The sequence below is a fragment of the Leclercia sp. CFBP8987 genome (assembly GCF_034044995.2).
GTDB lineage: Bacteria > Pseudomonadota > Gammaproteobacteria > Enterobacterales > Enterobacteriaceae > Enterobacter > Enterobacter tamurae.
In genome coordinates, this window is sequence record NZ_CM188255.1 from 4,695,104 (window position 1) to 4,752,774 (window position 57,671).

46 protein-coding genes, 4 tRNA genes, 3 rRNA genes and 1 riboswitch (2 of these 54 running past the window's edge) are annotated in these 57,671 nt (G+C 56.6%); of the genes, 22 read left to right on the top strand and 31 right to left on the bottom strand.

What is annotated here, in order from left to right; all coding sequences use genetic code 11:
• A protein-coding gene (gene gppA, locus SOM40_RS22630; protein ID WP_261645413.1) for a guanosine-5'-triphosphate,3'-diphosphate diphosphatase crosses the window boundary here: on the top strand, positions 1 to 1,375 show its 3' portion. 110 nt of this gene lie to the left of the window's left edge; the window shows 1,375 of its 1,485 coding nt (coding positions 111–1,485); its start codon lies off the left edge, out of view; the stop codon is at positions 1,373 to 1,375.
• A 45-nt stretch (positions 1,376 to 1,420) separates the two neighbouring features.
• On the opposite strand, the gene rep is transcribed toward gppA, so the two are convergent.
• The gene (gene rep / locus SOM40_RS22635; RefSeq protein ID WP_320531127.1) at positions 1,421 to 3,442 is read right to left on the bottom strand and encodes a DNA helicase Rep; all 2,022 of its coding nucleotides are present in this window, start codon (positions 3,440 to 3,442) and stop codon (positions 1,421 to 1,423) included.
• Between the two features lie 112 nt (positions 3,443 to 3,554).
• Between rep and ppiC (SOM40_RS22640) the strand changes: the two genes are divergently transcribed.
• Together ppiC (SOM40_RS22640) and ppiC (SOM40_RS22645) are read left to right on the top strand one after the other, a co-directional pair.
• Entirely contained in the window at positions 3,555 to 3,836 is a 282-nt protein-coding gene (gene ppiC / locus SOM40_RS22640) for a peptidylprolyl isomerase PpiC (RefSeq protein ID WP_320531126.1), read from the top strand.
• A 49-nt stretch (positions 3,837 to 3,885) separates the two neighbouring features.
• Entirely contained in the window at positions 3,886 to 4,167 is a 282-nt protein-coding gene (gene ppiC, locus SOM40_RS22645; RefSeq protein WP_032615193.1) for a peptidylprolyl isomerase PpiC, read from the top strand.
• An 88-nt stretch (positions 4,168 to 4,255) separates the two neighbouring features.
• Here ppiC (SOM40_RS22645) and ilvC read toward each other — a convergent pair whose 3' ends face one another.
• Positions 4,256 to 5,731, bottom strand: coding sequence for a ketol-acid reductoisomerase (gene ilvC, locus SOM40_RS22650; protein WP_106995954.1), 1,476 nt, complete (start codon positions 5,729 to 5,731; stop codon positions 4,256 to 4,258).
• A 152-nt stretch (positions 5,732 to 5,883) separates the two neighbouring features.
• Between ilvC and ilvY the strand changes: the two genes are divergently transcribed.
• Positions 5,884 to 6,774, top strand: coding sequence for an HTH-type transcriptional activator IlvY (gene ilvY / locus SOM40_RS22655; RefSeq protein WP_312191084.1), 891 nt, complete (start codon positions 5,884 to 5,886; stop codon positions 6,772 to 6,774).
• Here the strand turns inward: ilvY and ilvA are convergent.
• The 7 genes from ilvA to ilvL all read right to left on the bottom strand — a co-directional run bounded on the left by ilvA (position 6,771) and on the right by ilvL (position 13,325).
• Positions 6,771 to 8,315, bottom strand: coding sequence for a threonine ammonia-lyase, biosynthetic (ilvA, locus tag SOM40_RS22660; RefSeq protein WP_231313875.1), 1,545 nt, complete (start codon positions 8,313 to 8,315; stop codon positions 6,771 to 6,773). The genes ilvY and ilvA overlap by 4 nt on opposite strands.
• Positions 8,316 to 8,317: 2 nt before the next feature.
• Complete coding sequence (ilvD, locus tag SOM40_RS22665; RefSeq protein WP_166184765.1) at positions 8,318 to 10,168, bottom strand: dihydroxy-acid dehydratase; 1,851 nt, start codon at positions 10,166 to 10,168, stop codon at positions 8,318 to 8,320.
• Positions 10,169 to 10,228: 60 nt separating this feature from the next.
• On the bottom strand, positions 10,229 to 11,158 hold the full coding sequence (gene ilvE / locus SOM40_RS22670; RefSeq protein WP_106995957.1) for a branched-chain-amino-acid transaminase: 930 nt from the start codon (positions 11,156 to 11,158) through the stop codon (positions 10,229 to 10,231).
• Between the two features lie 16 nt (positions 11,159 to 11,174).
• Positions 11,175 to 11,444, bottom strand: a complete 270-nt coding sequence (gene ilvM, locus SOM40_RS22675; protein ID WP_032615208.1) for an acetolactate synthase 2 small subunit — start codon at positions 11,442 to 11,444, stop codon at positions 11,175 to 11,177.
• Positions 11,441 to 13,087 (bottom strand): acetolactate synthase 2 catalytic subunit, encoded by a 1,647-nt coding sequence (ilvG, locus tag SOM40_RS22680; protein WP_320531125.1) that lies wholly within the window; start codon positions 13,085 to 13,087, stop codon positions 11,441 to 11,443. The genes ilvM and ilvG overlap by 4 nt, the downstream gene beginning before the upstream one ends.
• Positions 13,088 to 13,089: 2 nt before the next feature.
• Entirely contained in the window at positions 13,090 to 13,140 is a 51-nt protein-coding gene (ilvX, locus tag SOM40_RS22685; RefSeq protein ID WP_196221615.1) for a peptide IlvX, read from the bottom strand.
• 86 nt (positions 13,141 to 13,226) lie between these two features.
• Positions 13,227 to 13,325, bottom strand: coding sequence for an ilv operon leader peptide (gene ilvL, locus SOM40_RS22690; protein ID WP_001311244.1), 99 nt, complete (start codon positions 13,323 to 13,325; stop codon positions 13,227 to 13,229).
• Positions 13,326 to 13,667: 342 nt separating this feature from the next.
• Between ilvL and SOM40_RS22695 the strand changes: the two genes are divergently transcribed.
• Positions 13,668 to 15,188 (top strand): YifB family Mg chelatase-like AAA ATPase, encoded by a 1,521-nt coding sequence (locus SOM40_RS22695; protein WP_320531124.1) that lies wholly within the window; start codon positions 13,668 to 13,670, stop codon positions 15,186 to 15,188.
• A 25-nt stretch (positions 15,189 to 15,213) separates the two neighbouring features.
• Here SOM40_RS22695 and SOM40_RS22700 read toward each other — a convergent pair whose 3' ends face one another.
• On the bottom strand, positions 15,214 to 15,552 hold the full coding sequence (locus tag SOM40_RS22700) for a MaoP family protein (protein WP_106995960.1): 339 nt from the start codon (positions 15,550 to 15,552) through the stop codon (positions 15,214 to 15,216).
• A gap of 118 nt (positions 15,553 to 15,670) precedes the next feature.
• Here SOM40_RS22700 and hdfR point away from each other — a divergent pair, with 118 nt between their 5' ends.
• Positions 15,671 to 16,492 carry an HTH-type transcriptional regulator HdfR gene (gene hdfR / locus SOM40_RS22705; RefSeq protein WP_225759967.1) on the top strand — a complete coding sequence of 274 codons (822 nt, stop codon included), beginning with the start codon at positions 15,671 to 15,673 and terminating at the stop codon, positions 16,490 to 16,492.
• A gap of 101 nt (positions 16,493 to 16,593) precedes the next feature.
• Here the strand turns inward: hdfR and SOM40_RS22710 are convergent.
• The 9 genes from SOM40_RS22710 to btuB all read right to left on the bottom strand — a co-directional run bounded on the left by SOM40_RS22710 (position 16,594) and on the right by btuB (position 25,010).
• Positions 16,594 to 16,669, bottom strand: a tRNA-Trp gene (locus SOM40_RS22710).
• A 50-nt stretch (positions 16,670 to 16,719) separates the two neighbouring features.
• A tRNA-Asp gene (locus SOM40_RS22715) sits at positions 16,720 to 16,796 on the bottom strand.
• Between the two features lie 55 nt (positions 16,797 to 16,851).
• Positions 16,852 to 16,967 (bottom strand): 5S ribosomal RNA (gene rrf / locus SOM40_RS22720).
• Positions 16,968 to 17,062: 95 nt separating this feature from the next.
• Positions 17,063 to 19,969, bottom strand: a 23S ribosomal RNA gene (locus SOM40_RS22725).
• 206 nt (positions 19,970 to 20,175) lie between these two features.
• A tRNA-Ala gene (locus SOM40_RS22730) sits at positions 20,176 to 20,251 on the bottom strand.
• Between the two features lie 37 nt (positions 20,252 to 20,288).
• Positions 20,289 to 20,365, bottom strand: a tRNA-Ile gene (locus SOM40_RS22735).
• Between the two features lie 71 nt (positions 20,366 to 20,436).
• A 16S ribosomal RNA gene (locus tag SOM40_RS22740) occupies positions 20,437 to 21,978 on the bottom strand.
• The 16S, 23S and 5S rRNA genes sit together here with 4 tRNA genes alongside, the layout of an rRNA operon.
• Before the next feature lie 382 nt (positions 21,979 to 22,360).
• Positions 22,361 to 23,212, bottom strand: a complete 852-nt coding sequence (gene murI, locus SOM40_RS22745; RefSeq protein ID WP_320531168.1) for a glutamate racemase — start codon at positions 23,210 to 23,212, stop codon at positions 22,361 to 22,363.
• Complete coding sequence (gene btuB, locus SOM40_RS22750) at positions 23,157 to 25,010, bottom strand: TonB-dependent vitamin B12 receptor BtuB (protein ID WP_225759965.1); 1,854 nt, start codon at positions 25,008 to 25,010, stop codon at positions 23,157 to 23,159. The genes murI and btuB overlap by 56 nt, the downstream gene beginning before the upstream one ends.
• Before the next feature lie 66 nt (positions 25,011 to 25,076).
• Positions 25,077 to 25,252, bottom strand: a riboswitch (cobalamin riboswitch).
• A gap of 104 nt (positions 25,253 to 25,356) precedes the next feature.
• On the opposite strand from btuB, the gene trmA reads away from it, so the two are divergent.
• A complete protein-coding gene (gene trmA / locus SOM40_RS22755; protein WP_225759964.1) occupies positions 25,357 to 26,457 on the top strand; it encodes a tRNA (uridine(54)-C5)-methyltransferase TrmA in 1,101 nt (366 codons plus the stop codon).
• Positions 26,458 to 26,502: 45 nt separating this feature from the next.
• Here trmA and SOM40_RS22760 read toward each other — a convergent pair whose 3' ends face one another.
• Both SOM40_RS22760 and fabR read right to left on the bottom strand, forming a co-directional pair.
• A complete protein-coding gene (locus tag SOM40_RS22760) occupies positions 26,503 to 26,862 on the bottom strand; it encodes a YijD family membrane protein (protein ID WP_166184793.1) in 360 nt (119 codons plus the stop codon).
• A gap of 10 nt (positions 26,863 to 26,872) precedes the next feature.
• Positions 26,873 to 27,511, bottom strand: coding sequence for an HTH-type transcriptional repressor FabR (gene fabR, locus SOM40_RS22765; RefSeq protein ID WP_032615233.1), 639 nt, complete (start codon positions 27,509 to 27,511; stop codon positions 26,873 to 26,875).
• 196 nt (positions 27,512 to 27,707) lie between these two features.
• Here fabR and sthA point away from each other — a divergent pair, with 196 nt between their 5' ends.
• Positions 27,708 to 29,108 carry a Si-specific NAD(P)(+) transhydrogenase gene (sthA, locus tag SOM40_RS22770; protein WP_106995805.1) on the top strand — a complete coding sequence of 467 codons (1,401 nt, stop codon included), beginning with the start codon at positions 27,708 to 27,710 and terminating at the stop codon, positions 29,106 to 29,108.
• Here sthA and oxyR read toward each other — a convergent pair.
• The 4 genes from oxyR to argC form a co-directional block, all read right to left on the bottom strand.
• Positions 29,091 to 30,008, bottom strand: a complete 918-nt coding sequence (oxyR, locus tag SOM40_RS22775; protein ID WP_106995804.1) for a DNA-binding transcriptional regulator OxyR — start codon at positions 30,006 to 30,008, stop codon at positions 29,091 to 29,093. The two genes, sthA and oxyR, sit on opposite strands and share 18 nt — an antisense overlap.
• A 322-nt stretch (positions 30,009 to 30,330) precedes the next feature.
• Positions 30,331 to 31,704, bottom strand: a complete 1,374-nt coding sequence (argH, locus tag SOM40_RS22780) for an argininosuccinate lyase (RefSeq protein ID WP_261645408.1) — start codon at positions 31,702 to 31,704, stop codon at positions 30,331 to 30,333.
• Positions 31,705 to 31,805: 101 nt separating this feature from the next.
• Positions 31,806 to 32,582, bottom strand: coding sequence for an acetylglutamate kinase (gene argB / locus SOM40_RS22785; protein ID WP_320531167.1), 777 nt, complete (start codon positions 32,580 to 32,582; stop codon positions 31,806 to 31,808).
• Between the two features lie 6 nt (positions 32,583 to 32,588).
• Positions 32,589 to 33,593: an N-acetyl-gamma-glutamyl-phosphate reductase gene (argC, locus tag SOM40_RS22790; RefSeq protein WP_320531166.1), complete on the bottom strand. Its 1,005-nt coding sequence runs from the start codon at positions 33,591 to 33,593 to the stop codon at positions 32,589 to 32,591.
• Between the two features lie 88 nt (positions 33,594 to 33,681).
• Between argC and argE the strand changes: the two genes are divergently transcribed.
• The 5 genes from argE to gldA all read left to right on the top strand — a co-directional run bounded on the left by argE (position 33,682) and on the right by gldA (position 40,501).
• Entirely contained in the window at positions 33,682 to 34,833 is a 1,152-nt protein-coding gene (argE, locus tag SOM40_RS22795) for an acetylornithine deacetylase (RefSeq protein WP_320531165.1), read from the top strand.
• A gap of 247 nt (positions 34,834 to 35,080) precedes the next feature.
• A complete protein-coding gene (gene ppc, locus SOM40_RS22800; RefSeq protein ID WP_166184808.1) occupies positions 35,081 to 37,732 on the top strand; it encodes a phosphoenolpyruvate carboxylase in 2,652 nt (883 codons plus the stop codon).
• A gap of 94 nt (positions 37,733 to 37,826) precedes the next feature.
• Positions 37,827 to 38,594, top strand: a complete 768-nt coding sequence (locus tag SOM40_RS22805) for a helix-turn-helix transcriptional regulator (protein WP_320531164.1) — start codon at positions 37,827 to 37,829, stop codon at positions 38,592 to 38,594.
• Positions 38,595 to 38,722: 128 nt separating this feature from the next.
• The gene (gene fsa, locus SOM40_RS22810; protein ID WP_320531163.1) at positions 38,723 to 39,385 is read left to right on the top strand and encodes a fructose-6-phosphate aldolase; all 663 of its coding nucleotides are present in this window, start codon (positions 38,723 to 38,725) and stop codon (positions 39,383 to 39,385) included.
• 12 nt (positions 39,386 to 39,397) lie between these two features.
• On the top strand, positions 39,398 to 40,501 hold the full coding sequence (gldA, locus tag SOM40_RS22815; RefSeq protein WP_312190971.1) for a bifunctional L-1,2-propanediol dehydrogenase/glycerol dehydrogenase: 1,104 nt from the start codon (positions 39,398 to 39,400) through the stop codon (positions 40,499 to 40,501).
• A 109-nt stretch (positions 40,502 to 40,610) separates the two neighbouring features.
• On the opposite strand, the gene katG is transcribed toward gldA, so the two are convergent.
• The 4 genes from katG to metB form a co-directional block, all read right to left on the bottom strand.
• On the bottom strand, positions 40,611 to 42,782 hold the full coding sequence (gene katG / locus SOM40_RS22820; RefSeq protein WP_261645401.1) for a catalase/peroxidase HPI: 2,172 nt from the start codon (positions 42,780 to 42,782) through the stop codon (positions 40,611 to 40,613).
• A gap of 144 nt (positions 42,783 to 42,926) precedes the next feature.
• A complete protein-coding gene (metF, locus tag SOM40_RS22825) occupies positions 42,927 to 43,817 on the bottom strand; it encodes a methylenetetrahydrofolate reductase (RefSeq protein ID WP_106995794.1) in 891 nt (296 codons plus the stop codon).
• Positions 43,818 to 44,026: 209 nt separating this feature from the next.
• On the bottom strand, positions 44,027 to 46,459 hold the full coding sequence (locus tag SOM40_RS22830; RefSeq protein ID WP_166184821.1) for a bifunctional aspartate kinase/homoserine dehydrogenase II: 2,433 nt from the start codon (positions 46,457 to 46,459) through the stop codon (positions 44,027 to 44,029).
• Between the two features lie 2 nt (positions 46,460 to 46,461).
• Positions 46,462 to 47,622, bottom strand: coding sequence for a cystathionine gamma-synthase (gene metB / locus SOM40_RS22835; RefSeq protein WP_106995792.1), 1,161 nt, complete (start codon positions 47,620 to 47,622; stop codon positions 46,462 to 46,464).
• 278 nt (positions 47,623 to 47,900) lie between these two features.
• On the opposite strand from metB, the gene metJ reads away from it, so the two are divergent.
• Positions 47,901 to 48,218 carry a met regulon transcriptional regulator MetJ gene (gene metJ / locus SOM40_RS22840; protein ID WP_007369220.1) on the top strand — a complete coding sequence of 106 codons (318 nt, stop codon included), beginning with the start codon at positions 47,901 to 47,903 and terminating at the stop codon, positions 48,216 to 48,218.
• A 48-nt stretch (positions 48,219 to 48,266) separates the two neighbouring features.
• On the opposite strand, the gene rpmE is transcribed toward metJ, so the two are convergent.
• Positions 48,267 to 48,479 (bottom strand): 50S ribosomal protein L31, encoded by a 213-nt coding sequence (gene rpmE / locus SOM40_RS22845; protein WP_003862040.1) that lies wholly within the window; start codon positions 48,477 to 48,479, stop codon positions 48,267 to 48,269.
• Positions 48,480 to 48,681: 202 nt separating this feature from the next.
• Here rpmE and priA point away from each other — a divergent pair, with 202 nt between their 5' ends.
• The 7 genes from priA to rraA all read left to right on the top strand — a co-directional run bounded on the left by priA (position 48,682) and on the right by rraA (position 56,654).
• Entirely contained in the window at positions 48,682 to 50,877 is a 2,196-nt protein-coding gene (gene priA / locus SOM40_RS22850) for a primosomal protein N' (RefSeq protein ID WP_312079781.1), read from the top strand.
• A 167-nt stretch (positions 50,878 to 51,044) separates the two neighbouring features.
• Complete coding sequence (gene cytR / locus SOM40_RS22855) at positions 51,045 to 52,037, top strand: DNA-binding transcriptional regulator CytR (RefSeq protein WP_501050893.1); 993 nt, start codon at positions 51,045 to 51,047, stop codon at positions 52,035 to 52,037.
• Positions 52,038 to 52,130: 93 nt separating this feature from the next.
• On the top strand, positions 52,131 to 53,120 hold the full coding sequence (ftsN, locus tag SOM40_RS22860; protein ID WP_106995789.1) for a cell division protein FtsN: 990 nt from the start codon (positions 52,131 to 52,133) through the stop codon (positions 53,118 to 53,120).
• A gap of 94 nt (positions 53,121 to 53,214) precedes the next feature.
• A complete protein-coding gene (gene hslV / locus SOM40_RS22865) occupies positions 53,215 to 53,745 on the top strand; it encodes an ATP-dependent protease subunit HslV (protein WP_090465309.1) in 531 nt (176 codons plus the stop codon).
• Between the two features lie 9 nt (positions 53,746 to 53,754).
• The gene (gene hslU / locus SOM40_RS22870; protein ID WP_106995788.1) at positions 53,755 to 55,086 is read left to right on the top strand and encodes an ATP-dependent protease ATPase subunit HslU; all 1,332 of its coding nucleotides are present in this window, start codon (positions 53,755 to 53,757) and stop codon (positions 55,084 to 55,086) included.
• A gap of 69 nt (positions 55,087 to 55,155) precedes the next feature.
• Complete coding sequence (menA, locus tag SOM40_RS22875) at positions 55,156 to 56,076, top strand: 1,4-dihydroxy-2-naphthoate polyprenyltransferase (protein WP_261645399.1); 921 nt, start codon at positions 55,156 to 55,158, stop codon at positions 56,074 to 56,076.
• Between the two features lie 92 nt (positions 56,077 to 56,168).
• On the top strand, positions 56,169 to 56,654 hold the full coding sequence (gene rraA, locus SOM40_RS22880; protein WP_106995786.1) for a ribonuclease E activity regulator RraA: 486 nt from the start codon (positions 56,169 to 56,171) through the stop codon (positions 56,652 to 56,654).
• Between the two features lie 173 nt (positions 56,655 to 56,827).
• Here the strand turns inward: rraA and zapB are convergent, their stop codons facing one another.
• On the bottom strand, positions 56,828 to 57,067 hold the full coding sequence (gene zapB, locus SOM40_RS22885) for a septal ring assembly protein ZapB (protein WP_106995785.1): 240 nt from the start codon (positions 57,065 to 57,067) through the stop codon (positions 56,828 to 56,830).
• A 402-nt stretch (positions 57,068 to 57,469) separates the two neighbouring features.
• Here zapB and SOM40_RS22890 point away from each other — a divergent pair, with 402 nt between their 5' ends.
• Positions 57,470 to 57,671, top strand: the 5' portion of a protein-coding gene (locus SOM40_RS22890) for an MIP/aquaporin family protein (RefSeq protein WP_106995784.1). It continues 644 nt past the right edge of the window; 202 of the gene's 846 nt are visible here — the first part of the coding sequence; it begins with the start codon at positions 57,470 to 57,472; its stop codon lies beyond the right edge, outside the window.

Here is a 57,671-nt window from a genome sequence, read left to right on the forward strand (position 1 = left end):
ACGCAAGGTCCGTCTCGCGGCGGGCCTGAGTGCGGATAATCATCTCTCTCCTGAAGCTATGGAGCGCGGCTGGCAATGCCTGCGCCTCTTTGCTGAACGTCTGCAGGATATTCCTCCCCAGCAAATCCGTGTCGTCGCCACCGCAACCCTGCGTCTGGCGGTGAATGCCGGGGAGTTTATTGCTAAGGCACAGGAAATCCTCGGTTGTCCGGTCCAGGTGATCAGCGGTGAAGAAGAAGCCCGCCTGATTTACCAGGGCGTGGCGCACACCACCGGCGGGGATGAGCGTCGTCTGGTGGTGGATATCGGCGGCGCAAGCACCGAGCTGGTCACCGGTATCGGTGCGCAGGCAACCTCCCTGAACAGTTTGTCGATGGGCTGTGTTACCTGGCTTGAACGCTACTTTACCGATCGCAATCTGGCGCAAGAGAACTTCGATGACGCGGAAAAAGCCGCCCGCGAGGTGCTACGTCCGGTGGCGGATGAGCTGCGTTATCACGGCTGGAAGGTCTGCGTTGGCGCATCCGGCACCGTCCAGGCGTTGCAGGAAATTATGATGGCGCAGGGGATGGATGAGCGCATCACGCTGGCGAAACTGCAGCAGTTAAAGCAGCGCGCCATCCACTGTGGTCGTCTGGAAGAGCTCGAAATCGAAGGGCTTACCCTTGAACGTGCCCTGGTCTTCCCCAGCGGCCTGGCGATCCTGATTGCCATTTTCACCGAACTGAATATTCAGTGCATGACCCTTGCGGGCGGTGCGCTACGGGAAGGTCTGGTTTACGGCATGCTGCATCTGGCCGTCGATCAGGACATTCGCAACCATACGCTGCGCAATATCCAGCGCCGGTTTATGGTGGATATCGAACAGGCGCATCGGGTAGCGAACCTGGCGATCAGTTTCCTCGATCAGGTCGAAAACGAGTGGCATCTGGATCCTGTCAGCCGCGAACTGCTGGTGAGTGCGTGCCAACTGCACGAGATCGGCCTGAGCGTTGATTTCAAACAGGCGCCGCTACATGGTGCCTACCTGGTACGCAATCTCGATCTGCCCGGCTACACCCCGGCGCAAAAGAAGCTGTTGGCCACGCTGCTGTTAAACCAGACCAACCCCGTCGACCTCTCTTCGCTCCACCAGCAAAATGCGGTGCCGCCGCGCGTGGCGGAGCATCTCTGCCGCCTGTTGCGTCTGGCGATCCTTTTTGCCAGCCGTCGGCGCGACGATTTGCTGCCAGCCATCACCCTGATGGCGGAAAGCGAGAAGTTGACGCTGAACCTGCCGGAAAACTGGCTGGATACCCATCCGCTGGGCGCAGAAATGCTGGTGCAGGAGTGTCAGTGGCAGAGCTATGTCCACTGGGTGCTTGAAGCTCAATAACCCCGATTAGACGCCCGGCGACATTACGCTTACCGGGCTCTCAAACTAGCGGTTTTTTGCCTTCTCCATCATCGCGCGAATATTGGCGATACTGGCCTGGCCTTTATGCATCCGCTCTTCGGCGGTAATTACTTTGCGCTCCTGCTCCCAGAGCACATCATCCTGCGGTAATTCCAGCAGGAAGCGGCTCGGCTCCGGACGCACCAGTTCCCCGTACTGGCGGCGCTCTTTGCACAGCGTAAAGGTCAGCTCTTTTTGTGCTCGCGTAATGCCCACGTAGGCCAGGCGGCGCTCTTCATCGACGTTATCTTCATCGATGCTGCTCTGGTGCGGCAGGATGCCCTCTTCCATGCCCACCAGGTAGACGTAGGGGAACTCCAGCCCTTTCGAGGCGTGCAGGGTCATGAGCTGCACCTGATCCGCCTCCTCTTCGCTTTCGCCGCGCTCCATCATGTCACGCAGGGTAAAGCGGGTGACGACCTGGGTCAGAGTCATCGGCTCGTCGATGTCAGAACCTTCCAGCATCTCGGTCATCCAGGTGAAAAGCGTATTGACGTTCTTCATCCGCATCTCCGCCGCTTTCGGGCTGGCAGAGGTTTCGTACAGCCAGGATTCATAATCGATCCCGCGGATCAGATCGCGCACCGCTGCGATCGGCTCCCGTTCGCTCAGCTGCTGGATCTCGCGCAGCCAATGAGTGAAGCGGGTCAACGATTCATAACCACGCCCGGTTAAGGTCTGGCTCAGACCCATATCGAAGCTGGCGGTCAGCAGGCTCTTATTACGGGTCATCGCCCATTCACCTAATTTTTGCAGCGTCGCCGGGCCAATCTCACGCTTCGGCGTATTCACGATCCGCAGGAAAGCGCTGTCATCATCCGGGTTGGTGAGTACGCGCAGGTAGGCGAGCAGATCCTTAATTTCCGGGCGCGAGAAGAACGACGTCCCACCCGAAATTTTGTACGGGATGCGGTTCTGCATCAGCATCTTTTCAAAGACGCGCGACTGGTGATTTCCGCGATAGAGAATGGCGTAATCTTTGTAGTTGGTCTTATTCACAAAGTGATGAGCAATCAGCTCCCCCGCCACGCGTTCGGCTTCGTGATCTTCGTTATTAGCGCTCAGCACCTTAAGCTCAGTACCATAGCCCAGCTCGGAGAAGAGACGCTTTTCGAAGACGTGCGGGTTATTGGCGATCAGGATGTTTGCCGCCTTCAGAATACGGCCGGATGAGCGGTAGTTCTGCTCCAGCTTGATCACCTGCAGCGCCGGGAAATCTTTGCTCAGCAGGACCAGGTTTTGCGGACGGGCGCCACGCCAGGAGTAGATCGACTGATCGTCATCGCCTACCACAGTAAAACGCGCCCGCTGGCCCACCAGCAGTTTCACCAGCTCGTACTGGCTGGTGTTAGTGTCCTGATATTCATCCACCAGCAGGTAGCGGATCTTGTTCTGCCAGCGCTCGCGCACCTCTTCATTGCGCTGAAGCAGCAGCGTTGGCAGCAGGATCAGATCGTCAAAGTCCAGCACGTTGCAGGCTTTGAGATGATCGTTGTACAGGCTGTAGCAGTGGGCGAAGATCCGATCCCGCTCTCCTTTGGCGCTTGCAGCGGCCTGGGCAGGGTCCATCAGATCGTTTTTCCAGTTGGAGATCGTAGAGATCAACTGCTGCAACACCGTTTTGTCGTCTTCGATCAGCTCTTCGGTCAGCTCTTTCAGCAATGCCACCTGATCGGTATCGTCGAACAGGGAGAAGTTCGACTTCATGCCCAACGCCGCGTATTCGCGCTTAATGATATCCAGCCCCAGGGTATGGAAGGTGGAGATCATCAGGCCGCGCGCCTCTTTACGCCCTAACGTCTGGCCGACACGCTCTTTCATCTCGCGCGCCGCTTTGTTGGTAAAGGTTACCGCCGCGATATGGCGTGCCTGATAGCCGCAGCCGCGGATCAGGTGGGCGATCTTGTTGGTGATCACGCGGGTTTTACCGGAACCTGCCCCTGCCAGCACCAGGCATGGTCCAGTAACGAATTCGACCGCTTGTTGTTGTCCAGGGTTTAAACGCATGGGAATATTGCTCAATCTTCGAACGGGGTGGGGATTGTAGCAGAAAGCCGGGCGCAGATTTACCGGCTAATGATAAAGTGAAGAAAACGCGTTGAACCCCGAGAGCAGAACCATGAAAAAGACCGCAGCGGCCCTGCACATTCTGGTAAAAGAAGAGAAACTGGCGCAGGAGATCCTCGTCAAACTGGAACGCGGCATCAGCTTTGATCATCTGGCGAAGCGCTACTCGAAATGCCCGTCCGGGCGTAACGGCGGCGATTTAGGTGAATTTAAGCAGGGTACCATGGTGGGCCCTTTCGATCAGGCGGTCTTCAGCTGTCCGCTACTGAAGCCTTACGGCCCGGTGAAAACCAAATTTGGCTACCATATCATTAAGGTGCTGTACCGCAGCTAACGCGTGGTATATTGCGCCCCGATTTTACTCAACCCTTCAAGGCACGATCATGGCGAAAACAGCGGCAGCAATGCACATCCTGGTAAAAGAAGAGAAACTGGCTCTGGAGCTTCTGGAGCAGATCAAGAACGGCGGCGACTTCGAGAAGCTGGCGAAAAAGCACTCCACCTGCCCATCAGGTAAAAAAGGCGGTCACCTGGGTGAATTCCGTCAGGGCCAGATGGTTCCGGCGTTCGATAAAGTGGTGTTCTCCTGCCCGGTGCTGGAGCCAACCGGCCCACTGCACACCCAGTTCGGTTACCACATCATTAAGGTGCTGTACCGCAACTAATAAAAAAGCCCGGTGGCGCTAACGCTTACCGGGCCTACTTTTGCACTTTGTAGGTCGGGTAAGGCGTAGCCGCCACCCGACAATTTACTTAACCCGCTACGGCAATACGTTTCATATCGGTCATATAGCCACGCAGCTTCTGGCCTACTTTCTCGATCTCGTGGCTGCGAATCGCTTCGTTCACGTCACGCAGCTGGGCATTATCTACCGCGCCTTCGTTGATCGCTTTACCCAGATCGCCGGTCTGCAGAGTGGTCATGAACTCTTTCAGCAGCGGTACGCAAGCGTAAGAGAACAGGTAGTTACCGTACTCAGCGGTATCGGAGATCACCACGTTCATTTCGTACAGACGCTTACGGGCGATGGTGTTCGCGATCAGCGGCAGCTCGTGCAGTGATTCATAGTACGCAGACTCTTCGATGATGCCGGAATCCACCATGGTTTCGAAGGCCAGCTCAACGCCCGCTTTCACCATCGCAATCATCAGAACGCCTTTATCGAAGTACTCCTGCTCGCTGATTTTGCCATCGAACTGCGCAGCGGTTTCGAACGCGGTTTTGCCGGTCTCTTCACGCCAGGTCAGCAGGTTTTTGTCGTCGTTAGCCCAGTCAGCCATCATGCCGGAAGAGAACTCACCGGAGATGATGTCGTCCATGTGTTTCTGGAACAGCGGAGCCATGATGGTTTTCAGCTGCTCGGACAGCGCGAAGGCACGCAGTTTAGCCGGGTTAGACAGACGATCCATCATCAGGGTGATACCGCCCTGCTTCAGCGCTTCGGTGATGGTTTCCCAGCCGAACTGAATCAGTTTCTCAGCGTATGCCGGGTCGGTGCCTTCTTCCACCAGCTTGTCGAAGCACAGCAGGGAACCGGCCTGCAGCATACCGCACAGGATAGTCTGCTCACCCATCAGGTCAGATTTCACTTCCGCAACGAAGGAAGATTCCAGCACGCCCGCACGGTGGCCGCCGGTGGCCGCTGCCCATGCTTTGGCAATCGCCATGCCTTCGCCTTTCGGATCGTTTTCCGGGTGAACCGCGATCAGCGTCGGCACGCCGAAACCACGTTTGTACTCTTCACGCACTTCGGTACCCGGGCACTTCGGCGCCACCATTACCACGGTGATGTCTTTACGGATCTGCTCGCCCACTTCAACGATGTTGAAGCCGTGGGAGTAACCCAGCGCCGCGCCGTCTTTCATCAGTGGCTGTACGGAACGCACAACGTCAGAGTGCTGTTTGTCCGGGGTCAGGTTAACCACCAGATCCGCCTGCGGAACCAGCTCTTCGTAGGTACCGACTTTGAAGCCGTTTTCGGTCGCTTTGCGCCAGGAAGCACGCTTCTCAGCAATCGCTTCTTTACGCAGGGCATAAGAGATATCCAGACCGGAGTCACGCATGTTCAGGCCCTGGTTCAGACCCTGTGCGCCACAGCCGACGATGACCACTTTTTTACCCTGAAGGTAGCTCGCGCCATCAGCAAATTCGTCGCGCGCCATAAAGCGGCATTTGCCCAGCTGCGCCAGCTGCTGGCGCAAGTTCAGTGTATTAAAGTAGTTAGCCATGGGTGATACCTCGTGATGTTGTGCGTCTTATTGTTCGGTTCGCTTTTCAGCGAGAATGTACCCACATTACAACAGGAAATTTATTGCGGAAATTGATATATTCACAACGTCACGTTGCAATTTCTGCAATATAAAACCCGGGAGTGGAATCGGTGGATTTACGCGATTTGAAATTGTTCCTGCATCTGGCGGAAAGCCGTCATTTTGGCCGCAGCGCGCGGGCGATGCACGTCAGCCCCTCTACGCTTTCCCGCCAGATCCAGCGCCTGGAAGAGGACCTCGGCCAACCGCTGTTTATACGCGACAACCGCACGGTCACCCTCACCGAAGCCGGGGAAGAGTTGCGGACGTTTGCCCAGCAAACCTTGTTGCAGTATCAGCAGCTGCGCCACACCATCGACCAGCAGGGGCCATCGCTTTCCGGGGAACTGCATATCTTCTGCTCGGTGACCGCCGCCTATAGCCATCTGCCGCCCATCCTCGATCGCTTCCGGGCCGAACATCCGTCGGTGGAGATCAAACTCACCACCGGCGATGCCGCCGACGCGATGGAGAAGGTGGTGACGGGAGAAGCGGATCTGGCGATTGCCGGGAAGCCGGAAACCCTGCCGGGTGCGGTGGCGTTTTCGATGCTGGAAAATCTGGCGGTAGTGCTGATCGCCCCGGCGCTGCCTTGCCCGGTGCGTAATCAGGTGTCGGTGGAAAAACCCGACTGGTCCACGGTGCCCTTTATCATGGCCGATCAGGGGCCGGTACGTCGCCGCATCGAGCTGTGGTTCCGTCGCCAGAAGATCAGTAATCCGTCAATTTATGCCACGGTCGGCGGCCACGAGGCGATGGTCTCGATGGTGGCGCTCGGCTGCGGCGTGGCGCTGCTGCCGGAAGTGGTGCTGGAGAACAGCCCGGAACCGGTGCGCAATCGCGTGATGATTCTGGAGCGCAGCGACGAGAAAACACCGTTTGAGCTTGGCGTGTGTGCACAAAAAAAGCGGCTGCATGAGCCGCTTATTGATGCGTTCTGGAATTTACTGCCGAACCATTAACCCGCCAGGAAGAACCTGAACGCCGGGTTATGGGTCTCATCATGACAGTCGTAACCCAGCTCGTTCAGCCGCGTTTCAAAATCCGGCTCATGCTCGCCCAGCTCGAATGCCGCCAGCACGCGACCGTAGTCGGTGCCGTGGCTGCGGTAGTGGAACAGGGAGATGTTCCAGTGTGTACCCAGGGTATGCAGGAACTTAAGCAATGCGCCAGGTGACTCCGGGAACTCGAAGCTGAACAGACGCTCCTGTAACGGTTTCGACGGACGCCCCCCGACCATATAGCGAACGTGCAGCTTCGCCATTTCATCATCGGAGAGATCCACCACGCTGTAGCCACCCTGGTGCAGCAGGTTGAGTATCTCTTTACGCTCTTCCACCCCACGGCTCAGACGCACGCCGACAAAAATGCAGGCGTCTTTGGCATCGGCAAACCGGTAGTTGAACTCCGTCACCGAACGACCGCCCAGCAGCTGGCAGAACTTAAGGAAACTGCCCTTCTCTTCCGGAATGGTCACCGCCAGCAACGCTTCACGCTGCTCTCCCAGCTCGCAACGTTCGGAAACGTAGCGCAGACCGTGGAAGTTGACGTTAGCCCCGGAGAGCACGTGGGCCAGACGCTCGCCGCGGATGTTGTGCTGAGCGATGTATTTTTTCATCCCCGCCAGCGCCAGCGCGCCGGACGGTTCTGCCACTGCACGCACATCCTCGAACAGATCCTTCATCGCCGCGCAGATCGCATCGCTGTCGACGGTGATGATGTCGTCGAGATACTCCTGGCAGACGCGGAAGGTTTCATCCCCGATGCGTTTCACCGCCACGCCTTCGGCAAACAGCCCGACGCGTGGTAAGTCCACCGGATGACCCGCATCCAGCGCCGCCTTCAGGCAGGCAGAATCCTCGGCTTCAACGGCGATGACTTTGATCTGCGGCATCAGCTGTTTGATCAGCACCGCCACGCCCGCAGCTAACCCGCCGCCGCCAACCGGTACGAATACGCGGTCGAGATGGGCATCCTGCTGCAACAGCTCCAGCGCAAGGGTGCCCTGGCCGGCAATCACCATCGGGTGATCAAACGGCGGCACCCAGGTGAAGCCCTGCTGCTGCGCCAGATCGATGGCTTTGGCCTTCGCCTCGTCAAAATTGGCACCGTGGAGCAGCACTTCGCCGCCAAATCCCCGCACCGCATCGACTTTAATATCTGCGGTTGCCACAGGCATGACGATCAGGGCTTTCAGCCCCAGCCGCGCGGCAGAGAACGCCACGCCCTGGGCATGGTTGCCCGCCGAAGCGGTGATCACGCCACGCGCTTTTTGCTCGTCGGTCAGCCCGGCCATCATCGCGTAGGCGCCGCGCAGCTTGAAGCTGTGCACTGGCTGGCGGTCTTCGCGCTTCACCAGAATGACGTTATCCAGTCGCGAAGACAGCTTGTCCATTTTCTGCAGCGGCGTGACCTGCACCGCTTCATAGACCGGCGCACGCAGCACTGCCCGGAGATATTCCGCCCCCTCAGGGGCAGACGATAAGGGTTGGGATTCGGCCATCATTAGCCCCCAAGCTTGGATTTATCGCGTACCGCGCCTTTATCCGCACTGGTAGCAAGGGTGGCGTAGGCACGCAGGGCGAAGGAGACTTCACGCTGACGATCTTTCGGCGTCCAGGCTTTATCGCCACGCGCATCCTGTGCTTCACGGCGGGCAGCGATTTCCTGCGGGCTCAGCTGCAGTTGAATACCGCGATTCGGAATGTCGATTTCGATCAGGTCGCCATCTTCGATAATCGCGATGTTGCCGCCGCTGGCTGCTTCCGGCGAAACGTGACCGATGGAGAGGCCGGAAGTACCGCCGGAGAAACGACCGTCGGTGATCAGCGCACAGGCTTTACCGAGGCCCATGGATTTGAGGAAGGTGGTCGGGTAGAGCATCTCCTGCATTCCCGGCCCGCCTTTTGGTCCTTCATAGCGGATGACGACAACATCGCCAGCCACGACTTTGCCGCCGAGGATCGCTTCTACCGCATCATCCTGGCTCTCATAGACTTTTGCCGGGCCGGTGAATTTGAGGATGCTGTCATCCACGCCTGCGGTTTTAACGATACAGCCGTTTTCCGCGAAGTTGCCGTACAGAACCGCCAGGCCGCCATCTTTGCTGTAGGCGTTTTCCAGCGAGCGAATGCAGCCTTCGGCGCGGTCGTCATCCAGAGTGTCCCAGCGACAGTTCTGCGAGAACGCCTGCGTGGTACGGATCCCTGCCGGGCCGGCGCGGAACATGCTTTTTACCGCGTCGTCTTTGGTCAGCATCACATCGTACTGATCCAACGTTTGTGGCAACGTCAGCCCAAGAATGTTTTTCACCTCACGGTTCAACAGCCCGGCGCGATCCAGCTCGCCCAGAATCCCCAACACGCCACCGGCACGGTGAACATCCTCCATGTGATATTTAGGGGTGCTTGGCGCAACCTTACACAGCTGCGGTACCTTGCGGGACAGCTGGTCAATGTCGGTCATGGTGAAATCAATTTCCGCTTCCTGAGCCGCGGCCAGCAGGTGCAGAACGGTGTTGGTCGAACCGCCCATGGCGATATCCAGGGTCATAGCGTTTTCAAACGCCGCTTTGCTGGCGATATTGCGCGGCAGTGCGCTGGCATCGTCCTGCTCGTAGTAACGTTTGGTCAGTTCAACGATGCGTTTACCGGCGTTGAGGAACAGCTCTTTACGATCGGCGTGGGTCGCCAGCAGCGAGCCGTTACCCGGCTGAGACAGGCCCAGCGCTTCGGTCAGACAGTTCATCGAGTTGGCGGTGAACATACCAGAACAGGAACCGCAGGTCGGACAGGCCGAACGCTCAACCTGATCGCTCTGCTCGTCGGAGACTTTCGGGTCGGCGCCCTGAATCATCGCGTCGACCAGGTCGAGCTTGATGATTTTATCGGACAGCTTGGTTTTACCCGCTTCCATTGGGCCACCGGAGACGAAGATCACCGGAATGTTCAGGCGCAGGGAGGCCATCAGCATCCCCGGGGTGATTTTGTCGCAGTTGGAGATGCAGACCATCGCATCGGCACAGTGGGCGTTAACCATGTACTCCACCGAATCGGCGATCAGCTCGCGCGACGGCAGTGAATAAAGCATGCCCCCGTGCCCCATCGCGATCCCGTCATCCACGGCGATGGTGTTGAACTCTTTCGCCACGCCGCCGGAGGCTTCAATCTGCTCGGCAACCAGCTTCCCGAGATCGCGAAGATGAACGTGACCCGGAACGAACTGGGTGAACGAGTTGACCACGGCGATAATCGGTTTGCCGAAATCGGCGTCGGTCATCCCGGTGGCGCGCCACAGTGCGCGGGCGCCGGCCATGTTGCGGCCGTGAGTGGTGGTGGCGGAACGGTACTTAGGCATGCGTTATTTACTCCCGTCTATCTGGTAAATGGGACGGTGCGTGCCGTCCCATATTTATGCTTATTGATTAACCTGATCCAACCAACCCCATTTATCTTCGGTTTCACCGGTAAAGAGGCCAAAGAAGGCGTCCTGGATACGTTTGGTGACCGGACCACGGCGACCTTCGCCTACCTGGATGCCGTCAACGCTGCGTACCGGGGTGATCTCTGCTGCGGTACCGGACATGAAGATTTCATCAGCCAGGTACAGCGATTCGCGGGACAGAACCTGCTCGCGCACTTCGATACCCAGATCCTGCGCCAGCTTGATGATGGCGTCACGGGTGATGCCCGGCAGGGCTGAAGAGGTGAATGGCGGGGTGAACAGAATGCCATCTTTCACTTCAAACAGGTTCTCACCTGCACCTTCAGAGATATAGCCGTTCACATCCAGGGCGATACCTTCCTGATAGCCGTGGCGACGTGCTTCGCTGCCAACCAACAGGGAGGAGAGGTAGTTACCGCCCGCTTTGGCTGCGGTCGGGATAGTGTTTGGTGCCACACGGTTCCAGGAGGAAACCATCGCGTCGATCCCCTGCTCCAGCGCTTCTGCACCGAGGTAGGCTCCCCACGGGAACGCGGCGATGATCACATCGGTGGTGTAACCGGCTGGCGGGTTAACGCCCATCCCCACATCGCCCACGAACACCAGAGGACGAATATAGGCGCTGGTCAGGTTGTTTTTGCGCAGGACGGCGCGGCAAGCTTCCATCAGCTCGTCAACGCTTTGGGAAACCGGGAAACGATAAATTTTGGCTGAATCACGCAGACGTTGCATGTGTTCGCGATGGCGGAACACCACCGGACCTTTGTGTGAGTCGTAGCAACGGATGCCTTCAAAAACAGAGGTACCGTAATGAAGCGCGTGGGACATCACGTGGACTGTAGCGTCCTCCCAGCGAATCATCTCACCATTGGACCAAATGAAATCAGCTTTCTTCGTCGTCATTTTTCTTCCTTTGCGCTCAGGCGCGAATTTGTTGTGTTTGCGATGTAGCGGCACGCTGCTGGATATCGACCCGTGCGACGTCGACCAGTTTGCTCAACTGGCTAAACAGTAATTCGACGGGGCGCTGGCTGGCAACGGTCAATTCGATATTTATGTTCTGCGCGTCGGTGGCGGTTTCCATGTTCATGGAACATATCTGGAACCCACGATGGCGCACCACGCGCAACACACGTTCTAATGTTTCCGGGTTGAAGCGAGCCTGCACGGCGACCTGATGTTGCATCATGATAATTTCTCCAGCATTTGTGAGTTACTGGCGCCGGGCGGCACCAACGGCCAGACATTCTCAAGCTCGTCGATTGAGACATGAAGCAGGTAAGGCCCCTTGCTTGACAGCATTTCATCAAGTGCCGCTTCAACCTGGTCTTTACGGGTGATGTGCTGGCCAGGGATGCCAAAGGCACTGGCCAGAACGAGGAAATCAGGGTTATCGGTCAGGGTGGTTTCGCTGTAACGCTCCTGGAAAAAGAGCTGCTGCCACTGGCGCACCATGCCTAAACGTTGGTTATCCAGCAGCACGATTTTCACCGGCAGCTGCTTACGCTTGATGGTGCCCAGTTCCTGAACATTCATCATGAAGGACCCATCACCGGAGACACAGATCACCGTATCCTCCGGGCGCGCCACCTGGGCACCTACGGCAGCTGGCAAGCCGAAGCCCATAGTGCCTAAACCGCTAGAGGTGATGAAGTTTTCCGGCCGCGTGTAGGTCATGTGCTGGGCGGACCACATCTGATGCTGGCCCACGTCGGTGGTCACCACGCTGTCGGCCGGTTTGCGATCCGACAGCTGCTTGAGCAGCAACGGGGCATAGATCGCTTCACCAGGATGGTCGTAGCGCCAGGCGTGCTCGCGGCGCATCTCTGCCGCATGCTGACGCCACGCGTCGATCGCCAAAGGCTGCTGTAACGCAGGCAGCAGCGCGTTGAGGTCACCCTGCAGGGCCACGTGCGCCTGACGGAGCTTATTCATCTCTGCCGGGTCGATATCCATATGAATGACTTTGGCATTCGGAGCGAAGGTATTCAGCTTGCCGGTTACGCGGTCATCAAAACGCGCACCCACGGCGATCAGCAGGTCACACTCCTGCACGGCGAGGTTGGCGGCTTTGGTGCCGTGCATCCCCAACATGCCGAGATAGTACGGGTAGTCAGCCTCCACCGCACCCAGGCCTTTTAAAGTGCAGGCCGCTGGCATCCGGGTGGTGGCGATAAATTCGCGCATGGCCGGCACCGCCTGCGCCATCCCCACGCCGCCGCCAACATACAGGATCGGCTTTTGCGCGTGGGCTAACATCTGGCTGGCCTCGCTGACTTCGGCAAACGGGAACGCATCCTCATTCTCAACGGTGGAGAAGTGCGGCTCCAACTCGCCAAGGGCAACCTGGATATCTTTCGGGATATCAACCAGAACCGGACCAGGACGGCCTGAGTTTGCCACCTCAAAGGCTTCCGCCATAACGCGCGGCAGCTCTTCCAGGGATTGCACGAGGAAGCTGTGTTTCGTACAAGCCAGTGACAAACCGAGAACGTCCACTTCCTGGAAAGCGTCGGTGCCGATCAAAGGAGAAGCAACCTGGCCGGTGATCGCCACAACCGGAACGGAATCAAGCAGCGCGTCAGCCAGGCCGGTGATCAGGTTGGTAGCGCCTGGGCCTGAGGTCGCCATGCAGACGCCTGTTTTCCCGGTTGCACGGGCATAACCAATGGCCGCCATCGCCGCACCCTGCTCGTGTCGGCACAACAGGTGTTCCACGCCGCCGTCATACAACGCATCGTAAATCGGCATAATTGCGCCACCCGGGTAACCGAAGATAGTATCGACTCCCTGCGCTCGCAACGCATGTACTACCCACTGTGCGCCATTCATAGTTACTTCCCCGTCGTAAATCGTGAGAAACAGAATTTTGTGCTACTACTCATCGTCTGCTCCTCGTTTATGTTTTAAGGTCATAAAAAAACCCCCGGACCTTTCGGTGCGGGGGTCTTAGTTCGTTAAGGCTTGATTACTAAGCCTTTCCTCGTCCAAGTGCAGCCCCGCACGGTGGGATAATAATCACCACCACGCTAATCACGACCAGGCTAATCACTCGTAGAAGGGCTGTCATTTTCTGTTCTTTTTGCATCTTGTTCGAAGGAATACCTAAAGAGTTATCACAGATATCGAACCGAGCACAACTTTTTTTTATAATTCACTTTCTTATGACGCTAATAGTTTAGATAAAAATCATTGTTTTTTATGACAAAAATAGAAAATGAATTATTTTCATTTTTTGTTACTCAACAAAGGCCGATAAGGAAAACGTATTGCGCTTTGCGAGCACGCTTCCATGACGATGAAAAGGTTGCAATTTCGGGGAAATATTGCGGAACAGGCTGCGTAAAAACGCGATTTGGCGATAAAAACCGGGACTACAAAGTGACATAGTGGCGCTACAAGGAGGCTCTTTATGTCATTGTCGGTTGTTTATACCCGCGCTGCGTTAGGCGTTAAAGCGCCGCTCATTTCCGTAGAAGTTCACCTCAGTAATGGGCTCCCGGGCTTAACGCTGGTCGGCCTGCCGGAAACCACCGTCAAAGAGGCCAGAGATCGGGTACGCAGCGCCATCATCAATAGCGGTTATACCTTTCCGGCCAAAAAGATCACCATTAATCTGGCACCGGCCGATTTACCTAAGGAAGGAGGAAGATATGATTTACCTATCGCCATTGCGCTTCTCGCTGCCTCTGAGCAGCTCTCCTCTGCCAGGCTAAGCGCATACGAGTTCGTGGGTGAGCTGGCGCTCACAGGCGCATTAAGAGGGGTTCCCGGCGCGATATCCGGCGCCCTGGCGGCCATACAGGCTGGCAGAGAGATTATCGTCGCCAACGATAACGCTGCCGAAGTCAGCCTTATCGAACAAAAAGGCTGTCTGGTGGCAGAGCACTTGCAGGAGGTATGCGCCTTTCTGGAGGGCCATCACGAGCTGACTGCACCCGCTGGAGAGCCTTTTGTGCCAGGCAATGACGATCGTGATATCAGCGATATCATCGGTCAGGAGCAGGGTAAACGGGCGCTGGAAATCACCGCGGCCGGCGCGCACAATCTACTGCTCATTGGCCCACCAGGCACCGGCAAAACCATGCTCGCGAGCCGACTCAATGGCCTGCTGCCGCCACTCAGTAACCATGAGGCACTGGAGAGTGCGGCAATCGTAAGTCTGGTCAACGCCACATCGATGTATAAGCAGTGGCGTCAGCGTCCCTTTCGCGCACCTCATCACAGCGCCTCGCTCGTGGCCATGGTGGGCGGGGGTGCTATCCCTGCGCCGGGAGAGATTTCGCTGGCGCACAATGGCATTCTCTTTCTGGACGAGTTACCCGAGTTTGAACGACGCGTGCTGGATGCGTTACGCGAGCCTATTGAATCCGGGCAGATCAATATCTCCCGTACTCGCGCAAAGATCAGTTATCCGGCTCGCTTCCAGCTTATCGCCGCCATGAATCCCAGCCCAACGGGGCACTATCAGGGCAATCATAATCGCTGTTCACCCGAACAGACGCTTCGCTATCTGGGGCGTCTGTCGGGACCGTTTCTCGACCGCTTCGACTTATCCCTTGAGATCCCGCTACCGCCGCCAGGGTTACTAAGCCAGACGCACACTATGGGAGAATCCAGCATCACCGTGCGAAACAGAGTGATCGCCGCGCAGGAGCGGCAGCTGGTGCGGCAAAATAAACTCAATGCCCATCTGGATAATGCGGAGATCCGCAGGTTTTGCCCACTCACGACAGAAGATGCCCAGTGGCTGGAAGAGACCCTTACCCGGTTCGGCCTGTCGGTACGTGCCTGGCAGCGGCTGCTGAAGGTGGCCCGTACGATTGCCGATCTGGAGGAGAGTGAAAAGATTGAACGTAGACACCTGCAGGAGGCCTTGAGCTATCGCGCTATCGATCGTCTACTACTGCATCTGCAAAAAATGCTGGCATAAAAAAAGGGGCCGGAGCCCCTTCTTCTTAATCGTCTGATTCGGTGTAGTCTTCTGCACCTTCCATCTGTGGTTTACCACCAGACAGAGTATGGAACCGCTTTGGACGCTTGATACGCCCCATATACTTGATCCATACGCGCTCCGCTTCCGTTACCGGCTCACGCTCGCCACGGCAGACGGCAACAAACGATTTTTCGTCATCAGTGGTGGGTTCACGTTTTCCCAAATCCAGTTCATTGAAAGCATAACCGTGGCGCTCAAGCAGTTGTGCCTCTTTGATGGTGAAATCACCATGGCGAGAAAATCCGCGTGGATAATTTTTATTGTCGAAAAAACGATTAGTCGTCGTAAAGCTTTCCGCCATCCTACACGCTCCTATATCTTTGGCCGAGCTATTTATGGCGCGGAGTATTAGTTACGCTTGACAGAGCGTCCAACAAAACATTTAAATCATAACGACAAATTATTTTGCGGAGAAAACCGTGGATACGGAATTGCTAAAAACTTTCCTCGAAGTGAGCAGAACTCGCCACTTTGGGCGCGCCGCAGAAGCGCTTTATCTGACTCAGTCGGCAGTGAGCTTTCGTATTCGTCAGCTTGAAAATCAGCTTGGGGTGAATCTTTTTACCCGTCATCGCAATAACATTCGCTTAACGCCTGCGGGTGAAAAGCTTCTGCCCTATGCAGAAACCCTGATGAATACCTGGCAGGCCGCGCGTAAAGAGGTTGCCCATACCTCAAAGCATAATGAGTTTTCTATCGGTGCCAGCGCCTCTTTATGGGAGTGCATGCTAAGCCCCTGGCTTAGCCGATTATATCGCTCTCACGGACAGCTGCAGTTTGAGGCCCGCATTGCGCAGCGGCAGTCGTTGGTGAAGCAGTTGCATGAACGACAGCTGGATCTGCTGATCACCACCGAAGCGCCGAAAATGGATGAATTTAGCAGCCAGATCCTCGGACAGTTCACCCTGGCGCTTTATGCTGCTGAACCTTCGGCCATGAAAAGCGACCTGAACTATCTGCGACTCGAGTGGGGCCCCGATTTCCAGCCGCATGAGGCCGGTTTGATTGCCATTGACGATGTTCCGATCCTGACCACCAGTTCCGCTGAGATAGCCTGCCAGCAGCTCGCATCGTTAAAAGGTTGCACCTGGTTGCCGCAACGCTGGGCCAGTAATAAACCGGGATTACATACGGTGACAGATTCTGCCACCCTTCAGAGGCCACTGTATGCCATCTGGTTGCAAAACAGCGATAAGCAAGGCCAAATCAAAGATCTGCTTAAAATCAATGTGATGGATTAAAGGATACGTTGCAAGGACGCAACGGAAAGACGTGAAAGAGGCAGGTTTTGCTTTCTTACAGGCAAAAAAAAATCCTTTGCCGAAGCAAAGGATTCTTTATATGGCAGGGGCGGAGAGACTCGAACTCGCGACACCCGGTTTTGGAGACCGGTGCTCTACCAACTGAGCTACGCCCCTAAATTTCTTACTACTAAGCCTGCTACATTAGCAGGCTTAGTTTTAATAGGTGGCGGAACGGACGGGACTCGAACCCGCGACCCCCTGCGTGACAGGCAGGTATTCTAACCGACTGAACTACCGCTCCACCGAATACTTCTGTAACCACCGGATTAATGCCCCGGTTCACTACGTAATTTGATGCCTGGCAGTTCCCTACTCTCGCATGGGGAGACCCCACACTACCATCGGCGCTACGGCGTTTCACTTCTGAGTTCGGCATGGGGTCAGGTGGGACCACCGCGCTACAGCCGCCAGGCAAATTCTGTTGTTCACCCCGCCCGCAGGCGTGATGAGTAATCTGTAATCAGCTGAAAATCGTCTTCAAATCCGCCGAAACAGCTTCGGCGTTGTAAGGTTAAGCCTCACGGTTCATTAGTATCGGTTAGCTCAACGCATCGCTGCGCTTACACACCCGACCTATCAACGTCGTCGTCTTCAACGTTCCTTCAGGACCCTTAAAGGGTCAGGGAGAACTCATCTCGGGGCAAGTTTCGTGCTTAGATGCTTTCAGCACTTATCTTTTCCGCATTTAGCTACCGGGCAGTGCCATTGGCATGACAACCCGAACACCAGTGATGCGTCCACTCCGGTCCTCTCGTACTAGGAGCAGCCCCCCTCAATTCTCCAGCGCCCACGGCAGATAGGGACCGAACTGTCTCACGACGTTCTAAACCCAGCTCGCGTACCACTTTAAACGGCGAACAGCCGTACCCTTGGGACCTACTTCAGCCCCAGGATGTGATGAGCCGACATCGAGGTGCCAAACACCGCCGTCGATATGAACTCTTGGGCGGTATCAGCCTGTTATCCCCGGAGTACCTTTTATCCGTTGAGCGATGGCCCTTCCATACAGAACCACCGGATCACTATGACCTGCTTTCGCACCTGCTCGAGCCGTCACTCTCGCAGTCAAGCTAGCTTATGCCATTGCACTAACCTCCTGATGTCCGACCAGGATTAGCTAACCTTCGTGCTCCTCCGTTACTCTTTAGGAGGAGACCGCCCCAGTCAAACTACCCACCAGACACTGTCCGCAACCCGGATTACGGGTCCACGTTAGAACACCAGCCATTAAAGGGTGGTATTTCAAGGTTGGCTCCACGCAGACTGGCGTCCACGCTTCAAAGCCTCCCACCTATCCTACACATCAAGGACCAGTGTTCAGTGTCAAGCTATAGTAAAGGTTCACGGGGTCTTTCCGTCTTGCCGCGGGTACACTGCATCTTCACAGCGATTTCAATTTCACTGAGTCTCGGGTGGAGACAGCCTGGCCATCATTACGCCATTCGTGCAGGTCGGAACTTACCCGACAAGGAATTTCGCTACCTTAGGACCGTTATAGTTACGGCCGCCGTTTACCGGGGCTTCGATCAAGAGCTTCGCGTTGCCGCTAACCCCATCAATTAACCTTCCGGCACCGGGCAGGCGTCACACCGTATACGTCCACTTTCGTGTTTGCACAGTGCTGTGTTTTTAATAAACAGTTGCAGCCAGCTGGTATCTTCGACTGATTTCAGCTCCACGAGCAAGTCGCTTCACCTACCATCAGCGTGCCTTCTCCCGAAGTTACGGCACCATTTTGCCTAGTTCCTTCACCCGAGTTCTCTCAAGCGCCTTGGTATTCTCTACCTGACCACCTGTGTCGGTTTGGGGTACGATTTGATGTTACCTGATGCTTAGAGGCTTTTCCTGGAAGCAGGGCATTTGTTGCTTCAGCACCGTAGTGCCTCGTCATCACACCTCAGCGTTGAATAAGGTTCCGGATTTACCTGGAACCTCCGCCTACATGCTTAAACCGGGACAACCGTCGCCCGGCCAACATAGCCTTCTCCGTCCCCCCTTCGCAGTAACACCGAGTACAGGAATATTAACCTGTTTCCCATCGACTACGCCTTTCGGCCTCGCCTTAGGGGTCGACTCACCCTGCCCCGATTAACGTTGGACAGGAACCCTTGGTCTTCCGGCGAGCGGGTTTTTCACCCGCTTTATCGTTACTTATGTCAGCATTCGCACTTCTGATACCTCCAGCAGACCTCACAGTCCACCTTCAACGGCTTACAGAACGCTCCCCTACCCAACAACACATAGTGTCGCTGCCGCAGCTTCGGTGCATGGTTTAGCCCCGTTACATCTTCCGCGCAGGCCGACTCGACCAGTGAGCTATTACGCTTTCTTTAAATGATGGCTGCTTCTAAGCCAACATCCTGGCTGTCTGTGCCTTCCCACATCGTTTCCCACTTAACCATGACTTTGGGACCTTAGCTGGCGGTCTGGGTTGTTTCCCTCTTCACGACGGACGTTAGCACCCGCCGTGTGTCTCCCGTGATAACATTCTCCGGTATTCGCAGTTTGCATCGGGTTGGTAAGCCGGGATGGCCCCCTAGCCGAAACAGTGCTCTACCCCCGGAGATGAATTCACGAGGCGCTACCTAAATAGCTTTCGGGGAGAACCAGCTATCTCCCGGTTTGATTGGCCTTTCACCCCCAGCCACAAGTCATCCGCTAATTTTTCAACATTAGTCGGTTCGGTCCTCCAGTTAGTGTTACCCAACCTTCAACCTGCCCATGGCTAGATCACCGGGTTTCGGGTCTATACCCTGCAACTTAACGCCCAGTTAAGACTCGGTTTCCCTTCGGCTCCCCTATACGGTTAACCTTGCTACAGAATATAAGTCGCTGACCCATTATACAAAAGGTACGCAGTCACACCACAAGGGTGCTCCCACTGCTTGTACGTACACGGTTTCAGGTTCTTTTTCACTCCCCTCGCCGGGGTTCTTTTCGCCTTTCCCTCACGGTACTGGTTCACTATCGGTCAGTCAGGAGTATTTAGCCTTGGAGGATGGTCCCCCCATATTCAGACAGGATACCACGTGTCCCGCCCTACTCTTCGAGTTCACAGCAGGTGTATCTTCGTGTACGGGAGTATCACCCTGTACCCTGCGACTTTCCAGACGCTTCCACTGACACACATGCTGATTCAGACTCTGGGCTGCTCCCCGTTCGCTCGCCGCTACTGGGGGAATCTCGGTTGATTTCTTTTCCTCAGGGTACTTAGATGTTTCAGTTCCCCTGGTTCGCTTCGTTAAGCTATGTATTCACTTAACGATAGTGCAACGGATTGCACTGGGTTTCCCCATTCGGAAATCGTCGGTTATAACGGTTCATATCACCTTACCGACGCTTATCGCAGATTAGCACGTCCTTCATCGCCTCTGACTGCCTAGGCATCCACCGTGTACGCTTAGTCGCTTAACCTCACAACCCGAAGATGTCTCTTTCGATTCATCATCGTTTTGCGAAAATTTGAGAGACTCGAACACACCTTCATCTGCTCTTATTACGGAGAGCAGACACAGTGTGTCGTTTCAATTTTCAGCTTGATCCAGATTTTTAAAGAGCAAAACTTCGCAGCGCACCTTCGCAGGTACACTCTGAAGTTTTCGTGTTGTCGCAGTAAAGGATGGTGGAGCTATGCGGGATCGAACCGCAGACCTCCTGCGTGCAAGGCAGGCGCTCTCCCAGCTGAGCTATAGCCCCATCGTAGTTAAATCTCTTCAAATTTGCATCGCAAATTTGGTAGGCCTGAGTGGACTTGAACCACCGACCTCACCCTTATCAGGGGTGCGCTCTAACCACCTGAGCTACAAGCCTGCAGAGATTTTTTACTGCTTACTTTTCATCAGACAATCTGTGTGAGCACTGCAAAGGCAGGTTCTTTAAGGTAAGGAGGTGATCCAACCGCAGGTTCCCCTACGGTTACCTTGTTACGACTTCACCCCAGTCATGAATCACAAAGTGGTAAGCGCCCTCCCGAAGGTTAAGCTACCTACTTCTTTTGCAACCCACTCCCATGGTGTGACGGGCGGTGTGTACAAGGCCCGGGAACGTATTCACCGTAGCATTCTGATCTACGATTACTAGCGATTCCGACTTCATGGAGTCGAGTTGCAGACTCCAATCCGGACTACGACGCACTTTATGAGGTCCGCTTGCTCTCGCGAGGTCGCTTCTCTTTGTATGCGCCATTGTAGCACGTGTGTAGCCCTACTCGTAAGGGCCATGATGACTTGACGTCATCCCCACCTTCCTCCAGTTTATCACTGGCAGTCTCCTTTGAGTTCCCGGCCTAACCGCTGGCAACAAAGGATAAGGGTTGCGCTCGTTGCGGGACTTAACCCAACATTTCACAACACGAGCTGACGACAGCCATGCAGCACCTGTCTCAGAGTTCCCGAAGGCACCAAAGCATCTCTGCTAAGTTCTCTGGATGTCAAGAGTAGGTAAGGTTCTTCGCGTTGCATCGAATTAAACCACATGCTCCACCGCTTGTGCGGGCCCCCGTCAATTCATTTGAGTTTTAACCTTGCGGCCGTACTCCCCAGGCGGTCGACTTAACGCGTTAGCTCCGGAAGCCACTCCTCAAGGGAACAACCTCCAAGTCGACATCGTTTACGGCGTGGACTACCAGGGTATCTAATCCTGTTTGCTCCCCACGCTTTCGCACCTGAGCGTCAGTCTTTGTCCAGGGGGCCGCCTTCGCCACCGGTATTCCTCCAGATCTCTACGCATTTCACCGCTACACCTGGAATTCTACCCCCCTCTACAAGACTCTAGCCTGCCAGTTTCGAATGCAGTTCCCAGGTTGAGCCCGGGGATTTCACATCCGACTTGACAGACCGCCTGCGTGCGCTTTACGCCCAGTAATTCCGATTAACGCTTGCACCCTCCGTATTACCGCGGCTGCTGGCACGGAGTTAGCCGGTGCTTCTTCTGCGAGTAACGTCAATCGATGAGGTTATTAACCTCACCGCCTTCCTCCTCGCTGAAAGTACTTTACAACCCGAAGGCCTTCTTCATACACGCGGCATGGCTGCATCAGGCTTGCGCCCATTGTGCAATATTCCCCACTGCTGCCTCCCGTAGGAGTCTGGACCGTGTCTCAGTTCCAGTGTGGCTGGTCATCCTCTCAGACCAGCTAGGGATCGTCGCCTAGGTGAGCCATTACCCCACCTACTAGCTAATCCCATCTGGGCACATCTGATGGCAAGAGGCCCGAAGGTCCCCCTCTTTGGTCTTGCGACGTTATGCGGTATTAGCTACCGTTTCCAGTAGTTATCCCCCTCCATCAGGCAGTTTCCCAGACATTACTCACCCGTCCGCCACTCGTCACCCAGGGAGCAAGCTCCCCTGTGCTACCGTTCGACTTGCATGTGTTAGGCCTGCCGCCAGCGTTCAATCTGAGCCATGATCAAACTCTTCAATTTAAGTTTGATGCTCGTGAATTAAACTTCGTAATGAATTACGTATGTTCACTCAGAGACTTTGGTATTCATTTATCGTCTTGCGACGTTAAGAATCCATGTCACTTTGAGTGCCCACACAGATTGTCTGATAAATTGTTAAAGAGCAGTGCAACGCGGCTTTCGCTCACCGTTGCGAGGTCCCGTATAATACGTTTTCCTCATTCAGAGTCAAGCAATTATTTTCGCTTTTCTCCGCCGGCGTTCATCTCTGAAGCCTGCTGTCACGGCGGTTTGTAATCCGTTGTTCCGTGTCAGTGGAGGCGCATTATAGGGAGTTCTTCGGCAGTGACAAGAGCTAATTTAAAAAAATCTTTCAACCGTCTTTTTTTTGCTCAAAAACGTGCTACAGCGCTAGTTTTTCGAGCGTTTCAAAGCCGTAACGGCGTAAAACGGGTAAAAGTTGCTCAGTCTCAGCGGTCAATGCCATGCAATACGCAATATTGTTGTCGGCAGATTTTGCATCTGGCGCTTCATGTTCAAGCAGCCAGGCGGTGCGACGGGCAATAGCCGCACCGGAATCCACCAACCGGGTCCCTTCTGGCAGAACGGCAAGCAACTCCTCCTGTAATAGAGGGAAATGCGTGCAGCCCAGCACAACCGTATCGGGCGGTTCCGACATTTTCAGCCATGGACGCAAGATACGGCTCAGCTCCTCCAGGGATACTGCCTGACCATGCAGCTTCGCTTCCGCCATCTCCACCAGCTCGGCAGACCCTAACATGGCAATCTTGCATTCATTGGCAAAGCGTTCGATCAGCTCGCGGGTATAAGGACGCTTAACCGTACCGCGGGTTGCCAGCAGTCCCACCACGCCATTCGCCGTCAGACGCGCCGCAGGTTTAATCGCTGGCACCACGCCGACAACCGGGAACGGGAATTTTTCGCGTAAAGCGGGAAGGGAAACCGTACTCGCCGTATTACAGGCAATCACCGCCAGGGCGAGAGGATAATGTTGTTGTACGGCGGTAACGATTTCAACGACGCGTTCGACAATAAACGTTTCGCTCTTCTCCCCATAAGGAAAAGCTACGTTATCGAATGCATAGATGTAATGAAGATCCGGCAGCAGATGCCGAATCTCATCATAGACTGAAAGCCCACCGACACCGGAGTCAAACACCAGGACGGTGGGACGTGGGTCAGAAGGTGTAGCTGCCAGACAAGGTGTATTCCCGTCCTGCAGTTTCGTAGCCATAAACTGTCTCGTAGTCTTTATCGAACAGGTTGGCGATTTTACCACGAACTGTAAGGTGAGAGGTGACAGGATATGAAACGGCGAGATCCCACAAACTTACCCCACCCATTTTCACTCGCTCTGAGGTGAACGTATTTGGATCATACGCCACGTCATAACGGGTGCCCAGATAGCGGTAGGCCAGATTCCAGTCGAGATCCCATACCTGCGTATCCAGCTGGTACTTCACCTGCTGCTTCGAACGGCGAGCCAGCACTTCGTTGGTTTTGGCATTACGCGGATCAACATAGTCATAAGAAATCTGATGCCCCACCGGACCCGTATCGAACTGCGCCGTGGCTTCAATACCTTTGATGCGTGCTTTATCCACGTTGTAGTAGCGGAACGTACGCGGGTCGCTGCTGATCAGGTTATCGATATCGTTGCGATAACCCGATACACGCCAGGTCACCGGTCCGGTCAGTCCCTCAAAGCCACCTTCCCACTGCTTGCTCTCTTCCGGCTTCAGGTCCGGGTTGCCGTAGCTCGCACTGTGGATCTGGCTCATGGTCGGCGCTTTGTAGGCCGTGCCGTAGGAACCGATAATCCGGTAACCTTCGATAAACTCCCATCCGGCGCTGGTCTGCCAGGTGTTATGGTTGCCAAAGTTAGAGTTATCGTCATTACGCGCGGCGGCTTCCAGGGTGACGCTATCGAACTGCTGCATGGCGGACAGGAAAACCCCGGTGTTGCGTTGCTCGTAGCCTTTATCCAGATAGCCGGTTCCCGCCTGGGTTTTTTGCTTCTGCCAGTCCAGACCCGCGCCGATATTGCCGTGGCCCACCGTGACGGTGTTCATCCACTGGGCGGTGTATTGCTTGACGTCATCCGTAGTGGCAGACGAAGCATAGCGGCCTTTGCTCGGGTCATAGTTCTGATCTTTGCTGCGACCGTAACCACCCACCAGTTGGGTCTGGTAGATCCCCTGGTTATAGCGCAGGCCGGTGTCCCAGTTCTGGCTATACAGCTGACGCGTATCCGGCAGGCCATCGACCATAAAGCTGTCGTCATAATGCTCATAGCCGTCATACGCCGTGCGGTTGTCATAGCCGAGCCCACGCACGAAGCCGCTCAGGTTGTCGGTGATCTGCTGCTCAACCGAGCCAAACAGCGACTTGCTCATAAAGCCGTCGCGATCGGGCTGGCGTGGCGCATCTGCCGCATCGATATCAAAGCCACGGGTGTAGGTATAGTTACCGCCGAGGGTGATTTTGGTTTTATCCAGCACCTGCTGGAAGGCGCCATCATAGGATTGATAGCCTTTCGAGCCGACGCTGGCGGTAATTTCCGCCCCTGGCTTGTCCCGACCCGTAATAATGTTAATCACGCCGCCAATCGCATCCGAACCATACAGGGCCGAGCGCGGGCCACGAATGTATTCGACACGCTGAATGAGCGACACGGGAATCTGGCTGAGATCCGGTGAGTTACTGATCCCGGCGTTATTCAGTGGAATGCCGTCAATCAGCACCAGCACATGACGGGATTCGGTCCCGCGAATAAAGGTAGAGGAGTTAGCGCCTATCCCACCGCTCTGGGCGATATCCACACCCGGTAAGCGTGACATGACCTCAACGACGCTTTTTGCCTGCCAGCGTTCAATGTCTTCCCGGGTAACAACGGAGCTGGGGGCCAGAACGGTATTGGCAGGTTGTGCAACACGGTTTGCCGTTACGACCAACGCGTCTGCGCCATCCTGCGCCCAGCCCGAAAATGCCGTGACGGAAAGCGCCGTCAACAGCGATACTTTTTTAATCATTGTTAAAGCATCCACAATATAAGAAGGATGCCGCAGGCCTCACCCATAGCACGCGATGATGAAACCAAATGCGACGTGATCCCGGCAGGTCTTCGGGCTAGGTGGCTTTATAAGGATGAAGACTTCCCATTTTCACAGTGTCTACAGCGCTCATCCCGCCAGTCTTTACCGCTGCGCGTCAGCTCCAGATTTGCACTGGATTCCCTTTTCACTCACAAGAGACCGGAAACATAATGCTACATTTAGACACGTATAGATGTCCAGACTGCCGTTAACCATTAAGGCTGGACATCCCCTGCACAATCCCTACAATCCCCGCGTAATTCATCATCAATCAGGAAGCATCATGACCCCCGAACACCTCCCGACAGAACAGTACGACGCGCAACTGGCAGAGAAAGTCGTCCGTCTGCAAAGTATGATGACGCCTTTTGCTGCGCCTGCGCCTGAGGTGTTCCGCTCTCCGGTCAGTCACTACCGTATGCGTGCTGAATTCCGTATCTGGCACGACGGTGACGACCTGTATCACATCATTTTCGATCAGCAGACCAAAAGCCGTATCCGCGTGGACAGCTTCCCGGCGGCCAGCGAGCTGATTAACCAGTTGATGACCCTGATGATGGACGGCGTGCGCAATAATCCGCTGCTGCGCCATAAGCTGTTCCAGATTGACTACCTGACCACCCAAAGCAATCAGGCCATCGTCTCCCTCCTGTACCATAAAGCGCTGAATGACGAGTGGCGCCAGGCTGCAGAAGCCCTGCGTGATGCGCTGCGCGCGCAGAACATCAACGTCCATCTGATTGGCCGTGCGACAAAAACCAAAATCGCGCTGGATCAGGATTTCATCGACGAGCGCCTGCCGGTGGCGGGCAAAGAGATGATTTATCGCCAGGTGGAGAACAGCTTTACTCAGCCGAACGCGGCGATGAACGTGCAGATGCTGGAGTGGGCGCTGAACGCCACCGAAGGTTCAACCGGCGATCTGCTGGAGCTCTACTGCGGTAACGGCAACTTCTCGCTGGCGCTGGCGCGTAACTTCAATCGCGTACTGGCTACCGAAATCGCCAAACCGTCGGTGGCTTCCGCTCAGTACAACATCGCGGCGAACCACATTGATAATGTGCAGATCATTCGCATGTCAGCGGAAGAGTTTACTCAGGCGATGAACGGCGTGCGGGAATTTAACCGTCTGCAGGGGATTGATCTGAAGAGCTACCAGTGTGAGACGATTTTCGTCGATCCGCCGCGCAGCGGGCTGGACAGCGAAACCGAGAAGATGGTGCAGGCGTACCCGCGTATTCTGTATATCTCCTGCAACCCGGAAACCTTATGCAAGAACCTGGAAACATTAAGCCAGACGCACAAGGTTGAACGTCTGGCGTTGTTCGATCAGTTCCCGTATACGCACCATATGGAGTGCGGCGTGTTACTGACAGCCCGGTAAAGCGTTGTTGCCGGATGGCAATACGCTTACCCGGCGTGGGACAGGTTACTCTGGCAGCTGCTGTTTACGGTTACGCATTTTAATGCCGATCCAGAACACCAGCGCCACCGACAGTACGGCAGGCAGGAAGTTAGAGCCAATGTCCGGGTACTCTGCGCGCACCACGGTGCTATATAGCAGGACACCCAGCACAAAGAACGCCGCCGACAATGCCGGTAACCCCACCGGCATGGTGCGATTCTGATAACGCTGATGCAGACAGTACACCGTCAGCACCAGAGAGATCATCGGGAAAACCGAAAACGGTACAATGGAGCTAAACATCGCTGCAAAGGTACCGTTAATGGATAAGCCAGCGATCAATGCCAGCAATAATGTTCCTTTATCCTGTCCTGTCTGTTTCATTACTCACCTTTCACTCATCGGATTGATGCGCCAGTTTTTCTTGTTCACGGCGATACCAGTAATAAGCCCCTTTAGAGATCATCCGCAGTTGCAATACCAGTCGCTCTTCGAGTTGCTTGCGTTGTTCAACGCTCACATCCAGTGCTTCGGCGCCCGCACTGAAGACTATGGTCACCATCGCCTCGGCCTGCGCTTCAGTGAAGGCGCGCGGCATATGGTTTTCGAGTTCAAGATAGTCGGCAAGTTCCGCAATAAAATGCTGAATCTCACGCGCCACGGCGGCACGAAACGCGGCCGAGGTACCAGAGCGTTCCCGCAACAGTAAACGAAACGCGTTAGGGTTGTTGCCGATAAACTCCATAAAGGTGGAAACGGAGGTGCGGATCACGCTGCCCCCTTTGGCGATACGCTGACGCGCCTGGCGCATCAGCTGGCGGAGCATCAGCCCGCTTTCATCCACCATGGTCAGACCCAGTTCATCTACGTCACGGAAATGACGATAGAAAGAGGTAGGCGCAATCCCGGCTTCGCGTGCGACTTCGCGCAGGCTCAGACTGGCAAAACTTCGCTCGGCACTCAGTTGACTGAATGCCGCTTCTACCAGCGAACGCCGGGTTTTCTCTTTTTGTTGTGCTCTTACGCCCATCACGATAGTTGAATCCTTCCAAAGGCCCGCTGGCACTATACCAGAGAATAAAATTAATCGGTTTACCTGGCTTACAGAATGAGGGTTTCCCTGTTGTTTGTGCTCCACCACGCGAAAAGAGCACAACGATAATTGGGTTATCCCGCCAATGATGTTACTATTCTGTTGCTTTTATGTATAAGAACAGGTAAGCCTTACCATGTCACATTCCTACGATTACGACGCAATAGTTATTGGTTCCGGCCCCGGCGGCGAAGGCGCTGCTATGGGACTGGTTAAGCAAGGAGCCAGAGTAGCGGTTATTGAGCGCTACCATAATGTTGGCGGCGGTTGCACCCACTGGGGCACCATCCCTTCCAAAGCTCTCCGCCACGCTGTCAGCCGCATCATTGAATTCAACCAGAACCCTCTTTACAGCGATCACTCCCGTCTTCTCCGCTCTTCTTTTGCCGACATCCTGAACCATGCTGATAACGTTATTAATCAGCAGACGCGTATGCGTCAGGGCTTTTATGAGCGCAATCACTGCGAAATTCTGCAGGGTAACGCCCATTTCGTTGATGAACATACGCTGGCGCTGGAGTGCCATGATGGTTCGGTCGAGACCATTACCGCCGAGAAGTTTGTGATCGCCTGTGGCTCACGTCCGTACCATCCGGCTGATGTGGATTTCTCCCATCCGCGGGTTTACGACAGCGACTCCATACTGAGTCTGCATCATGAGCCACGCCACGTGCTGATCTACGGTGCCGGGGTGATCGGCTGTGAATATGCCTCCATCTTCCGCGGCATGAACGTCAAAGTTGACCTGATTAACACTCGCGACCGCCTGCTGGCGTTCCTCGATCAGGAGATGTCCGATTCGCTGTCGTACCACTTCTGGAACAGCGGCGTGGTGATTCGTCACAACGAAGAGTACGAGAAGATCGAAGGCTGTGACGATGGCGTGATCATGCATCTGAAGTCAGGCAAAAAGCTGAAAGCCGACTGCCTGCTTTACGCTAACGGTCGTACCGGTAACACCGACTCGCTGGCGCTGGAAAACATCGGTTTGACCACCGACAGCCGTGGGCTGCTCAAGGTCAACAGCATGTACCAGACCGCCCTGCCGCATATCTATGCTGTCGGTGACGTGATTGGTTATCCAAGCCTGGCATCAGCGGCGTATGACCAGGGGCGTATTGCCGCTCAGGCGCTGGTGAAAGGTGAAGCGACGGCGCATCTGATCGAAGATATCCCGACCGGCATTTACACCATTCCGGAAATTAGCTCTGTCGGCAAAACCGAGCAGCAGCTGACGGCCATGAAGGTGCCTTACGAGGTGGGTCGTGCCCAGTTTAAACATCTGGCGCGGGCGCAAATCGTCGGGATGAGCGTGGGAACGCTGAAGATCCTGTTCCATCGCGAGACGAAAGAGATCCTCGGCATACACTGCTTCGGCGAGCGTGCGGCGGAAATCATTCACATCGGCCAGGCGATCATGGAGCAAAAAGGTGGCGGTAACACCATCGAATACTTTGTTAATACCACCTTTAACTACCCGACCATGGCAGAAGCTTATCGGGTAGCGGCGCTGAACGGCTTAAACCGCCTGTTTTAACGCACTGTCGAAACGGCCTTCCATCGAACTGCGGATGGCCTCTGCCAGCTGCTCATAGCGGCTGCGCAGCGGCGATCCCGGACGATAAACCAGGCCAATGGTACGGCGCGGCTCCGGCTTGATGCATGGCAGATAGACCACCCCGTCGCGACGACGTTCCGGCGGGACTGACAGCGCGGGCAGCAGCGTAATACCACTTCCTGCCGCCACCATGTTACGCAGCGTTTCCAGGCTGGTTGCACGGAAGTGGGTATCTTCATCGGCACCCGCTTCAAAGCAGAAGCCCATCGCCTGATCGCGCAGACAGTGGCCATCTTCCAGCATCAGCAGCTTTTCTCCGGCCAGATCGGCCATCGGCACGCGATCGCGGTTCGCCCACGGGTGATCCTCATAGATCGCCAGCATCATCGGCTCGTCAAACAGCGGCACTTCGATAAAAGCTTCACTCTCTTTGACCAGCGCGAGGATCGCGCAATCGAGCTTACCGCTGTCCAGCTGCGCCAGCAGCTGATGGGTTTGCGCTTCGTGCAGGTACATTTCGAGTTTCGGGAAGGTCTGGTGCAGCATCGGAATAATTTGCGGCAGCAGGTACGGGCCAACGGTTGGGATCAAGCCAATATGCAGTGGGCCGGACATCGTCTCCCCCTGCTGGCTCGCCATTTCCTTGAGCACTTTGACCTCGCGCAGCACGGTGCGCGCCTGATCCACCAGCAGCAGGCCCGCCTGGGTGAACAGCACTTTACGACTGGTGCGCTCCAGCAGCATCACGCCAAGCTCATCTTCAAGCTTACGGATCTGACCGCTAAGCGTAGGCTGACTGACGTGGCAGGAATCTGCCGCGCGGCGAAAATGGCGGTGTTCAGCTAGTGCGACCAGGTATTCAAGATCACGAATATTCATTATTCATCCTCCGTCGCCACGATAGTTCATGGCGATAGATAGCATAGCAACGAACGATTATCCCTATCAAGCGTTCTGTTGAATAATGCATCACAGAGACGAGGCGGCACTGATTACCCTTAAAGTCCTGTCCCGTCTGACGAGTTTCTCTCAAAACTCGAACAACTAAAGCCAACGTGAACTTTTGCGGACCTCGTGGTCCGCTTTTTTTTTGCGTAAAAAAACCGGATAAACGCAAAATGGCAACCGAAGTTGCCATTTTTAGTGTTTGCTCCCTCTCCCGGTGGGAGAGGGCCGGGGTGAGGGCACCAGCCCGCACGAATTATACCAGGCGGTTTTTCGCATCCGCAATCGCCTGCGCGACCTGCTTCGGCGACACGCCACCTTTGGCCGCACGCTTATCCAGACAGGATTGCAGCGCCAGGATCGGATAGACATCCTCGCCAATCACGCTGCTGAATTTCTGCAGGTCGGCCAGCGGCAGATCTTCCAGCGGTTTGCCCTGACGAATGGCTTCTACCACCGCTTCGCCGACGATATGGTGCGCTTCACGGAACGGCACACCTTTGGCGACCAGGTAATCCGCCAGCTCGGTGGAGTTAGCGTAGCCCTGCTGGGCCGCTTCCTGGCAACGCGGACGTTTCACCTGAATGCCGTCAAGCACCAGCGCCGCCATATGCAGACAGTCCAGCCAGGTGTCGAGCGCGTCGAACAGCCCTTCTTTGTCTTCCTGCATATCTTTGTTATAGGCCAGCGGGAGCCCTTTCAGGGTCATCATCATCCCGGTCAGCGCACCCTGCACACGGCCACACTTGCCGCGGATCAGCTCCAGCGCATCCGGGTTTTTCTTCTGCGGCATCAGGGAGGAGCCGGAGGTCACACGGTCCGACAGCTCAACAAAACCGGCTTCGCCAGAGTTGAAGAAGATCAGGTCTTCGGCAAAGCGCGACAGGTGCACCATACCGATAGAGGCATTGGAGAGCAGCTCCAGCACGTGGTCACGGTCGGAGACGCTGTCCAGGCTGTTGCGGGTGGCGGAAGCAAAGCCCAGCCAGCCGGCGAGCTGTTCACGGTCGATTTCGTAGGCGGTACCCGCCAGCGCGCCGCTGCCCAGCGGGCTCACGTCAAGGCGCTTCAAAGTATCCTGCAGGCGGCTCTCATCACGGGCCAGCATCTCAACGTAGGCCAGCGACCAGTGCGCAAAGGTGACAGGCTGGGCGCGCTGCAGGTGGGTATAACCCGGCATCACCGCATCCTGATTGTTGTGCGCGGTTTCCACCAGCGCGCTCTGCAGCTGACGATTCGCGGCCAGCAGTTCCACCACAGTGTCTTTACACCACAGCTTGAGGTCGGTCGCCACCTGGTCGTTACGGCTCCGGCCGGTGTGCAGCTTTTTACCTAACTGGCCGACTTTGTCGATCAGCTTGCCTTCTACCCAGCTGTGAATATCTTCAGCGTCGCTCGCAAGGATTTGCCGCGGATCCAGACGCACCTCTTCCAGCAGATTGTTCAGCGCCTCTTCCAGCTGCACCTGTTCGTCTGCGGTCAGCACGCCTACGGTCACCAGCGCTTTGGACCAGGCCACAGAGCCGACGATATCCTGTTCGGCCAGGCGGTAGTCGAAGCGCAAAGAGTCGTTGAACTGTTTGAACCGTTGATCCGCTGCCTGTGTAAAACGCCCACCCCAAAGTGCCATAACATGCTTCCTTTATTCGTTAGTTCCGCCGGGTGGCGCTACGCTTACCCGGCCTACGGTCTTGTAGGCCCGGCAAGCAGAGCGCCGCCGGGCAGTAAATCTTAAGCCAAAATACGCGTACCAATCGGCGTGCCGTTAAACAGCGCTGGCAGTTGCTCGGCGTGGCGCCAGGAGGCGATATCCACCGGACGACCGAGCGTGCGGGCGGCATCCAGCGCCGCATGCACTTTCACAATCATGCCGTCGGTAATAATGCCCTGCTCGATCAGCTGCTCAGCTTTCTCAGCGGTCATTTCCGCAATGCGCTGGCCTTTGCCGTCCAGAATGCCGCTCACGTCAGAGAGCAGGATTAGGTCTGCGCCCAGCGTCGCCGCCAGCGCGGTTGCCGCCTGGTCAGCGTTGACGTTCATTAGATCGCCCTCTTCGGTGACGCCGATAGAGCTGACCACCGGCAGAAAACCGCCTTCCAGCAGGGTATTAATCAGTTTTGGTGAACCCGGCTGCGCCAGCCCTACGTGGCCAAGCTCTTCGTCGAGCTGGGTCACTTTGACGCTGTCGCCATCGCCAAGATAGAGACCCACGGAGGCGATATGGTGTTTCTTCGCCCAGGACAACAGGGTTTTGTTGGCAGTCCCCGCCAGGGCACCGGTAATAATGTCGATCTGGTCAGCAGGCGTAACGCGCAGGCCGTTCTTCTTTTTCACCGGCAGGTTCAGGCCTTTCATTAATTCATCGACCACGCAGCCGCCGCCGTGAACAATCACCAGCGGGCGTTGATAGGATTCGCGATAGTTAACCAGCGCGGTAAACAGACGCTCCAGCGCCTCTTCGCTGTCCAGCAGGACACCACCAAGTTTGATAATTAATGGATTCATCATCACACCTTAAATAAGAGACTGCGTTTCAGCATAGCCAAAACGAATATTTGCGCACTGGATTGCCTGAGCGGCTGCGCCTTTCAGCAGGTTATCTTCTGCGGCCACCACAATCAGGTGCTCGCCCTGCACGGCAAAGCCGATATCGCAGAACGGCAGACCCACCACGTTTTTCAGCGCCGGGACGCCTTTGTCATACAGACGCACCAGCGGTTTATCCGCATAGGCCGTCGTGAAGACCGCCGCCACCTGATCGTGGGTCACGCCCGGCTTCAGGCGGCAGGTGATGGTTTCGAGGATCCCGCGCGGGAAGCTGCCCAGATGCGGCGTAAAGATAACGTCCGCCCCCAGGTGGGTAGTGATTTCCGGGTGATGACGGTGATTGAACACACCGTACGGCTGCAGGCTCACTTCGCAGAAGCTGTTGGAAATCGCCGCTTTGCGCCCGGCTCCGCTCACGCCGCTGGTGGCGTTGATCACCGGCCACTGATTCAGATCCAACAGGTTTGCATCGATCAACGGCTTCAGGGAGAGCTGCGCCGCCGTCGGGTAGCAACCCGGCACGGCAATCAGGTTCGCTTCTTTCAGCGCATCGGCGCTCCACTCCGCCAGACCATACACCGCTTTTTCAAGCAGTTCCGGGTGCTGATGGGTAAAGCCATAGTATTTTTCATAGAACGCGGCGTCGTTAATGCGGAACGCACCGGAGAGATCGAACACCACGCAACCGGCGGCCAGGAACTGCGGCGCCAGGTCGTGGCTGACTTCGTGGGCGGTGGCTAAAAACACCACGTCCACGCCGTCGGTAAACTCGCTGATATCCGACATTGGCTGCAATGGCAGATCGACAATCCCTTTAAGTTGCGGATGTAAATCGGAAATTAACTTTCCTGCATCATTGCTTTGCGCTGAGACAGTCAAAGCGGTTATGGTCATATGAGGATGGCGATTCACGTAGCTTACAAGCTCTGCGCCCGCATAACCGCTAGCGCCTACAATCAGCGTATTCAACATCGGGTTCCTTTATGCTCAACGTTAATGTATTTTTATTCACATTTATTGCATGAATATTGATACTATCACGACCTAAGGTGTGTCAACAATGAAAATGAATTTACCGCCATTTATCGAGATCTACCGCGCCCTGATTGCCACGCCGTCCATCAGCGCAACGGAAGAAGCGCTGGATCAGAGTAATGAGACTTTAATCAATCTGCTGGCGGGATGGTTCAGCGATCTCGGCTTTAAGGTGGAAGTTCAGCCGGTCCCGGGAACCCGGAATAAATTTAACCTGCTTGCCAGTACCGGACAGGGTGCGGGCGGGCTGCTGCTGGCGGGACATACCGATACCGTGCCCTTTGACGATGGTCGCTGGACGCGCGATCCCTTCACCCTGACCGAGCACGACAACAAGCTCTACGGGCTGGGCACCGCCGACATGAAAGGCTTCTTCGCCTTTATCCTCGACGCGCTGCGTGACGTCGATGTGAAAACGTTGAAAAAGCCACTCTACATTCTGGCGACGGCCGACGAAGAGACCAGCATGGCGGGCGCGCGCTACTTCTCTGAAAACACCTCGATTCGTCCAGATTGCGCCATCATCGGCGAGCCCACTTCTTTGCAGCCGATCCGTGCGCATAAAGGCCATATCTCTACGGCGGTGCGGGTGCTGGGCCAGTCCGGCCACTCCAGCGATCCGGCGCGCGGCGTCAACGCCATCGAACTGATGCACGACGCCATTGGCCGCATCATGCTGCTGCGTGATGACCTGAAAGAGCGTTATCACTACGATGCCTTCACCGTGCCGTATCCAACGCTGAACCTCGGCAGCCTGCACGGCGGCGATGCCTCCAACCGCATCTGCGCCTGCTGCGAACTGCATATGGATATCCGCCCGCTGCCGGGCATGACGCTGAGCGATCTCGACGGGTTACTGAACGAAGCCCTGGCCCCGGTGAGCGAACGCTGGCCGGGCCGTCTGACGGTCTCTGAACTGCATCCGCCGATCCCGGGCTACGAGTGCCCGCCGGACCATCAGCTGGTGGAAGTGGTGGAAAAACTGCTCGGCGAGAAAACCGACGTGGTGAACTACTGCACCGAAGCGCCGTTTATTCAGACTCTCTGTCCGACGCTGGTCCTCGGCCCGGGCTCCATCAACCAGGCCCACCAACCGGATGAGTACCTTGAAACGCGCTTTATCAAACCAACCCGTGAGTTAATTACTCAGGTTGTGCATCACTTCTGCTGGCATTAATGACTGCTCCCCTCTCTCACGAGAGGGGAAAAATCTCATGATCTTCGTCACACTCTCATAAGCATCTCTTATCTGACGCAAAGCCAATTAAATTTCGTAAATTGCCCGCATTTATTCGTTTGCTGAACCGTTTTCGCAGCAATTGACGACGGGGGTTTTACGTGGCTTTATAAAGGGAGATGACAAAATAATGTCCGTTAGATGTCTGGCCGGGCATAAACAAAAATGATGGGGTGACTGGGTTTTTATGAACGAACAATATTCCGCGTTGCGTAGTAATGTCAGTATGCTCGGCAAGGTGCTGGGAGATACCATCAAGGATGCGTTGGGCGAGAACATTCTCGATCGCGTTGAAACAATCCGTAAACTGTCTAAATCTTCCCGTGCCGGTAACGAAGCCAATCGTCAGGAGCTGCTCACCACGCTGCAGAACCTCTCCAACGACGAGCTGCTGCCCGTTGCCCGTGCCTTCAGCCAGTTCCTTAACCTGGCGAACACCGCCGAGCAGTACCACAGCATTTCGCCGAATGGCGAAGGGGCCAGCAACCCGGAAGTGATTGCCCGCACGCTCAGAAAACTCAAGGACCAGCCCGAACTCAACGAAGCGACAATCAAAAAGGCCGTCGAGTCTCTGTCCCTGGAGCTGGTGTTAACCGCCCACCCGACCGAGATCACCCGCCGCACCCTGATCCACAAGATGGGTGAAGTGAACAACTGCCTCAAGCAGCTGGATAACAAAGAGATTGCCGACTACGAACGTAACCAACTGATGCGCCGTCTGCGCCAGCTGATTGCCCAGTCCTGGCACACCGATGAAATCCGTAAGCACCGCCCAAGCCCGGTTGATGAAGCCAAATGGGGCTTTGCGGTGGTGGAAAACAGCCTGTGGGAAGGGGTACCTAACTACCTGCGCGAGCTGAATGAACAGCTGGAAGAGAACCTCGGCTATCGCCTGCCGGTGGATTTTGTGCCGGTGCGTTTCACCTCCTGGATGGGCGGCGACCGCGACGGCAACCCGAACGTCACCGCCGAAATCACCCGTCACGTCCTGCTGCTGAGCCGCTGGAAAGCCACCGACCTGTTCCTGAAAGATATTCAGATTCTGATTTCTGAGCTCTCAATGGTCGAAGCCACGCCAGAACTGCTTGAGCTGGTGGGTGAAGCCGGTGCAACCGAACCTTACCGCTTCCTGCTCAAAAATCTGCGTGGCCAGCTGCTGGCCACTCAGGCCTGGCTGGAAGCGCGCCTTAAGGGCCAACGCCTGCCGAAACCTGCCGGTCTGCTGAGCCAGAACGAGCAGCTGTGGGAGCCGCTGTACGCCTGTTATCAATCACTGCAGGCCTGCGGAATGGGCATCATCGCCAACGGCGAGCTGCTCGATACCCTGCGCCGCGTGAAGTGTTTCGGCGTGCCGCTGGTGCGTATCGACGTGCGTCAGGAGAGCACCCGCCACACCGAGGCGCTGGGCGAACTGACCCGCTATCTCGGCATTGGCGACTACGAAAGCTGGTCAGAAGCCGACAAACAGGCCTTCCTGATCCGCGAGCTGAATTCCAAACGCCCTCTGCTGCCACGGAGCTGGGCGCCAAGCGAAGAGACCCGCGAAGTGCTCGACACCTGCAAAGCGATCGTCGATGCGCCGAAAGGATCGGTGGCGGCCTATGTGATCTCGATGGCCAAAACCCCGTCCGACGTGCTGGCGGTTCACCTGCTGCTGAAAGAAGCGGGGATTACCTTCGCCCTGCCGGTTGCGCCGCTGTTTGAAACCCTCGACGACCTGAATAACGCCAACGACGTGATGACCCAGCTGCTGAACATCGACTGGTATCGCGGCTTTATCCAGGGCAAGCAGATGGTGATGATTGGCTATTCCGACTCTGCAAAAGATGCGGGCGTGATGGCCGCCTCCTGGGCGCAGTATCAGGCTCAGGATGCGCTGATCAAAACCTGTGAAAAAGCAGGGATTGAACTGACCCTGTTCCACGGTCGCGGCGGCTCGATTGGCCGTGGCGGTGCCCCTGCTCATGCGGCCCTGCTCTCCCAACCGCCGGGCAGCCTGAAAGGCGGCCTGCGTGTGACCGAACAGGGCGAGATGATCCGCTTCAAGTACGGTCTGCCGGAAGTGACCATCAGCAGCCTGTCGCTCTATACCAGCGCGATCCTCGAAGCGAACCTGCTGCCACCGCCGGAGCCAAAAGACGCCTGGCGCCATATCATGGACGAGCTGTCGGATATCTCCTGCGATATGTATCGCGGCTATGTGCGCGAAAACAAAGACTTCGTGCCTTACTTCCGCTCGGCCACGCCGGAGCAGGAGCTGGGCAAACTGCCGCTGGGTTCACGTCCGGCAAAACGTCGCCCAACCGGCGGCGTGGAGTCCCTGCGTGCTATCCCGTGGATCTTCGCCTGGACGCAGAACCGTCTGATGCTCCCGGCCTGGCTGGGTGCCGGTGCCGCACTACAAAAAGTGGTGGAAGACGGCAAGCAGAACGAGCTGGAATCCATGTGTCGCGACTGGCCGTTCTTCTCCACCCGCCTCGGCATGCTGGAGATGGTGTTCTCGAAAGCCGACCTGTGGCTGGCGGAATACTACGATCAGCGTCTGGTAAAACCGGAGCTGTGGGCGCTGGGTAGCGAGCTGCGTGCGCTGCTGGAAGATGACATCAAAGTGGTGCTGGATATCGCCAACGACTCCCATCTGATGGCCGATCTGCCGTGGATTGCTGAGTCCATTCAGCTGCGTAACATCTACACTGACCCGCTAAACGTGCTGCAGGCAGAGCTGCTGTACCGCTCGCGTAAAGCGGAAGAAGAGGGTCTGGAGCCAGATCCACGCGTGGAACAAGCGCTGATGGTCACCATCGCGGGCGTTGCGGCGGGGATGCGTAACACCGGCTAAGGCTTTATGCCCGGCGGCGCTACGCTTGCACGGGCCTACGATAAGTAGGCCGGGTAAGCGTTAGCGCCACCCGGCACATTTCGGTACTCCCATCATGCACCACGATATCACTCCCATCCTGACCGATCTGATCAACGGCACATCGCCCCTGCATCAGGTGCATTTTGTTTCTCCGGCCGAACAGGTCACCCACGCCTCTCCTCGTCTGGTGATTATACTTGAGGGCCAGACCCATGACGTGGTGTTCTCGTCATCCGGGCATCATCCTTTGCCATCCGCAACCTGTCTTAGCATCACCTTCGGCAAACAGCAGCTGACGCTCCAACTCCAGCGTGACGCCACCGTTTTGCATCAGCTGCAGGTTGCCAGGCGCGGGCCGAGAACGGGTGCTTTTCTGCTGCAAACGCTCGCTGAGTTGCAGATGCAACCGGATGAGCAGGAGACGGCCAGGCTGGTGGTATTAAGTTTGCTCAGCCACTGTCGCGATCTGCTGGGCAGCGATATCCACACCGCCTCCCGCAGCCGGGCGCTGTTTGAAGCCATTCGGACGTATATCGAAGAACATCATGCCTCAGCGCTAACCCGTGAGTCGGTGGCGCAGGCGTTTTACATTTCACCGAACTACCTTTCGCATCTTTTTCAAAAGATCGGCAGCGTGGGGTTCAATGAATACCTGACCCGAACCCGTCTCGAGCATGCCCGACAGCTTCTCAAAGGCTACGATCTGAAAATTAAAGATATCGCCACGCACTGCGGCTTTACGGACAGCAACTACTTCTGCCGCCTGTTTCGCAAGCACACCGAGCGCTCGCCGTCGGAATACCGCCGCCAGTATCACAGCCAGCTTACCGCCAAAAACTAGCATTGTGATCCCCCTCTCACTTCGCTAAGGACCTTACATTTGTCCAGTATTTGGCAAAAATGACCTCTGGCTCCCCCCGCCTGGCCCGCCGTATCCTTAATTCAGACCTGAAGACTTAAGGAAAAATAATGGAACTGTATCTGGATACCGCCAGTGTGGCGGACGTCGAACGCCTTGCCCGCATCTTTCCCATTGCCGGCGTGACCACCAACCCGAGCATTATTGCCGCCAGCGGTGAATCCGTGTGGGATGTTCTCCCGCGCCTGCAGAAGATCGTTGGCCCGGAAGGCACGCTGTTTGCCCAGACCATGAGCCGTGATGCCGACGGGATGGTTGCCGAAGCCAGACGACTGAGCGCTTCTTTCCCGAACATCGTGGTCAAGATCCCGGTCACCGCAGAAGGTCTGGTCGCCATCAAAGCCCTTAAAAAAGAGGGCATCACCACCCTCGGTACCGCGGTGTACAGCGCCGCTCAGGGCTTGCTGGCCGCCCTGGCGGGAGCAAAGTACATCGCGCCGTACGTTAATCGCGTGGATGCCCAGGGCGGAGACGGGATCCGTACGGTGCAGGAGCTGCAAAGCCTGCTGGAGCTGCACGCGCCAGAGAGCATGGTGCTGGCCGCCAGCTTCAAAACCCCGCGTCAGGCGCTGGACTGCCTGCTCGCCGGCTGTGAAGCCATCACCCTGCCCATCGATGTCGCACAGCAAATGCTCAATACCCCCGCGGTAGAGTCAGCCATCGACAAGTTCGAGCAGGACTGGAAAAACGCGTTTGGTAGCCTCAATCTCTAAGGGAGACATGTTATGGACCGTATTATTCAATCACCCGGTAAATACATTCAGGGTGCCGATGTGCTCACCCGCCTCGGCGATTATCTCAAGCCGCTGGCAGCACGCTGGCTGGTGGTAGGCGATAAGTTTGTGCTGGGCTTTGCCGAAGAGACGCTGCGTCAAAGCTTTGAACAGGCCGAACTCTATGTCGAAATTGCGCCTTTCGGCGGCGAGTGTTCGCAGAACGAGATCGATCGCCTGCGTGAGCTGGCCAAAGGTGCTGATTGTCAGGCGATCCTCGGCATTGGCGGCGGTAAGACGCTGGATACCGCCAAAGCGCTGGCGCACTTTATGGACGTCCCGGTCGCCATCGCCCCGACCATCGCCTCAACCGATGCGCCCTGCAGCGCGCTTTCCGTTATCTATACCGACAGCGGCGAATTCGATCGCTATCTGATGCTGCCCCACAACCCAAACATCGTCATTGTGGATACCCAGGTGGTGGCGCGGGCCCCTGCCCGCCTGTTGGCTGCCGGGATTGGCGACGCGCTGGCGACCTGGTTTGAAGCCCGGGCCTGCTCCCGCAGCGGCGCGACTACCATGGCGGGCGGCAAGTGCACCCAGGCCGCGCTGGCGCTGGCTGAGCTGTGCTACAACACACTGGTGGAAGAGGGTGAAAAAGCGATGCTGGCAGCGGAGCAGCATGTGGTGACCCCGGCCCTTGAGCGGGTGATTGAAGCCAACACCTATCTCAGCGGAGTCGGTTTTGAAAGCGGCGGCCTGGCGGCGGCGCACGCTATTCACAACGGTCTGACCGCCATCCCGGATGCCCATCATTATTATCACGGCGAGAAAGTGGCGTTTGGCACCCTGACCCAACTGGTGCTGGAGAATGCGCCGGTGGAAGAGATCGAAACCGTGGCGGCGCTGTGCCACAGCGTGGGGCTGCCAATTACCCTGGCGCAGCTGGCTATCACTGCCGATATCCCCGCCAAAATGCGCTTAGTGGCGGCCGCGTCGTGCGCGAAAGATGAAACCATCCACAATATGCCGGGCGGTGCGACACCGGAGCAGGTATATGCGGCCCTGGTGGTTGCCGACCAGTACGGCCAGCGTTTTATGCAGGAATGGGAGTAGCCTTGTTGCCCGGCGGCGCTGCGCTTGCACGGGTCTACAATCCGTAGGCCGCGTAAGGCGAAGCCGCCACCCGGCAAAAAAATCCCCGCCAGCGCGGGGATTTTCCTGTTTACAGTAGATCAAACCGGTCGAGGTTCATCACTTTCACCCATGCCGCGACAAAGTCCGTCACGAACTTCTCGTGGGCATCGCTGCTGGCGTAAACCTCGGCCAGGGCGCGCAGCACGGAGTTGGAACCAAACACCAGGTCGGCACGGCTCGCCAGATACTTCACGTCCCCGCTCACGCGGTCGCGGCCTTCAAACAGCTCGCTGGATTCATCGGTAGCCTTCCACTGCGTGCCCATATCCAGCAGATTGACGAAGAAGTCCGTACTGAGTACGCCCACGCGATCGGTAAAGACCCCGCTCTTACCGCCATCGAAGTTAGCGCCCAGCACGCGCAGCCCGCCCAGCAGCACCGTCATCTCTGGCGCGGTCAGGGTCAGCTGCTGCGCTTTATCAATCAGCAGCGATTCGGTGGTCGAGACGTCGATCGCCGCCCGGTAGTTACGGAAACCATCAGCAGCCGGCTGCAGCAACGTAAACATGCCGATATCGGTCTGATCCTGGCGCGCGTCAACCCGGCCCGGCGTAAACGGCACAGTGATGTTCACACCAGCGGCTTTGGCCGCCTGCTCAACGCCCACCACACCCGCCAGCACGATGATGTCCGCCAGCGACGCTTTATGTGCCGATTTATAAATGCCTTCCAGCACCGGCAGCACGCGCGCGGCCACGGCGTTGACATCCCAGCTGCGCTGCGGCGCCAGCGCCAGACGGGCGCCGTTGGCCCCGCCACGCTTATCGCCACCGCGGAAGGTGGACGCCGAGGCCCATGCCACCGACACCAGCTCGCTGACCGACAGCCCGGAAGCCGCAATATCCGCTTTCAGGCTTTGAATATCTTCCGCGGTCGGATGGAAGAACGGCTGTGGCAGCGGATCCTGCCAAATGAGCTCTTCTTTCGGCACTTCCGGCCCGATATAACGTGCAATTGGCCCCATATCGCGGTGGGTCAGTTTGAACCACGCCCGGGCGAAGGCTTCGTTAAAGGCCTGCGGATCGTTGAGGAAACGACGGGAAATCTTGTCGAACTCCGGATCGAAACGCAGCGTCAGGTCGGTAACCAGCATGGTGGGTTTACGTTTTTTCGACGGGTCAAACGGGTCGGGCATGATTTCTGGCGCATTCGACGCTTCGAACTGGATGGCACCTGCCGGACTGCGGGTCTGCACCCAGTCGTATTTGTACAGGTTCTCAAAGAAGTAGTTGCTCCACTGGGTCGGCGTCTGGGACCAGATCACTTCCAGACCGGAGGTAATGGTGTCGGCACCAAAACCGCTGCCGTGGGTGCTGGCCCAGCCCAGGCCCTGCGCTTCAAGCGGGCCGCCTTCCGGATCGATACCCACATGGGTCGCTTCCCCGGCACCGTGGGTTTTACCCAGCGTATGACCCCCGGCGATCAGCGCGACGGTCTCTTCATCGTTCATCCCCATGTTGCCGAAGGTGGCACGGATCGCCGCCGCCGCAGACAGCGGTTCACCGCTGGCGTTTGGCCCTTCCGGGTTGACGTAGATCAGCCCCATCTCGGTGGCACCAACGGCACTTTTCGCCAGGCTTTCCGGATGGCGGTGCTCAAGCCAGGCTTTTTCATCACCCCAGTTCACATCCAGATCCGGTTCCCAGACGTCTTCACGCCCGGCACCAAAGCCAAAGGTACGGAAGCCAGAGTTCTCCAGCGCCACGTTACCGGCAAGAATAAACAGGTCGGCCCAGGAGATTTTCTGGCCATATTTTTGTTTGATCGGCCACAGCAGACGACGCGCCTTATCGAGGCTGACGTTATCCGGCCAGGAGTTAAGGGGAGAGAAACGCTGTTGGCCCCGGCCCGCACCGCCACGCCCGTCTACGGAGCGATAGGTCCCGGCACCGTGCCACGCCATACGGATGAACAGACCGGCGTAGCTGCCCCAGTCGGCAGGCCACCACGGCTGGGAATCGGTCAGCAGGGCTTTCAGATCGCCTTTCAGGGCAGCGTAATCTAACTTGCTGAATTCTTTTCGGTAGTTAAAATCTTTGCCTAGCGGGTTGGAACGTTCGGAATGCTGGTTGAGAAGGTCGATACGAAGCTGTTTGGGCCACCAGTCCCGGCTGTTGGTGCCGGCACCTGCGCTCTTATCATAACTGCCCTGATGGAAAGGACACTTACCTGAAGTCTGGTTCTCGTCGGACGTACTCATCGCTCTGCTCCCTTTATGGTTTTATCGTTAGGATATACACCACCGGCAACAAGAGATAATTGAAACCATCCACAGATTTGATAGTTAATACCGTCGATATCTGCCTGAAATATAAAAGCCCTCATCATTGTGAGGGCTTCATCGTTACAGACCCGGGCGAACCCCCAGCGTATGACAGATCGCGTAGCTCATTTCGGCGCGGTTAAGGGTATAGAAATGGAAATCTTTCACCCCTTCGCGGCTTAAAATCTTCACCATGTCCATGGCGATGTTGGCTCCCACCAGCTTGCGGGTTTCGGCGTCATCGTCCAGACCTTCGTACATCTTCGCCATCCACAGCGGGATGCGCACGTTGGTCATGTCGGCAAATTTCTTCGCCTGCTTGAAGTTGGAGACCGGCAGAATACCCGGAATAATTTCAACGTCGATACCGGCGGAGACGCAGCGGTCGCGGAAGCGCAGGTAGCTTTCGACATCAAAGAAGAACTGGGTGATGGCGCGGTTGGCACCGGCATCCACTTTACGTTTCAGGTTGAGCAGATCCGCCTGGGCGCTTTTCGCTTCCGGATGCACTTCCGGGTAAGCCGCCACGGAAATGTCGAAGTCGCCCACCTCTTTCAGCAGCGCCACCAGATCGGTCGCGTACATATCCGGCTTACCGCTGCCCGGCGGCAGGTCGCCACGCAGGGCCACGATATGGCGGATGCCGTTGTTCCAGTAATCCTGGGCAATGGTGCGCAGTTCGTCGCGGGTGGCATCGATACAGGTCAGATGCGGCGCGGCTTCCAGACCGGTACGATCCTTAATGCCTTTAATGATGCTGTGCGTACGGTCGCGCTCGCCGGAGTTGGCACCGTAGGTCACCGAAACGAATTTCGGCTTCAGGCTGCTCAGGCGATCGATAGAGGCCCACAGGGTCTGCTCCATTTCACTGGTGCGCGGCGGGAAAAATTCAAAAGAGACGTTAATCTGGCCGTTTACTTCAGCCAGGCTCTGATTCAGGGCTTCCCGCTGGTTGGCGTGAAAAAAGCTCATACCTTACCTCATCAATCGCGTGTCGTTGTTTTGTTGTGTTCGAACTTCTATACGTTTAGACGTCCAGATGTAAAAATGACGGAAAAGCCGACTGGCGTCAACTGAAAATATCATCATTGACGGTGAGGAATGCTCAGGGAAGATGAAAAAGGTTCAGGATGAGGCGACTATTCCCTCTCCCCTGTGGGGAGAGGGGGAAAACATATGGATTACAGCAGCTGTGCCAGACGGTTGATATCTGACTGGATTGCCCCGGCGGTGACGTCACGGCCCGCACCTGGACCACGGATCACCAGCGGGTTATCGCGGTACCAGCGGCTTTCGATGGCGAAGACGTTATCGCACGGCAGCAGCGCCGCCAGCGGATGTTCCGGGCGGACGGCTTCAACCCCGACGCGGGCTTTGCCATTGGCATCGAAACGCGCCACGTAGCGCAGAACCAGGCCCATTTCGCGGGCCGCTTCCAGGCGCTGTAGCATCTGCTCGTTCAGGGCATCGCCGTTCTCGAAGAAGTAATCAACAGACCCCTCTTCACAGTCCGTCGGCACCAGCGACTCCACGCGCACCTGACCCGGCTCGATATCGTAGCCCGCTTCACGCGCCACAATCACCAGCTTACGCATCACGTCTTTACCGGAGAGGTCAACGCGCGGGTCGGGCTCGGTCAGCCCCTGCTGCCACGCCTGGTCCACCAGGTCAGTAAACGGCACGGTGCCATCAAACTGCAGGAACAGCCACGACAGGGTGCCGGAGAAGATACCGCTGATGGCCAGAATGCTGTCGCCGCTTTCGATCAGATCGCGCACGGTGTGGTTAACCGGTAAACCGGCCCCGACGGTGGCGTTGTACAGCCAATGACGGCCCGTTTTTTCAAAGGCGTCGTGGATCTGGCGATAGTTACGGGTATTGCTGGCGCCCGCCAGTTTATTAGCGCTGATAACGTGGAAACCGTGGCTGGCGAAATCGAGATACTGATTGGCGAGCTGTTCGCTGGCGGTCACATCCAGCACCACCAGGTCATCGTACGGGTGGGCACGCATCCACAGGAACAGCGACTCTTCATCCTGCTCAATGGCTTCATCGTTAAAGAAGGCCAGCGCGCGGCTGGCGTCCAGCCCTTCATAGCTGAGCAGGCTGCGGCGACTGTCGACAACGCCTGCCAGCACAAACTCAAAGCCGGTACGCGCCGAGAGCGTGGTCTGCTCGCGGGCAAACAGCTCCAGCCAGCGGGAACCAATGTTGCCTTTCCCGAACAGCACAAGACCGATTCGTTTTTCGGCGCGGAACAGCGACTGGTGCAGGCCCTGAATCAGGCTCTCGGTTGGCCCGGTGCGCATGACCGCCACCAGGCTGATGCCCTCTTCCGACTGCCAGGTAAACTCTACCGGTTGACCTTTCAGCTGCTGCCAGAAGCGGTGGCAGTGCAGCGGGTTACGGGTGACGCCCGCCCCGACCATCGCGATCAGCGCCAGCCCCTGACGCAGACGAAGCTCGCCCGGCAGGCCCGCTTCATCGAGAATTTTCAGCGCGCTGTCGGCCACTTCGGCGGTGTAGCAGAACTGCAGCAGATGACGGTCAGTGTGCACCCCCACGGCGAGCGGGCGCACCTGGGCGCGCTTCAGGATCAGGTCGATCTCTTTATGCGTCTGTTTGAAATCATGTCCGGCAGGCACGAGGAATTCGATCAGGCAGATATCGTCATGGCTGGTGACGATACGCGCCCCCGTGCCGGAAGCCAGCACGCGCTCAATGCGGGTCGAGCCCTGATCCGGCGTGTAGCTGCAGCGCAGCTGCAGATCGATATCGCTGCCTGAGACCGGCTGCAGGGTGCGGGCGTGCAGCACCGGGGCCGCCAGACGGGCCAGCTCGCTGGCTTCGTCGAGGCGCAGCAGCGGCAGCAGGCACGCATCTTTTACCTTGCGCGGGTCGGCGCTGTAGACACCGGCCACGTCGCTCCAGATGGTGACGCGGGATACGCCCGCCAGGGCACCAATCTGCGTTGCAGAGTAGTCGGAACCGTTACGTCCCAGCAGCACGGTTTCACCCGCGTTGCTGCGGCTGATAAAGCCGGTCACCACAATACGTTTATTTGGATGCTGCACCAGCAGCTGCTGGAGCAGCGGATAAGAGAGACCTTCATCCACCTGCGGCTGGGCGCCACGCTCGGCACGCAGGAAGTCCCGCGCGTCGAGCCAGGCTGCGTCCAGGCCCTGCTGTTGCAGGACCGCCGCCATCAGCCGGGCCGACCACACTTCACCGTGGCCCACCACTTCGGCATAGACCGCGTCGGTCACACCGCTGTCGAGTAACCCGGCCAGGCGCTCCAGATCCTGGATAAAGGTGCTGATCAGGCCATCGGCCACGTCGGCAGGCAATAAGCCGGCGATCAGTTCACTCTGGTAACGGCGTAACGCTTGTTGAACCTGATGCGCAGAGAGACGATCGGTCTGGCTTAACTTCAGCCAGCTAATCAACTGGTTGGTGGTGCTGCCCGCGGCGGAGACAACCATCATGTCCCCCGGCATCGAATACTCTGACATGATCCCCGCGACCCGCAGGTAACATTTCACATCAGCCAGACTACTACCACCAAACTTGTGCAGCTGGCGACCCTTCGCCCCTGCCTGCGCTATCACACTCATGATTACCCCTTGGTTGCGACCCGGAAGCCATTTTCCAGATCGGCAATTAAATCTTCACAATCTTCAATACCGGTTGAGATGCGTAACAGCGTCTCAGAGATCCCGGCGGCGGCACGCGCTTCTGGCGCCATGCCTGCGTGGGTCATTGTTGCGGCGTGGGAGATTAAGCTTTCGACTCCCCCTAATGATTCCGCCAGCGTAAACAGTGACAACCCGCTCAGGAAGCGACGCAGCGTCTGCTCATCGCCATCCAGTTCAAAACTTAACATCGCGCCAAAACCCTTTTGTTGACGCGCCGCAATCTCGTGCCCCTGATTCTCCGGCAGCGACGGGTGATAGAGCTTTTTCACCAGCGGCTGGGTCTTCAGGAAATCGACAATCGCCTGGGCGTTACGCTGCGCCACATCCATACGCGGCGACAGGGTACGCAGCCCGCGCAGCAGCAGGTAGCTGTCAAACGCGCTGCCAGTGACGCCGATATTATTCGCCCACCATGCCAGTTCGGTGACAAGCGCTGGATCTTTAGCAATCACCACCCCGGCCACCACGTCGGAGTGGCCGTTCAGGTATTTGGTGCATGAATGCAATACCAGATCTGCTCCCAGTGCCAGCGGGTTCTGCAGCGCCGGACTGAGGAAGGTATTATCCACTACACTTATCGCTCCCGCATCCCTCGAAAGCTGACAAATTTTTGCAATGTCCACCACGCGCAGCAGTGGGTTGCTTGGACTTTCGACTAAAACCAGCTTCGGTTTTTCTGCCAGCGCCTGTTTCAGCGCCTGCTCATCACCCTGATCGACAAACAGCACGCGATAGCAACCGCGCTTCGCCAGGCTGTCGAACAGACGGTAGCTGCCGCCATAGCAGTCGTGCGGGGCCACCAGCAGATCGCCAGGCTTCAGGAACACGGTGGTCACCAGATGAATGGCCGACATGCCGGTATTGGTCATCACCGCGCCAGCGCCACCTTCCAGTTCCGCCAGCGCACGCTGGGTGACATCACGCGTCGGGTTGCCACGGCGCGAGTAGTCATGGGCGCGTGGTTCATTAAATCCGGTGAAGTTATAGGTACTGGAGAGATGAATCGGCGGGACAACGCAGCCGTACTGTTCGTCATCATTCAATCCGCTACGCACTGCGATGGTGGCCTGTTTACGCGTCATGGTGAAGGCTTCCTGGCTTAATGGATGAAAAGTCAGGCCCCAGAGTAAACATTGATTATATGGACGTCAATACATCTGGACATCTAAACTTCTTTGCGTATAGATTGAGCAATACGCAAATAGCCGTTAAAATTACATGCTTTAGCGCATAACCCAGAGGCAATATCCGTGTCACGGTGACGTCTCTACGGTAAACTACGCAAGATTATGGCGCGAAACCCGGCGAACCGCTGCGGTGTCGGCCTCATATTAATGACAGAGAGGATTAAAGGTATCTCATGGCTGAATGGAGCGGCGAATATATCAGCCCATACGCTGAGCACGGTAAGAAGAGTGAACAAGTAAAGAAAATTACGGTTTCCATTCCTCTGAAGGTGTTAAAGATCCTCACCGATGAACGCACGCGTCGTCAGGTGAATAACCTGCGTCACGCTACCAACAGCGAACTGCTGTGCGAAGCGTTCCTGCACGCGTTTACCGGTCAACCGTTGCCGAACGATGAAGACCTGCGCAAAGAGCGTAGTGATGAAATTCCGGAAGAGGCGAAGGTGATCATGCGTGAGCTGGGTATCGACCCGGATACGTGGGAATACTGATTTGCAGATATAAAAAAAGCGCCTTGCGGCGCTTTTTTTTCGGGATGCTTATTTCGCGCCCGGGATGCTGAAACGCTTGTTGAAGCGGTCAACACGGCCACCGGTTGCAACATCACGCTGCTTACCAGTGTAGAACGGGTGGCATTTGCCGCACACGTCCAGGTTCAGATCGTGACCCACGGTGGAGCGGATCTGGATAGAGTTACCGCAAGAACAGTTAGCAGTAATCATTTCGTATTTAGGATGGATATCTTTTTTCATGGGGAGAACCTCAGTTAAGGCCGCGTCGCTCTTCCAGCCCTAACGCCAGACACCACGCGATGTTGAATGTAAGTTCTTTGATGCAAAGTGCACCAAAGGCGGCGAATCATACAGAATTTAACCAGGGTATGCAAACTGATCCGCCCGCCGCCTTTCACTAATGTGTATACTAACGCGCCACTTTTCAAGTCAGGAAGATTCGATGCCCGTTGCTCACGTTGCCCTGCCCGTTCCGCTTCCCCGTACCTTTGATTACCTGCTGCCAGATAACATGCAGGCCAAAGCGGGCTGTCGCGTGACGGTGCCGTTTGGCAAACAGCAGCGGATAGGCATTGTGGTTTCCGTGAGCCAGCAAAGTGAGCTGCCCCTCGCGGAACTGAAAAGCGTGGTGGAGGTGCTGGACGACGAGCCGGTCTTCTCTCCCAGCGTCTGGCGCCTGCTGCTGTGGGCCGCCGACTACTATCACCATCCCATTGGCGACGTGCTGTTTCACGCTCTGCCCATTCTGCTGCGGCAGGGCAAAAACGCCAGCCACGCGCCGATGTGGTACTGGTTTGCCACCGAGCAGGGCCAGGCGGTGGATATCAACAGCCTGAAACGCTCCCCGAAACAGCAGCAGGCCCTGGCGGCATTGCGTCAGGGCAGGATCTGGCGTCATCAGGTCGAGAGCCTCGATTTTAACGACGCGGCGCTGCAGGGCTTACGCAAAAAGGGGCTGAGCGAGCTGGCCTGCGAAGCGCCTGCGCTGGTCGACTGGCGCGACGGCTTTAGCGTGGCGGGTGACCGCCTGCGTCTCAATACCGAACAGGCCACCGCCGTCGGGGCGATCCACAGCGCGTCCGATCGCTTCTCGGCCTGGCTGCTGGCGGGCGTTACCGGCTCCGGTAAGACCGAAGTCTATCTGAGCGTGCTGGAAAACGTGCTAGCGCAGGGGAAGCAGGCCCTGGTGATGGTCCCGGAAATCGGCCTTACCCCACAGACCATCGCCCGTTTTCGCGAGCGGTTTAACGCCCCGGTGGAGGTGCTGCACTCCGGTTTAAACGACAGCGAGCGCCTCAGCGCCTGGCTGAAAGCCCGCAACGGCGAAGCGGCGATTGTGATTGGCACCCGGTCCTCCCTGTTCACGCCGTTTAAGAATCTGGGCGTGATCGTTATCGACGAAGAGCACGACAGCTCCTATAAACAGCAGGAAGGCTGGCGCTATCACGCCCGCGACCTGGCGGTGTACCGCGCCCACAGCGAGCAGATCCCGATTATTCTCGGCTCGGCCACGCCGGCGCTGGAGACGCTGCACAACGTGCGCCAGCGCAAATACCATATGCTGCGCCTGACGCGCCGGGCGGGGAATGCGCGTCCCGCCGTGCAGCATGTGTTGGATCTGAAAGGTCAGCAGGTGCAGGCGGGATTAGCCCCGGCGTTGATTACCCGCATGCGTCAGCACCTGCAGGCCAACAACCAGGTGATCCTGTTTCTCAACCGTCGCGGCTTTGCCCCGGCGCTGCTGTGCCATGACTGCGGCTGGATAGCCGAATGCCCGCGCTGCGATCACTACTATACCCTGCATCAGGCCCAGCACCACCTGCGCTGCCACCACTGCGACAGCCAGCGCCCGATCCCACGTCAGTGTCCCTCCTGCGGCTCGACGCATATGGTGCCGGTCGGGCTGGGCACCGAGCAGCTGGAACAGGCGTTAACGCCTTTCTTCCCGGGCGTGGCGATCTCGCGTATCGACCGCGATACCACCAGCCGCAAGGGCGCGCTGGAGCAGCAGTTGGCGGAAGTCCATCGCGGCGGCGCGCGGATCCTGATTGGCACCCAGATGCTGGCGAAAGGGCATCATTTCCCGGACGTGACCCTGGTGGCGCTGCTGGACGTTGACGGCGCGCTCTTCTCGGCGGATTTCCGTTCCGCAGAGCGCTTCGCCCAGCTCTACACCCAGGTGGCAGGCCGCGCCGGGCGTGCCGGTAAGCAGGGCGAGGTGGTGCTGCAAACCCACCATCCCGAACACCCGCTGCTGCAAACCCTGCTGCATAAAGGCTACGACGCCTTCGCCGAGCAGGCGCTGGCCGAACGCCAGACTCTGCAGCTCCCGCCGTGGACCAGCCATGTGATTATCCGCGCCGAGGATCACAACAACCAGCAGGCACCGCTGTTCCTCCAGCAGCTGCGCAACCTGCTGCAGGCCAGCCCGCTGGTGGATAATCAGCTGTGGATTTTAGGCCCGGTTCCGGCGCTGGCCCCGAAACGTGGGGGCCGTTATCGCTGGCAAATTCTGCTGCAACACCCTTCCCGAATCCGCTTGCAGCATATCGTCAGCGGAACGTTAGCATTAATTAACACGCTGCCAGAAGCGCGCAAAGTGAAGTGGGTGCTGGACGTCGATCCTATCGAAAGCTAAAAAATGGTGGGAGGCGGATCGAAAAATTAAACATGCCTCACACTTTTTATGAAAATTCTGTAACCGCTTCCATTCGCAATCTGATAAAACTGACTCAGTCAGAAGAGCGGTGATACGCCGGCGAGGAGAAGAGGTTGAAGTCCAGGAAAGAGGTCGCCTCAGCGACCATGAAAGATGTTGCCCTGAAAGCAAAAGTCTCAACGGCAACGGTATCCCGAGCCTTAATGAATCCCGATAAAGTCTCTCAGACCACACGTAATCGTGTTGAGCAGGCTGCGCTGGAGGTCGGTTATCTGCCTCAGGCGATGGGACGTAACGTCAAACGTAACGAATCCCGCACCATCCTGGTCATTGTGCCCGACATCTGCGATCCCTTTTTCAGCGAAATTATCCGCGGCATCGAAGTGACCGCCGCGGCACAGGGCTACCTGGTGCTGATTGGCGACTGCGCGCACCAGAATCAGCAGGAAAAAACCTTCATTGACCTGATTATTACCAAGCAGATCGACGGCATGCTGCTGCTCGGCTCACGTCTGCCCTTCGATGCCAGCATTGAAGAGCAGCGCAATCTGCCGCCGATGGTGATGGCCAACGAATTCGCCCCTGAGCTGGAACTGCCTACCGTTCACATCGACAACCTCACCGCCGCGTTTAATGCCGTGAACTATCTGCAGGAGCTGGGCCATAAGCGCATCGGCTGTATCGCCGGGCCGGAAGAGATGCCGCTGTGCCATTATCGCCTGCAGGGTTACGTTCAGGCGCTGCGCCGTACCGGGGCGACGGTCGATCCGCACTACATTGCCCGGGGCGATTTTACCTATGCCGCAGGCGGGCTGGCGCTGGAAAAACTGCTCTCGCTGCCACAGCCGCCAACCGCAGTGTTCTGTCACAGCGACGTGATGGCGTTGGGCGCGCTCTCGTATGCCAAGCGCCATGGCCTGAATGTGCCGAAAGATCTCTCCATCATTGGCTTCGATAACATTTCCCTGTCTGAGTTTTGCGATCCACCGCTCACGACCGTGGCGCAGCCGCGCTATGAGATAGGCCGGGAAGCGATGCTGTTGTTACTGGATCAACTGAACGGTCAAACGGTCAGCAGCGGCTCCCGTTTACTGGACTGTGAATTGATTGTTCGCGGTTCAACCCAGGCGCTAACGTAAAGCCACCGCCTTTCAGACGTCCTCATCTGGTCAAAGGCCCGTCGCTTAAGTAACATGACGGGCTGACAAACGAATAAATACAGCGAAACGATAGTGGCACAACGAGATTATGTACGTCGCGGCCAGCCGGCACCTTCGCGACGCAAAAAGAGTAGCTCACGGAAACCGCAACGCAGCATGCCTGCGGTCTCGCCTGCCATGGTCGCGATTGCGGCGGCAGTACTGGTGGCATTCATCGGCGGCCTCTGGTTCATTACGCACCATAAAAAAGAAGAAGCAGAAGCGCTGCAGGGCAATAAAGTTGTCGGCAATGGCTTACCGCCGAAACCGGAAGAGCGCTGGCGCTATATTAAAGAGCTTGAGAGCCGCCAGCCGGGCGTGCGTGCGCCGACAGAACCGTCTGCCGGTGGCGAGGTGAAAGATCCTACCCAGTTAACCAACGAACAGCGTCAGCTGCTGGCACAGATGCAGGCCGATATGCGCCAGCAGCCTACCCAGCTCAACGAAGTGCCGTGGAATGAGCAGACGCCAGCACAGCGCCAGCAAACGCTGCAGCTACAGCGTCAGCGCCAGGCACAGCAACAAGCTCAGCAGCAACAGCAACAACAACAGCAGTGGGCGCAGAGCCAGACGGTACAGCAGCCGAAAACGCAACCGCGCGTGACGGAACAACCGCGTACCGCCCAGACTCAGCCGGTTCAGCAGCCAAAAGCGCAGCCGTCTAAGCAAAATCAGCCGTATCAGGATCTGTTGCAGACCCCGGCGCATACCACCGCCCAGGCGCCGAAAACGCAGCAGGCCGCGCCGATCACCAGAGAGACCGAGGCGCCAAAGCCGACGGCTGAGAAGAAAGACGAACGCCGCTGGATGGTGCAGTGCGGCTCCTTCAAAGGCGCAGAGCAGGCAGAAACCGTGCGTGCGCAGCTGGCTTTCGAAGGTTTTGATTCACGCATCACCACCAACAACGGCTGGAATCGCGTGGTGATTGGCCCGGTCAAAGGCAAAGACAATGCCGATGGCACCATCTCTCGTCTGAAGATGGCAGGTCACACAAACTGCATTCGACTCGCCTCCGGGGGTTGAAACCCCCAAAATCCCCCCCATCTATCATTCTATTCAGCCCTGAGCACTGGCTCAGGGCTTCTGTTTCCCGATTTTGTAACCAGGGGGTCTGCTCGTGACAACAATAGTAAGTGTACGCCGTAACGGCCAGGTGGTGATTGCCGGTGATGGCCAGGCCACACTGGGTAATACCGTCATGAAAGGCAACGTGAAAAAAGTGCGTCGTCTGTATAACGACAAAGTGATCGCCGGTTTTGCAGGCGGTACTGCTGACGCCTTCACGCTGTTTGAACTGTTTGAACGCAAACTGGAAATGCACCAAGGCCATCTGGTAAAAGCCGCCGTTGAGCTGGCGAAAGACTGGCGTACCGACCGTATGCTGCGCAAGCTTGAAGCGCTGCTGGCGGTGGCCGATGAAAATGCCTCGCTGATCATCACCGGTAACGGTGACGTGGTGCAGCCAGAAAACGATCTGATTGCGATCGGCTCCGGCGGCCCGTACGCCCAGGCCGCTGCGCGCGCGTTACTGGAAAATACCGAGCTGAGCGCTCGTGAAATTGCCGAGAAGGCGTTGGGTATTGCAGGCGATATCTGCATCTACACCAACCACTTCCATACCATCGAAGAATTGAACTCAAAAGCGTAAGGATCTCCCATGTCTGAAATGACCCCACGCGAAATTGTCAGCGAACTGAACAAACACATTATCGGCCAGGATAACGCCAAGCGTTCGGTGGCAATTGCCCTGCGTAACCGCTGGCGTCGTATGCAGCTGGATGAATTGCTGCGCCACGAAGTCACACCGAAAAACATTCTGATGATCGGCCCGACCGGTGTCGGTAAAACCGAGATCGCCCGTCGTCTGGCGAAACTGGCTAATGCGCCGTTCATCAAAGTCGAAGCGACCAAGTTCACCGAAGTAGGTTATGTCGGTAAAGAAGTGGACTCTATCATCCGCGATCTGACCGATTCTGCGATTAAAATGGTGCGCGTCCAGTCTATCGAGAAAAATCGCTATCGCGCCGAAGAGATGGCGGAAGAGCGCATCCTGGATGTGCTGATCCCACCGGCGAAAAATAACTGGGGCCAGAACGAACAACCTGCTGAGCCGTCCGCCGCACGCCAGGCATTCCGCAAAAAACTGCGTGAAGGCCAGTTGGATGACAAAGAGATTGAGATCGATCTCGCCGCTGCGCCAATGGGCGTGGAAATCATGTCACCTCCGGGCATGGAAGAGATGACCAGCCAGCTGCAGTCCATGTTCCAGAACCTGGGCGGGCAGAAGCAGAAGCCGCGTAAGCTGAAAATCAAAGACGCGATGAAGCTGCTGATTGAAGAAGAAGCGGCGAAACTGGTGAACCCGGAAGAGCTGAAGCAGGATGCCATCGACGCCGTTGAACAGCACGGTATCGTGTTTATCGATGAGATCGATAAAATCTGTAAGCGCGGTGAATCCAACGGTCCGGATGTCTCCCGTGAAGGCGTACAGCGCGATCTGCTGCCGCTGGTTGAAGGCTGCACCGTCTCCACCAAGCACGGCATGGTGAAAACCGACCACATTCTGTTTATCGCTTCTGGTGCATTCCAGGTGGCGAAGCCGTCTGATCTGATCCCGGAGCTGCAGGGTCGTCTGCCAATTCGCGTTGAGCTGCAGGCGCTGACTACCGAAGACTTCGAGCGCATCCTGACCGAGCCAAACGCCTCTATCACCGTGCAGTACAAAGCGCTGATGGCCACTGAAGGTGTGAACATTGAGTTCACCGAAGACGGTATCAAGCGTATCGCCCAGGCGGCATGGCAGGTTAACGAAACCACCGAAAACATCGGTGCGCGTCGTCTGCACACCGTGCTGGAACGCCTGATGGAAGACATCTCTTATGATGCGAGCGACCTGAATGGTCAAAGCATTACCATCGATGCTGACTATGTGAGTAAGCACCTTGATGCTTTAGTAGCAGATGAAGATCTGAGCCGTTTTATCTTATAATCGCGGTCATTGCATTTTCATCACTGATGATGGGGCTGAAAAGCCCCATTTTTATTGGCTAATAATCCTATGACAGAAATCAGCCGTACGCGTGCCTGGCTGGAAAGCCTGCGCCCTAAAACCCTTCCTCTCGCCTTCGCCGCCATTGTAGTGGGTACGGCCCTCGCGTGGTGGCAGGGACATTTCGATCCCCTGGTGGCGGCGCTGGCGCTGATCACCGCCGGGCTACTGCAAATCCTCTCCAATCTTGCCAACGATTATGGCGATGCCGTCAAAGGTAGCGATAAGCCCGACCGTATCGGGCCCTTGCGCGGGATGCAGAAAGGGGTGATCACCCAGGCGCAGATGAAGAAAGCGCTGATTATCACCGTGGTGCTGATTTGTCTTTCCGGGATTGCGCTGGTGCTGGTGGCCTGTAAAACCCCGGCGGATGCGGTTGGCTTCCTGGTGTTGGGTCTGCTGGCGATTATCGCGGCGATCACCTATACCGTCGGTACTCGCCCTTACGGTTACATCGGGCTGGGCGATATTTCGGTGCTGGTATTCTTCGGCTGGCTGAGCGTGATGGGCAGCTGGTATCTGCAGGCGCATACGCTGATCCCTGCTCTGGTCCTGCCGGCCACCGCCTGCGGCATGCTGGCGACGGCGGTGCTGAATATTAACAACCTGCGCGATATCGACAGCGATCGGCTGAACGGGAAAAACACCCTGGCGGTGCGTCTGGGGCCGGTGAATGCGCGCCGCTATCACGCCTGCCTGCTGATGGGCGCCTTGCTCTGTCTGGCGCTGTTTAACCTGATATCGCTGCACAGCGTCTGGGGCTGGCTGTTTGTGCTTGCCACGCCGCCGCTGGTCAAACAGGCGCGTTTCGTCATGCGCGAGCAGAGCGCCTCGGCGATGCCGCCAATGCTGGAACGCACGGTAAAAGGGGCGTTACTGACTAACCTGTTGTTCGTGATTGGGATTGTGCTTAGCCAGACGCTACGTTAGCTGACAAATATCAATTAACAATTGATGATTTTGCCAACAATGCGTTTCGCGCGATATACTGAAATCACTCGCAGCAACTGAACCTTAAGCCTATGAAATACGATACCTCTGAGCTTTGTGACATCTACCAGGAAGATGTTAACGTCGTAGAACCGCTGTTTTCCAACTTTGGAGGACGGTCGTCGTTTGGCGGACAGATCATCACGGTGAAATGTTTTGAGGACAACGGGTTGCTGTACGATCTGTTCGAACAGAACGGCCGTGGTCGCATCCTGCTGATCGACGGCGGCGGCTCCGTGCGTCGCGCATTAATCGATGCAGAACTTGCCCGTCTCGCCACGCAAAACGAGTGGGAAGGCATGGTGGTCTATGGCGCGGTGCGCCAGGTAGATGACCTCGAAGAGCTGGACATCGGTATTCAGGCCATTGCCGCTATTCCGGTGGGTGCCGCAGGTGATGGCATTGGCGAAAGCGACGTGCGCGTCAATTTCGGCGGGGTGACGTTCTTCTCCGGCGACCATCTGTATGCCGATAACACCGGCATTATCCTGTCTGAAGATCCGCTGGATATTGAGTAATAAAAAGCCGGGTGGCGGCTTCGCCTTACCCGGCCTACAAATTCTGCTTATTCCCTATAGCTTTCGCGGTGTAGCAAGGCGGCAAGCAAATGAATCCCCAGAAACATAGATATCTATGTGACTGGGGTGAATGCGTGCAGCCAACGCCGCTACGACGTGAAAGATGACGGGAATTAGACCTCTTCCATACGTCCCAGCAGAGCATGCAGACGATCCTGCCAGCCAGTCTGCTGTTCGCGCAGGTGGTGGTTTTCACGCTCCAGCTCTTCGCGACCGTGCTGGGCAGTCTGAATTTCCTGCGACAGCGCGTTGTTTTTTTCTTTCAGCTCTTCGATTTCCATCTGCAGCAGGGTGATGGTATCAATCGCCTGCTGTACTTTCGATTCCAGTTTCTCAAACACTTCTAACGACATAATGCTACCTCTCCTGAATTTGCAAGGCGACGCTTGACATAAACGCGCACAACACCTGGTGTCGATTGTATGGAGCCCCGCCCTCCCTGTCCAGCGGCAGACCGCGCAGATTGCGGTTTGCAACACTTTTCAGCCTCCTCCTGGTGCGTTCGCGTCATATACCCCTAAATTGTTAACACTTTAGTTAATGGAATGCTTCGTCCCGTCCTGGCCTGTAAACGCTAACGCACACTTAATGGCGCGTTATCGCTCATTTTGTTGACGCGGCACACACATTTTAAGTTCGATATTTCTCGTTTTTGCTCGTTAACGATAAATTAACACTGTGACTACAGGACATCGTGGCGATTGTGACGATCGGCGCGATGACAATAACCATTATTATTCTTTCAGGATCCGATTATGAGTGAAACATCAACCTTAAAAGGCCAGTGCATCGCAGAGTTCCTGGGTACTGGGTTGTTGATTTTCTTTGGCGTAGGATGCGTGGCGGCGCTCAAAGTGGCGGGCGCCAGCTTCGGTCAGTGGGAGATCAGCATCATCTGGGGTCTGGGGGTGGCGATGGCCATCTACCTGACGGCAGGTGTTTCAGGTGCCCATCTCA

Excerpts from the sequence above, each read along its gene's own strand:
- rep (WP_320531127.1), bottom strand. The coding sequence starts at position 3,442 with ATGCGTTTAAACCCTGGACAACAACAAGCGGTCGAATTCGTTACTGGA.
- ppiC (WP_320531126.1), top strand. The coding sequence starts at position 3,555 with ATGAAAAAGACCGCAGCGGCCCTGCACATTCTGGTAAAAGAAGAGAAA.
- ppiC (WP_032615193.1), top strand. The coding sequence starts at position 3,886 with ATGGCGAAAACAGCGGCAGCAATGCACATCCTGGTAAAAGAAGAGAAA.
- ilvC (WP_106995954.1), bottom strand. The coding sequence starts at position 5,731 with ATGGCTAACTACTTTAATACACTGAACTTGCGCCAGCAGCTGGCGCAG.
- ilvA (WP_231313875.1), bottom strand. The coding sequence starts at position 8,315 with ATGGCCGAATCCCAACCCTTATCGTCTGCCCCTGAGGGGGCGGAATAT.
- ilvD (WP_166184765.1), bottom strand. The coding sequence starts at position 10,168 with ATGCCTAAGTACCGTTCCGCCACCACCACTCACGGCCGCAACATGGCC.
- ilvE (WP_106995957.1), bottom strand. The coding sequence starts at position 11,158 with ATGACGACGAAGAAAGCTGATTTCATTTGGTCCAATGGTGAGATGATT.
- ilvM (WP_032615208.1), bottom strand. The coding sequence starts at position 11,444 with ATGATGCAACATCAGGTCGCCGTGCAGGCTCGCTTCAACCCGGAAACA.
- ilvG (WP_320531125.1), bottom strand. The coding sequence starts at position 13,087 with ATGAATGGCGCACAGTGGGTAGTACATGCGTTGCGAGCGCAGGGAGTC.
- ilvL (WP_001311244.1), bottom strand. The coding sequence starts at position 13,325 with ATGACAGCCCTTCTACGAGTGATTAGCCTGGTCGTGATTAGCGTGGTG.
- SOM40_RS22695 (WP_320531124.1), top strand. The coding sequence starts at position 13,668 with ATGTCATTGTCGGTTGTTTATACCCGCGCTGCGTTAGGCGTTAAAGCG.
- SOM40_RS22700 (WP_106995960.1), bottom strand. The coding sequence starts at position 15,552 with ATGGCGGAAAGCTTTACGACGACTAATCGTTTTTTCGACAATAAAAAT.
- murI (WP_320531168.1), bottom strand. The coding sequence starts at position 23,212 with ATGGCTACGAAACTGCAGGACGGGAATACACCTTGTCTGGCAGCTACA.
- btuB (WP_225759965.1), bottom strand. The coding sequence starts at position 25,010 with ATGATTAAAAAAGTATCGCTGTTGACGGCGCTTTCCGTCACGGCATTT.
- trmA (WP_225759964.1), top strand. The coding sequence starts at position 25,357 with ATGACCCCCGAACACCTCCCGACAGAACAGTACGACGCGCAACTGGCA.
- SOM40_RS22760 (WP_166184793.1), bottom strand. The coding sequence starts at position 26,862 with ATGAAACAGACAGGACAGGATAAAGGAACATTATTGCTGGCATTGATC.
- sthA (WP_106995805.1), top strand. The coding sequence starts at position 27,708 with ATGTCACATTCCTACGATTACGACGCAATAGTTATTGGTTCCGGCCCC.
- oxyR (WP_106995804.1), bottom strand. The coding sequence starts at position 30,008 with ATGAATATTCGTGATCTTGAATACCTGGTCGCACTAGCTGAACACCGC.
- argH (WP_261645408.1), bottom strand. The coding sequence starts at position 31,704 with ATGGCACTTTGGGGTGGGCGTTTTACACAGGCAGCGGATCAACGGTTC.
- argB (WP_320531167.1), bottom strand. The coding sequence starts at position 32,582 with ATGATGAATCCATTAATTATCAAACTTGGTGGTGTCCTGCTGGACAGC.
- argC (WP_320531166.1), bottom strand. The coding sequence starts at position 33,593 with ATGTTGAATACGCTGATTGTAGGCGCTAGCGGTTATGCGGGCGCAGAG.
- argE (WP_320531165.1), top strand. The coding sequence starts at position 33,682 with ATGAAAATGAATTTACCGCCATTTATCGAGATCTACCGCGCCCTGATT.
- ppc (WP_166184808.1), top strand. The coding sequence starts at position 35,081 with ATGAACGAACAATATTCCGCGTTGCGTAGTAATGTCAGTATGCTCGGC.
- SOM40_RS22805 (WP_320531164.1), top strand. The coding sequence starts at position 37,827 with ATGCACCACGATATCACTCCCATCCTGACCGATCTGATCAACGGCACA.
- fsa (WP_320531163.1), top strand. The coding sequence starts at position 38,723 with ATGGAACTGTATCTGGATACCGCCAGTGTGGCGGACGTCGAACGCCTT.
- gldA (WP_312190971.1), top strand. The coding sequence starts at position 39,398 with ATGGACCGTATTATTCAATCACCCGGTAAATACATTCAGGGTGCCGAT.
- katG (WP_261645401.1), bottom strand. The coding sequence starts at position 42,782 with ATGAGTACGTCCGACGAGAACCAGACTTCAGGTAAGTGTCCTTTCCAT.
- metF (WP_106995794.1), bottom strand. The coding sequence starts at position 43,817 with ATGAGCTTTTTTCACGCCAACCAGCGGGAAGCCCTGAATCAGAGCCTG.
- SOM40_RS22830 (WP_166184821.1), bottom strand. The coding sequence starts at position 46,459 with ATGAGTGTGATAGCGCAGGCAGGGGCGAAGGGTCGCCAGCTGCACAAG.
- metB (WP_106995792.1), bottom strand. The coding sequence starts at position 47,622 with ATGACGCGTAAACAGGCCACCATCGCAGTGCGTAGCGGATTGAATGAT.
- metJ (WP_007369220.1), top strand. The coding sequence starts at position 47,901 with ATGGCTGAATGGAGCGGCGAATATATCAGCCCATACGCTGAGCACGGT.
- rpmE (WP_003862040.1), bottom strand. The coding sequence starts at position 48,479 with ATGAAAAAAGATATCCATCCTAAATACGAAATGATTACTGCTAACTGT.
- priA (WP_312079781.1), top strand. The coding sequence starts at position 48,682 with ATGCCCGTTGCTCACGTTGCCCTGCCCGTTCCGCTTCCCCGTACCTTT.
- cytR (WP_501050893.1), top strand. The coding sequence starts at position 51,045 with ATGAAAGATGTTGCCCTGAAAGCAAAAGTCTCAACGGCAACGGTATCC.
- hslU (WP_106995788.1), top strand. The coding sequence starts at position 53,755 with ATGTCTGAAATGACCCCACGCGAAATTGTCAGCGAACTGAACAAACAC.
- menA (WP_261645399.1), top strand. The coding sequence starts at position 55,156 with ATGACAGAAATCAGCCGTACGCGTGCCTGGCTGGAAAGCCTGCGCCCT.
- rraA (WP_106995786.1), top strand. The coding sequence starts at position 56,169 with ATGAAATACGATACCTCTGAGCTTTGTGACATCTACCAGGAAGATGTT.
- zapB (WP_106995785.1), bottom strand. The coding sequence starts at position 57,067 with ATGTCGTTAGAAGTGTTTGAGAAACTGGAATCGAAAGTACAGCAGGCG.